Annotated in this window: 47 protein-coding genes (1 of these 47 running past the window's edge); 21 read left to right on the top strand and 26 right to left on the bottom strand. The window is 40.0% G+C overall.

The window, feature by feature from the left end; genetic code table 11:
- Positions 1-709 (top strand): bluetail domain-containing putative surface protein (locus FCR06_RS24970; RefSeq protein WP_317616842.1); only part of this gene is annotated, 709 nt, incomplete at its 5' end.
- A gap of 195 nt (positions 710-904) precedes the next feature.
- Here FCR06_RS24970 and FCR06_RS24975 read toward each other — a convergent pair.
- From FCR06_RS24975 to FCR06_RS25015, 11 genes are all read right to left on the bottom strand, one after another.
- Positions 905-1,903: a hypothetical protein gene (locus tag FCR06_RS24975; RefSeq protein ID WP_138504507.1), complete on the bottom strand. Its 999-nt coding sequence runs from the start codon at positions 1,901-1,903 to the stop codon at positions 905-907.
- Between the two features lie 266 nt (positions 1,904-2,169).
- Positions 2,170-4,071, bottom strand: coding sequence for an ATP-binding protein (locus tag FCR06_RS24980; protein WP_223280277.1), 1,902 nt, complete (start codon positions 4,069-4,071; stop codon positions 2,170-2,172).
- On the bottom strand, positions 4,071-4,637 hold the full coding sequence (locus FCR06_RS24985) for a hypothetical protein (protein ID WP_138504509.1): 567 nt from the start codon (positions 4,635-4,637) through the stop codon (positions 4,071-4,073). The genes FCR06_RS24980 and FCR06_RS24985 overlap by 1 nt, the downstream gene beginning before the upstream one ends.
- A gap of 54 nt (positions 4,638-4,691) precedes the next feature.
- Positions 4,692-5,297, bottom strand: coding sequence for a hypothetical protein (locus FCR06_RS24990; RefSeq protein WP_138504511.1), 606 nt, complete (start codon positions 5,295-5,297; stop codon positions 4,692-4,694).
- Positions 5,294-5,419 (bottom strand): hypothetical protein, encoded by a 126-nt coding sequence (locus tag FCR06_RS34415; RefSeq protein WP_262984711.1) that lies wholly within the window; start codon positions 5,417-5,419, stop codon positions 5,294-5,296. Before FCR06_RS34415 ends, FCR06_RS24990 begins: the two co-directional genes overlap by 4 nt.
- Positions 5,416-5,847, bottom strand: coding sequence for a hypothetical protein (locus tag FCR06_RS24995; protein ID WP_138504513.1), 432 nt, complete (start codon positions 5,845-5,847; stop codon positions 5,416-5,418). Before FCR06_RS24995 ends, FCR06_RS34415 begins: the two co-directional genes overlap by 4 nt.
- Positions 5,844-6,092, bottom strand: coding sequence for a hypothetical protein (locus FCR06_RS25000; RefSeq protein WP_138504515.1), 249 nt, complete (start codon positions 6,090-6,092; stop codon positions 5,844-5,846). Before FCR06_RS25000 ends, FCR06_RS24995 begins: the two co-directional genes overlap by 4 nt.
- A 7-nt stretch (positions 6,093-6,099) precedes the next feature.
- Complete coding sequence (locus tag FCR06_RS25005; RefSeq protein ID WP_138504517.1) at positions 6,100-6,366, bottom strand: hypothetical protein; 267 nt, start codon at positions 6,364-6,366, stop codon at positions 6,100-6,102.
- The gene (locus tag FCR06_RS32990) at positions 6,366-6,527 is read right to left on the bottom strand and encodes a hypothetical protein (RefSeq protein ID WP_181927079.1); all 162 of its coding nucleotides are present in this window, start codon (positions 6,525-6,527) and stop codon (positions 6,366-6,368) included. Before FCR06_RS32990 ends, FCR06_RS25005 begins: the two co-directional genes overlap by 1 nt.
- Positions 6,524-6,934, bottom strand: a complete 411-nt coding sequence (locus tag FCR06_RS25010) for a hypothetical protein (protein WP_012412870.1) — start codon at positions 6,932-6,934, stop codon at positions 6,524-6,526. Before FCR06_RS25010 ends, FCR06_RS32990 begins: the two co-directional genes overlap by 4 nt.
- A gap of 1 nt (position 6,935) precedes the next feature.
- A complete protein-coding gene (locus FCR06_RS25015; RefSeq protein WP_138504519.1) occupies positions 6,936-7,868 on the bottom strand; it encodes a ParM/StbA family protein in 933 nt (310 codons plus the stop codon).
- A 372-nt stretch (positions 7,869-8,240) separates the two neighbouring features.
- Between FCR06_RS25015 and FCR06_RS25020 the strand changes: the two genes are divergently transcribed.
- From FCR06_RS25020 to FCR06_RS25085, 14 genes are all read left to right on the top strand, one after another.
- Positions 8,241-8,420 (top strand): hypothetical protein, encoded by a 180-nt coding sequence (locus tag FCR06_RS25020; protein WP_223280278.1) that lies wholly within the window; start codon positions 8,241-8,243, stop codon positions 8,418-8,420.
- A gap of 1,474 nt (positions 8,421-9,894) precedes the next feature.
- Positions 9,895-12,075, top strand: a complete 2,181-nt coding sequence (locus FCR06_RS25025) for a hypothetical protein (RefSeq protein WP_138504524.1) — start codon at positions 9,895-9,897, stop codon at positions 12,073-12,075.
- A gap of 878 nt (positions 12,076-12,953) precedes the next feature.
- The gene (locus tag FCR06_RS25030) at positions 12,954-13,442 is read left to right on the top strand and encodes a hypothetical protein (protein ID WP_138504526.1); all 489 of its coding nucleotides are present in this window, start codon (positions 12,954-12,956) and stop codon (positions 13,440-13,442) included.
- Between the two features lie 174 nt (positions 13,443-13,616).
- Positions 13,617-16,673 (top strand): helicase HerA domain-containing protein, encoded by a 3,057-nt coding sequence (locus FCR06_RS25035; protein ID WP_138504528.1) that lies wholly within the window; start codon positions 13,617-13,619, stop codon positions 16,671-16,673.
- Complete coding sequence (locus tag FCR06_RS25040; RefSeq protein ID WP_138504530.1) at positions 16,670-17,227, top strand: hypothetical protein; 558 nt, start codon at positions 16,670-16,672, stop codon at positions 17,225-17,227. Before FCR06_RS25035 ends, FCR06_RS25040 begins: the two co-directional genes overlap by 4 nt.
- The gene (locus FCR06_RS25045) at positions 17,169-17,933 is read left to right on the top strand and encodes a hypothetical protein (RefSeq protein WP_138504532.1); all 765 of its coding nucleotides are present in this window, start codon (positions 17,169-17,171) and stop codon (positions 17,931-17,933) included. The genes FCR06_RS25040 and FCR06_RS25045 overlap by 59 nt, the downstream gene beginning before the upstream one ends.
- Positions 17,923-18,975 carry a type IV secretion system protein gene (locus FCR06_RS25050; RefSeq protein ID WP_138504534.1) on the top strand — a complete coding sequence of 351 codons (1,053 nt, stop codon included), beginning with the start codon at positions 17,923-17,925 and terminating at the stop codon, positions 18,973-18,975. The genes FCR06_RS25045 and FCR06_RS25050 overlap by 11 nt, the downstream gene beginning before the upstream one ends.
- Positions 18,972-19,688 carry a hypothetical protein gene (locus FCR06_RS25055; protein WP_138504536.1) on the top strand — a complete coding sequence of 239 codons (717 nt, stop codon included), beginning with the start codon at positions 18,972-18,974 and terminating at the stop codon, positions 19,686-19,688. Before FCR06_RS25050 ends, FCR06_RS25055 begins: the two co-directional genes overlap by 4 nt.
- Positions 19,689-19,692: 4 nt before the next feature.
- The gene (locus FCR06_RS25060; RefSeq protein WP_138504538.1) at positions 19,693-21,210 is read left to right on the top strand and encodes a TrbI/VirB10 family protein; all 1,518 of its coding nucleotides are present in this window, start codon (positions 19,693-19,695) and stop codon (positions 21,208-21,210) included.
- A 92-nt stretch (positions 21,211-21,302) separates the two neighbouring features.
- On the top strand, positions 21,303-22,142 hold the full coding sequence (locus tag FCR06_RS25065) for a hypothetical protein (protein ID WP_138504540.1): 840 nt from the start codon (positions 21,303-21,305) through the stop codon (positions 22,140-22,142).
- Entirely contained in the window at positions 22,139-23,413 is a 1,275-nt protein-coding gene (locus FCR06_RS25070) for a hypothetical protein (protein WP_223280279.1), read from the top strand. Before FCR06_RS25065 ends, FCR06_RS25070 begins: the two co-directional genes overlap by 4 nt.
- 2 nt (positions 23,414-23,415) lie before the next feature.
- Complete coding sequence (locus FCR06_RS25075) at positions 23,416-25,269, top strand: type IV secretory system conjugative DNA transfer family protein (RefSeq protein ID WP_138504544.1); 1,854 nt, start codon at positions 23,416-23,418, stop codon at positions 25,267-25,269.
- 246 nt (positions 25,270-25,515) lie between these two features.
- Positions 25,516-25,917: a hypothetical protein gene (locus FCR06_RS25080; protein ID WP_138504546.1), complete on the top strand. Its 402-nt coding sequence runs from the start codon at positions 25,516-25,518 to the stop codon at positions 25,915-25,917.
- Positions 25,910-27,283, top strand: a complete 1,374-nt coding sequence (locus FCR06_RS25085) for a hypothetical protein (protein WP_138504548.1) — start codon at positions 25,910-25,912, stop codon at positions 27,281-27,283. Before FCR06_RS25080 ends, FCR06_RS25085 begins: the two co-directional genes overlap by 8 nt.
- Before the next feature lie 239 nt (positions 27,284-27,522).
- Here FCR06_RS25085 and mobF read toward each other — a convergent pair whose 3' ends face one another.
- Both mobF and FCR06_RS32995 read right to left on the bottom strand, forming a co-directional pair.
- The gene (mobF, locus tag FCR06_RS25090) at positions 27,523-32,004 is read right to left on the bottom strand and encodes a MobF family relaxase (RefSeq protein WP_138504550.1); all 4,482 of its coding nucleotides are present in this window, start codon (positions 32,002-32,004) and stop codon (positions 27,523-27,525) included.
- Between the two features lie 485 nt (positions 32,005-32,489).
- The gene (locus FCR06_RS32995; protein ID WP_189523571.1) at positions 32,490-32,651 is read right to left on the bottom strand and encodes a hypothetical protein; all 162 of its coding nucleotides are present in this window, start codon (positions 32,649-32,651) and stop codon (positions 32,490-32,492) included.
- 227 nt (positions 32,652-32,878) lie between these two features.
- On the opposite strand from FCR06_RS32995, the gene FCR06_RS25100 reads away from it, so the two are divergent.
- The 3 genes from FCR06_RS25100 to FCR06_RS25115 all read left to right on the top strand — a co-directional run bounded on the left by FCR06_RS25100 (position 32,879) and on the right by FCR06_RS25115 (position 35,674).
- Positions 32,879-33,985: a ParM/StbA family protein gene (locus tag FCR06_RS25100; protein ID WP_138504552.1), complete on the top strand. Its 1,107-nt coding sequence runs from the start codon at positions 32,879-32,881 to the stop codon at positions 33,983-33,985.
- Positions 33,978-35,264: a hypothetical protein gene (locus FCR06_RS33830; RefSeq protein ID WP_223280280.1), complete on the top strand. Its 1,287-nt coding sequence runs from the start codon at positions 33,978-33,980 to the stop codon at positions 35,262-35,264. Before FCR06_RS25100 ends, FCR06_RS33830 begins: the two co-directional genes overlap by 8 nt.
- An 80-nt stretch (positions 35,265-35,344) precedes the next feature.
- A complete protein-coding gene (locus tag FCR06_RS25115; RefSeq protein WP_138504554.1) occupies positions 35,345-35,674 on the top strand; it encodes a hypothetical protein in 330 nt (109 codons plus the stop codon).
- 179 nt (positions 35,675-35,853) lie between these two features.
- Here FCR06_RS25115 and FCR06_RS25120 read toward each other — a convergent pair whose 3' ends face one another.
- Entirely contained in the window at positions 35,854-36,606 is a 753-nt protein-coding gene (locus tag FCR06_RS25120) for an antirestriction protein ArdA (RefSeq protein ID WP_138504556.1), read from the bottom strand.
- Between the two features lie 306 nt (positions 36,607-36,912).
- On the opposite strand from FCR06_RS25120, the gene FCR06_RS25125 reads away from it, so the two are divergent.
- Both FCR06_RS25125 and FCR06_RS25130 read left to right on the top strand, forming a co-directional pair.
- Positions 36,913-37,110, top strand: a complete 198-nt coding sequence (locus tag FCR06_RS25125) for a hypothetical protein (protein WP_138504558.1) — start codon at positions 36,913-36,915, stop codon at positions 37,108-37,110.
- A 2-nt stretch (positions 37,111-37,112) separates the two neighbouring features.
- Positions 37,113-37,331 (top strand): hypothetical protein, encoded by a 219-nt coding sequence (locus tag FCR06_RS25130; RefSeq protein ID WP_138504560.1) that lies wholly within the window; start codon positions 37,113-37,115, stop codon positions 37,329-37,331.
- A gap of 261 nt (positions 37,332-37,592) precedes the next feature.
- Here the strand turns inward: FCR06_RS25130 and FCR06_RS33000 are convergent, their stop codons facing one another.
- The 8 genes from FCR06_RS33000 to FCR06_RS25165 are packed head-to-tail and all read right to left on the bottom strand — an operon-like array spanning position 37,593 to position 52,603.
- Positions 37,593-38,099, bottom strand: a complete 507-nt coding sequence (locus FCR06_RS33000; protein WP_189523572.1) for a hypothetical protein — start codon at positions 38,097-38,099, stop codon at positions 37,593-37,595.
- A gap of 14 nt (positions 38,100-38,113) precedes the next feature.
- A complete protein-coding gene (locus FCR06_RS25135) occupies positions 38,114-39,787 on the bottom strand; it encodes a hypothetical protein (protein WP_189523573.1) in 1,674 nt (557 codons plus the stop codon).
- 51 nt (positions 39,788-39,838) lie between these two features.
- Positions 39,839-41,113 carry an McrB family protein gene (locus FCR06_RS25140; RefSeq protein ID WP_223280281.1) on the bottom strand — a complete coding sequence of 425 codons (1,275 nt, stop codon included), beginning with the start codon at positions 41,111-41,113 and terminating at the stop codon, positions 39,839-39,841.
- 23 nt (positions 41,114-41,136) lie between these two features.
- The gene (locus tag FCR06_RS25145; protein WP_189523574.1) at positions 41,137-44,025 is read right to left on the bottom strand and encodes an ATP-binding protein; all 2,889 of its coding nucleotides are present in this window, start codon (positions 44,023-44,025) and stop codon (positions 41,137-41,139) included.
- 14 nt (positions 44,026-44,039) lie between these two features.
- Positions 44,040-44,624, bottom strand: coding sequence for a hypothetical protein (locus FCR06_RS25150; RefSeq protein ID WP_138504564.1), 585 nt, complete (start codon positions 44,622-44,624; stop codon positions 44,040-44,042).
- Complete coding sequence (locus FCR06_RS25155; protein WP_138504566.1) at positions 44,624-47,668, bottom strand: DUF1156 domain-containing protein; 3,045 nt, start codon at positions 47,666-47,668, stop codon at positions 44,624-44,626. The genes FCR06_RS25150 and FCR06_RS25155 overlap by 1 nt, the downstream gene beginning before the upstream one ends.
- Positions 47,669-47,670: 2 nt before the next feature.
- Positions 47,671-49,146 carry an ATP-dependent nuclease gene (locus FCR06_RS25160; RefSeq protein WP_138504568.1) on the bottom strand — a complete coding sequence of 492 codons (1,476 nt, stop codon included), beginning with the start codon at positions 49,144-49,146 and terminating at the stop codon, positions 47,671-47,673.
- Positions 49,139-52,603 carry a helicase-related protein gene (locus tag FCR06_RS25165; RefSeq protein WP_138504570.1) on the bottom strand — a complete coding sequence of 1,155 codons (3,465 nt, stop codon included), beginning with the start codon at positions 52,601-52,603 and terminating at the stop codon, positions 49,139-49,141. The genes FCR06_RS25160 and FCR06_RS25165 overlap by 8 nt, the downstream gene beginning before the upstream one ends.
- A 480-nt stretch (positions 52,604-53,083) precedes the next feature.
- Between FCR06_RS25165 and FCR06_RS25170 the strand changes: the two genes are divergently transcribed.
- Positions 53,084-53,740 (top strand): hypothetical protein, encoded by a 657-nt coding sequence (locus FCR06_RS25170; RefSeq protein WP_138504572.1) that lies wholly within the window; start codon positions 53,084-53,086, stop codon positions 53,738-53,740.
- 208 nt (positions 53,741-53,948) lie between these two features.
- Here FCR06_RS25170 and FCR06_RS25175 read toward each other — a convergent pair whose 3' ends face one another.
- The 4 genes from FCR06_RS25175 to FCR06_RS25185 form a co-directional block, all read right to left on the bottom strand.
- Positions 53,949-56,729 carry a helicase-related protein gene (locus tag FCR06_RS25175; RefSeq protein ID WP_138504574.1) on the bottom strand — a complete coding sequence of 927 codons (2,781 nt, stop codon included), beginning with the start codon at positions 56,727-56,729 and terminating at the stop codon, positions 53,949-53,951.
- 114 nt (positions 56,730-56,843) lie between these two features.
- Entirely contained in the window at positions 56,844-57,050 is a 207-nt protein-coding gene (locus FCR06_RS25180; protein ID WP_138504576.1) for a hypothetical protein, read from the bottom strand.
- A 225-nt stretch (positions 57,051-57,275) separates the two neighbouring features.
- Complete coding sequence (locus tag FCR06_RS34420; RefSeq protein ID WP_262984712.1) at positions 57,276-57,404, bottom strand: hypothetical protein; 129 nt, start codon at positions 57,402-57,404, stop codon at positions 57,276-57,278.
- Positions 57,405-57,599: 195 nt separating this feature from the next.
- On the bottom strand, positions 57,600-57,671 hold the 3' end of the coding sequence (locus tag FCR06_RS25185; protein ID WP_138504578.1) for a hypothetical protein. Its footprint extends 306 nt past the window's final position; only the last 72 of its 378 coding nucleotides appear in the window; its start codon lies beyond the right edge, outside the window; the stop codon is at positions 57,600-57,602.

Below are 57,671 nucleotides of genomic sequence, written 5' to 3' on the forward strand. Positions count from 1 at the left end.
GGTACTACGGTGCTTATTAGGTGCTTATTACCAATTGGCAAAACTTCAGTTTGCTGATGCGACAGTTTTGACTAATGCTCAAATCAGCCAGTTGTCAGTTAGCCAAACTGGTACGGCAGCTAATGACTATCTCTATGGTTCAGCCAGCAATGATGTCATTGATGGACTAGATGGTAACGACAATATCAGTGCAGGAGATGGCAACAACACTGTCAAGGGTGGGCTGGGTGATGACTACATCACAGCCGGAGTGGGTAACGATTCCCTTGATGGCGGTGATGGCAATGACAATATCCAGGGGGGAGCTGGGAATGATATTCTTACTGGCTCAGGTGGCAAAGATGTCCTTGTTGGTGGTTCAGGGAGCGATCGCTTTGACTACCGCAACCTAAGCGATTCACTCCTAGCTAACTTTGATATCATTAGCGACTTCAATGCAGCAACCGACAACGATCTCTTCCGAGTGAGTACCCCCCGAACAGCATTTGGCAATGGCGGAGCCGTAGCTACTTTAGATATGGCAGGCATTAGTGCCAAGCTCACCACCGCTTTCTTCGCCGCCAATGCCACCGCCCAATTCACCTTCGGAAGCCGTACCTTTATTGCCATTAACGATGCCACACCCGGCTTCAGTGCCAGCACCGACGCCATTATAGAAGTGACCAGTCTCACCGGAACCCTCGGACTAATCAACTTTACAACAGCGTAATCAAAAAAGGTTAAGGAGAGTCTTATGCATTAGTCAGCATTGCATACGAACTGCTGCCGTTTTCATSTACTCAATTACCAGTCTGCTGTTTCAAGTATAAAGAAACCGGGGTCAAATTAAAGTAAAAGCTTGCCATTGCGGCAAACTTTTACTTTAAGTCACAGTCACACCTACTCCCAGTTGTTGAAGCGTAACTCAAAACTGATAAGCTTGCTGCTGCCGCCAGTCGAGTAGAGAAGCAATCAGTGCCTCCTTTTTCAAATCCTGCCCATTCATTTTTTGAGGCAGTCCCAACTTCCTAGCAAGTTTTCGCGCAGCCCGTAGGGTTAAATTTTTGATATTGTCGATAGTTAAAGTATGATTTTTCGGCGCTTCCAGCTTTTGATAGCCGTAACAGTGTATTTGAAAGAAGGTATAAACTTCTGAATATCCGTTATCCCAATCTATTTTGGCTTTATTACCCTTAACGTCGGCGATCGCCCCAGAACACCCACCGCTTTTTAGGCGATCTCCTCTACTCCAAGAACTATAAGGTGTAGTTTCACTCTCTACTTCCAATTCCACATCGCCTAAAACAGTAAGTTTTTGAGCAACGACTTGAGGTGAATCAACAGGCGGGGCAGAAGTAACACTTTCTAAATCAAGACATAGCTGCACTGCAATCGGGGATTTTTGTTTACCGTTGTTGATGTAATCGAAATACTGTTTATCTAACTTTTGTTGCTGTTGAAAAGCCCAGCGTTGAGCATTATCTTTGAACCATTTGGCAATAACATCAAGAATGGTAGTTTTGTTTTCTATAACAGTATTGATTTCATTGGGTGCAAAAAGTTCAGGCTGTAATGTCATACCTGAAGGTAACAGATTAAATGCTTCATGCAATAGCTGTTCTAGTTTCTGTGCGATATAACCAGTATATTTGCAAACTCGAATATAGGCAGTATGTAGATAATTAGCTACAGTTTTTATTACTGCAATAGCTTTTTCATTATCTAAATTTATACGTACTAAATGATTGATTGAGCTAGCAGCATTTTTTACAAGACTGTAAACCATTGTCGCTTCAGCTTGTAAAAATAAATATTTGTGATCTTTCTCCAGTCTGACTAGTTCTTGAAGTGTGGATTTTAAATTTTGAGCTAGGCTTTCAATTGCAGAAAATTTATTTTGGCGAAATTTGATAAAAACTGTCATATTTCATGCCTCATTTAATGAAGTTAATTGAGCATTTTTAGTGATTAAATATAGTAATAGTCACCGAGAAAAATATGTATGAATATGAGTTTTTATCTAAAACTAATTAATGCTGAATATCTGCCGTAAGTTTCCAATGTGCCGTAACTATGCCGTAGGCTAAGATGCTTTTATCATGAGGCTTGCCATGATTTGAGCGTATGCCGTACAAAAACAATAAACCACTTGATACAGCCTCTAAAATTTACGGCACTACAGCAGATACTTTACCAATCAGGTAAGAAATAAGTATTGTTTTCACCAGTGTTGATCTTCTCGGTTTGAATTAATTCCTTTAAACCAGCAATTAATTCTTGTTCTGAGTAGCTGGTGAGTCTGTCAGCTTTCTTCAAATCACGTAATGTCTTTGGGACTTTATTTTTCACATTTTGGAAGTATTCTAAAACCTTGTTGGCTACTTCACTTAATTGCTGTTGGTGTTTTGATTGTTGACTTATCTCACTCAAATCAAATTCTAAGTCAAAAACTCTATCCAGATAAGTTTTTTCATTAGCAACAGGATTAGACTGTTTTGATAATTTAGGCATCAGTGCCACAACAAAACCACCCACAGAAGCAATCAATATGGGACGTAAATTTTTATAGGATATGGGTTTGATCTGAAGGTATCTAGATTTAATCTCTTCCCTTTCTTGCTTGCCAGGGATAATGTCACCCCTATTTAAAATCAACTCCAGCACTCCATAGGATTCTTGTTCTCTACCATTTTTGATGTACCTGTTACCTAATAACAGTAAATTTAGGCAGAGACGAGTTTGAGAATCCATCTTTTCAATCCCCAATGCACCTAGATTAAAAGACTGAAGGGAAGCAAAAAACTTGGTATTAAATTCTCTGCCAATCAGTAAGACATCTAGTAATTTACCTCCATAGTTCCAGTCGGAGTAAGCTTTACTGAGTTGGTCAGCGATAACTAACCAATCATCCAAAATCAGTATTAGCGGCGGTAATGATTCCCGCTTATGTTCGGGTAACTGCTTACGTTGTTTGTAGGAGTCGTAAAAGCGATCAATTGTGCGTTTAGCTGATTCTGGTTGCTCCTGATCAAAGACAATTACTCTACCTTTGTCCCGTAAACCGCAAAAGCTATCATTTTTCGCACTGATTACCCAAATATCAGCACTGTTGTCATCATCCAAAATCCTTTGAATCAGGTAATCAAGGGTAACGGATTTCCCTGAGCCTGGAGCAGCAACTAAGGCAGTAGAACCATCAGAACGGGCAATGGTTTGCAATGTTGTTAGTGCTTCAGTCTCTGATGGGTGAAGATAATCACCTGTTGACACTGGTTGAGGCGCAAATGTTGACTGTTGTACTTGTTCTTGCACAGTTCCGGGTGTGCTATGTGGTAATTGTGCGGCTGGCTGTTGCTGTGGCTCAAATTTCTCAAAGCTCTGCCCCCCATCTAACAAGTGGCCAAACTCGTAATAATCATCAGCCGACATTGCCATGAGTAGGGCTGTCTGCTGTTGTGGGGTAATGCTGGCCATAAACTGCTGTCTGGCTTCTGCAATTTTGATGCCACGCAAGTATTTCAGCAGTTCGTTACCAGAGAGGTTTAACAGTTGCTCACCAAGTTTTAGATTATAAGACGCTCTAATACCTTCAAACTGTTTGGTAGCTCGGTAATGAGGTCTGATATCTGCTAAATAATTCTGTGCCTTACTGGTTGCCCACAAGCCTATCCCCCCGAACGCGATCGCTGCAATACCCAAATGAATCTTAAATGGGTTGTCGGCTGGCAGTTCGCGGAACACGTACAAGCTTTCATGCTGGAGGAATGCCCAAGGGTTAAAGTTTGGGTTGCTGGTGCGGTACTGATTAGCCTTCAAATATGGTTCTGGGATTTGCGATCGCTGTTCATAGCGACAATACTTTTTACCCAGCAATAGTTCTTCTGGATTGCCCTCACCAGCTTGAATGGGCGCATCGTGGATTCTGGCTGATTTTGGGTAGAAACAGATGTCTTTCTTGGCTATGCCGTCGCCGCTATGGGCAGCTATGCCACAAACTACAGCACTTGCCACAGATAGTTTGATAGCTAAATCTAAACGCGGTAGCAGACTGTAGGAGCGTTGATTAAGTTCTGTTGGTTTAACATCTTTCATTATCTCTTTTTCCGTAAAAATAAGTACAATGTAATAGCTGCACATACGGAAAAGCCCAGCAAGAAGCCAAAATGATTTTGACTAGGTTGCTGAATACCTTCAAACTCTCTCACCTGCTGAGTAAATACTTGAAAACTGCCACGGGCTACAAAGTCCATCTGTTGGGCATCCCCGGTTAGCTTCCAAGAACTAGCAGCCAGCATCGCGGTGCGAGTCACACCAATAGCCAACTTTTGACGATTGGTAATTTTGGGAATCAAACCATTTTCAAAGCGCAAGTAGCAGAGGGTAGCAGCGAAAGAAGCACCCACTGGTAAGCCAGCAATAACGGCGGGGAACAGTCCCACACTGCCAGCCAGATACAGAGATTGCGTTGACGTGAGTTGAAAACCTGCTAAAACTGCACCTTGGGCAATACCACGAAATATAGTGATAGAACTGTCAATTTCTGTGATCGCCTGTTGTACCTGTTCACTGTCGTATTCATCCCCAGTTACAGAAGTAGGCGAATCGTCAACAATCTCAGCATCAAAATAAATAGGCGTTTTCTGATTTTTGGTTAGCATTGGCCAAACCTTGTAAAGAGTTATCCCCAGGGTTCACCCCTGGGAATTTAGTTGTTAGTCAATCAACCGTCTAAAGAAACCTTTCAATCCTCGCATGGCGTTAGAACCGTGTCTGTGGATGTCTTTTAGTGTTTCTTTGGCTCGGTCTGCGGGTGAAAGTCCTTGCTGTTTGTCCTTTACCTGCTGCCAAACCTGAGATTGTGCTTTGGTAGCATCAATCTCAATGACTCTGAGCGTTGCACGGTGCGATTCACCAAGCAGGTTAAGTGTCCGTCCATGCCGAAACTGTTCTTGGGCTAGTTGGTTGTCAGATGCAATAACTTTTTCCTGTAGACCATAGCCCAAACGCGCATCGCTGACTCTGACCTTTGACCAACTATCAGCCATTTTGTTGATGCTTGTACCTGCGGCGGTGAGAAACTGGGTTTCTTCTGCCATAACAGCTTCTGTTGCCTGCAACCCTTGGTTTAAGTTACCGAATACCGCCTTGGCATTTTGGGCGCGTTGAGTTTGTTTGATTCGGAAATCTGCCACCTCTGCGGCGGCGGTCTCGTTGCCGTCGAGTGCTTGGAATATGGTTTCTTGGCTGATGTTCGTTAGGGACTGTAAAGCAGCGTATGTGACGGGTGCATCCAGCTTGAGTTTTACTGTTCTGCTCATGTTTGCTCCTCTGCCCAAATAATTAAACCTCGTTTATCCAACTCATCCAGGCTGACAGCATTAATTTCTTCTACCAACTCATCTGGCAAGATTCGCATCAACAATGTAATCAAAGCTTTCATGCCTCTTCACCCCAATAATTCATCTCACCCAGTCTGGATTGGATGGATTCAGCACGTTCAATCACATCCTCGCCAATGCCCAATTCCTGCATTATCTGAAACGGGTAATCCTCACCTTCTGCCAGTGCAAAAATCAGATTGTCAGGGACTAACCCACCTAAATTAGCTAAAAACTGCCCGTGAGCTAGGGGATGCGGTGTATCATCAATAGTCTGATAGCTGTCATAAGCTCCTGTTGAGTCCCAAGTCTCATTCTGCAAATATGGCAGCGTCTCTTGAATAATCTGCTGATCTTCAGTGGTTCTGCCTAAATCTGGTTTCGAGGGATCATCATTAGCCACAATGGAGGCGGCTGACTGTGCCAGTTCCGGGGGGCATCCATTGTTAGTTAGCGCGTTCAGGGCTGCAAAGAAGATGTTGTCGCTCATCTTGTAAGATCCTTTATATTGATACCTGATGCTATTAGCTGGCGATTCGCATTACTGATTGGCGTTAGTGGGTGCGAATCGCCTTTGATTTGACATTCAGATTGCAAGGTATTGAAAAACTGACTAACATCAGCCAGAGTGATATCACAATAAAATTGCAAAGCTTGGTATTGTGGATGTTGAGGAATTTGTGTGAGCAATTGTTGGGCTTGTACAATCAATTGGGGTAATGATTGCCGACTCATATTCACCTCAAAATAAGGACAATTGCTGTGATTGTTGATTGACGACAGAACTGTTTGTAGATAAGCCTTCTACGGCATAACAACGAGTAGTTAAAGCTTTATCATTCAGCTTGATATCTGCCTTCTTCTTCTCTCCAGAAAGAGGACGGAAGATATACTGTGGTGCTTTGACTGTGCCTATTTTTTCTAGATATCGGTACAAAGTTCTATCTATTTGATAAACGCCCGATTGAGTCAGTAATGTTGAATCATGGATGCGAGTGAGATTTTGCATTAGTTTTCACTCCCACCTTTTAACGAACGAACAAGAGTGTCACCGTAGTTCACCAATAGGATGGTAAATAATTGTGAATATGTATTAATTCCTGTTTGCTCAATGATTTCCTTGGCTTTAGGTATGTGCTTCTCGTCCAAGACTACACGGGTCTGATTCATAACTTAAGACTCCTAACTAATAGCTGACCTTTCAGTTTTTCGGTCGTTTGTTCTTGTGGAGATATTTGTGGAGTTAATGCAAGATTTTCTGTTTCAATTTTTTGAATCTGAGGCAAAACATTCATCGTATTGCCTGCTAGATATTCACTAATCAAGAGATTTGTGGCAGATGTGACGCTAATTCCCCTCTCGGTTGCATATTGAGACACCCAGGCTTGATGACGTTCATCTAGTCTGACTTTGGGGTTAATTGTCCCAGTTTGGGGCAAGGATGACAGATTCAGATGCCATTGATGTTTGATTGCGTCCAATAGCAGATTTACAGTATCACTCAGTTTGGAATAGTTAAGTGAAAGACGGACTCCTTCAACTTTGCTGGCGACTTGAGCCGCTAAACGTACTTGCATTTCACATAGCCAACAGTGCTTGAATATTTGATAATTGTGGATTGGCAGGAATGTAAAAGCCTTGCTTGGCACTCAGCTTTTGACGGACTAAATTAGCACATCCACCAATCAGCATCACGTTGGTAACGTCTGCAAGATAGTCATTAGCAGCTGTAGAGATGCTGTCCATCAGATTGTTAAACCAGTTTTCTAACAACCCTGGAAAGACGGAACTAAAGTCATATTTGCGTCCGTAGGTGAAAGAACCGTCTGCGATCGCGTCCATCATCTTCGCCACTTTAAAAGCAACGTTATCGCGCTTGGCGTAACTCTGCATCAAATCACTATTGATGATGTCGTTAGCCAGAGAGACACCGCCCACTTTGGGAATTGAACGACGGGTGAGAACTTCCGAGGATGGGGTGATGACGACATAATTAGTTGTGCCGCCACCGATATCAATAGCGAGTGTGTCGCCATCCATGTCAAGCTTGCCATTTCTGTAGGCATTAATTACAGCAACATCTGTCTCAAGGAAAAATTCAACGTTTTTGATTCGGTGTCTGTAGTTTGTGTCGTTGACGTTAATTTGATGCTCTGCAACTAGAGTCCGTCTGATTGTGTCTTCGTGCCATTGAGAATGTTCTGGGACGAGAAAGCGGACAATACCATCAAAATCCTGCCGCAATCCCGCCAAAGTGAACGGTTTAAAAAATTCTGGCAGGTCTTTACCCCTTTCTGCTGCGGTTTGTGAATTTTTCTGCTTAGTAGCGCGGTCTCCGAGGACTAAAACCTTATCATCAAGTTTGACAGAGGGTGAATTATCAGTGTCCAAATCTCTGGCACTGGTGTAAGTCACATCTTGGAAGACTGAACGGATGACACGAGGTTTTTCACCTTTGAGGGCGGTGATACTGCTGTAGTTTCCGATATCTGCACAGTAAATATTGATCACTTGCAATCTCCTAATAAAGCTAGTAGCAGCCGTTTTTGGCTGTTGCTAACCTATACAGATAGCTATTTTGGTCGTATTTTTCTCTACTATTTCCCTAAGTCTAGATCTGCTAAACTCTTACTCAAAATTGTAGAGACACGTTACCTCAAAGGTGCTTGTCACATCCTAGTTGTCATGATTCAGGCTTAACGTATTCGCTTTACGCATATAAATATAATAACTAATGTGTAACTAAGATGGTATCATTTTGGTTATAAATTAGTATCACTATTTTAAATATCTTATTTAAAAACTATTAGACTTGCTGATACTAATGTGGTATCACTTTAGTTAGAGTAGATGTAATCAATCTAATGTAGAGATAGAAAAATTATGATTACTTTCATGGCCCGCCAGAAAAAACCGACAACAAATAGGACAACTCGATATTTAGATGAAATCGTTGAGGCTCTGGACAAATACGCAGAAGACCAAATGATTAGTTCTAATGCGGCCGTAAATAAACTTTTAAAAGACCGATTAACCGAATTGGGATATATGCAACAAAACTAACACTCGCCAAACGTGACGAAGGAAAATCAACCAAACAAGCCAGATTATGATTTTGATCTAGTGACAGACCCAAGGGACTGGTCAGCACGTTAATAAAAACAAAATTAACTTAATGCCTTCAAAAGACGTAAATACAAGAAATGGGCTGATTGCAGCATGAATGAAACATCATTAAAATTACTTAACATTTCAGGAGGGCTATTTAAAAAAGCGACCACTCCAACCAAGGAGCGATCGCTGTTTGTATGTAATTGTTTAAATGTTCGCTTGAATGTTTGTAAGCCTACAAGACCAGACAGACAAATCTGTTTTTATACGGTCGAGCCGCTTTTCATGCTACTCTAGCGAGAGTAAGTCTGCACGTAAAACTGCAATTAGTCTTTACAAGGGAGGAAGTAACGACCAAAACAGCATATTCAGATAATCAAAATAAATGTGAGTCGTTGTAGAACGGTTTCGGTGCCATAAAGACTGCCAGGTCAAAACACCAAATTGTTCCAGACTAACGAGGACTCACCACTCGTAACTAACCAACCTATCGTACCTGTTCGTACCTGTTGCCAATATTAGCACACAGGGCGGGACACTTTATGCTTTTTTTTGGACAAATAGTAAAAAAGCATCTACCGCTATAATTTATCCCCACTCTGAATTCAAGCGGAGTATTGGCAAAAGCTATTGAGCCAAAAATAATTGAGGGATGATTTGACGGCTAGATGCCTCGCAGATGAGGATAACGTCGTGAATAATGAATTTTTTCAATCAAAAACTGCACCTTTTTTTCTTAAAAAAATAATACAGAGGGCTGATTTCTGCTTTCTTTACTACCCACAAGCTAGCGCCAAGGATTACACCAGTCGCTGGTCAAGTTGTGTCAAGTAGGTAAAAAAAGAAATCGGCCAGCTGCCCACACGCCAGACAAACGTTTAGCGGTTAACAACCAACCGTAAAATATTTTTTATAAGCAATTTCAATGTAGCAATGTCTGGGTCATAAAGGCAAAATTAGTGCAACTTGAATCAGGTGGCATCAACCCTCTAAAACTAACTATGAGAGCTTCAGGCTAAGAATTACAGCCATTTTCACAAGAAAATTAATTTTTAAGCAAATTGGAAAATTTTTGTTTGTAGCCGTTGGTGACATTTGATATAAGCACCGCTAATGAACCTTCAAATGAGAGGTTAGGGGGTAGGGTTTAAGAACCAAGAAGGGCTTAGGGTATTGGATGTTGGGTGTAGGAAAAGATTATTGAACAGAATTCAGGAGTCAGGAGTCAGGAGTCAGAATTCAGCATGAATTCTGTATGACTGGCGGATGAATCCCCGACGGATTGATTCTGACTCCTGAATTCTGACTTCTGAATTCTTCTTCAACAATTACACCCTATGCCAACACCCCACGCCAAGAAAGATACACTCCGAACCTAAAAAGTGTAGGTAGCTCCGATGAACCAATCATCATCGGAGAGAGAAAAATGGCAAAAGCCAAAGCAAACACAGCAGCACAATCTACCCTAGAGCCATTAGATCAACTAGGACAAAGGTTTCTAGAATACTTCCATCATGGTTGGGGATTCATCTATGCCCCCACCCCAAAAAGTGGTGAACGCCCACAGTGGCAAACAGAAACCCGCTACCCCTTACAGCCGCGTAACCTGTGGCAACAATACTTAAACCCCGATGTCTTAATAGGACTGCGGTTTACCAAACAAACCAACTACCTACTAATAGACCTAGACAGAAAAAGCCAGCTACACCCATCAAACAGCCAAATAAAATACCGACAGCTACTAGCCAGCCTAGAAGAAATCGGCTTATGCAGACCAATCCCTATACAATCAAGCGATAGTGGCGGACTGCATATATATTATTTCTTAGAAGAAAAACAACATTCCTACACCCTAGCCTGTGCCATCCAGCAGACCCTAGAAGCAGCAGGCTTCAAAATCAAAGGAGGAGAACTAGAAATATTCCCCAACTGCAAAGTGTACAGCAAAGGCAGCCCCAGTAACTTCAACGCCCATCGCTTACCCTTACAGACAGGCTCTTATGTACTCGATGATTGCCTAGAACCGTGGTCAGACGACATCGAAGACTTCCTCAACGCCGCCAACTGGTCAGCAAAAGGGCAAGACTACGAAGCATTAGCCCAAGCACTAGTCCGAGCCAACAGCAAAAAAATTATAAAATTCCCCTACCGTCAGCGCAGTGCAGCCGAGCAATGGAAGCAAGACCTACAACAACGTATCTCTGAAGGATGGACAGGAAACGGACAGACCAACGAACTGCTCAAAGACATAGCGTGTTACGGCATAGTCTTTCGCCAATTAAGCGGACAGACACTAGTAGATCATATAGTGATCACAGCCTGCCAATCCCCAGGTTATGTAAACTGGTGTCGCCACCAACACGAAATCGAACAACGAGCCAAAGAATGGGCAAGGTGCTGTGAAGGATTTTACACCCCGTACCCAGGCACACCGCAACGGGTAAACAGTTATAAAGAACAATTTGGCAGAGTAGATGAAAATAAAATCATCAACCTGMACCCTAATGAACAACGTCAGCAAGAGACAATAGAGCGGATTCGTTCGATTGTTGCACAGTTACAACAGACTCTAACATTTCCAGAACGGACAAGCGATCGCGCTCTAGCAATAATCGCCGCATCCAAAGCCCAGTATGGCAAAGGAGTAAGTCAGACAACCCTGCACAAAGCAATATACCTACCCCTATGGCATCCCGACCACCAAGAAAAAAACGCATCAAAACAGCCTGTAAATGACCTTCTAGACAGCAACCCAGCGATTTTATCTCCTGAAAAATATCCCCAAATACCAGACCCGTGGTTAGAAGAACCGCAGTCTGAAACTCAGATTAAACAAGGGATACAGGAGCAAACAGCAAAAATTTACACACTCCCCCCATATATGAAGGTTTTGTACTTGAGTTCAGCTAAAGCGTTGCCACCAGCAACGCCTATAGTTGAACTTAATCAAATTCAAGAATCTTCTCAAATTCAAATTCAAGAATTTTCTCCCAGTTTTAATTCTTCAGATCCTAGTTCTAATTCTTTAGAAACTTCAAATTTTATCAATCATAAGCAAAACCTATACCAACCTTTCGGAAGCGAATCGTTTGATGACAATAAGCAAGACTTATCAAATGAGGAAACAATTACTGGGTTAGGTATTTCAGACGTAGTAACCACTGCTCATAGTGATGTTGATAGCACCTGTGAGAACACTTTAGAGGGTGAACATACCTCAGAAGCCGAACCCTCTGTACCAGTTTCTATACCAACTACTACACATCCGAAATTCGGGTGTGTAGATTCACTACCCATTCCTGTAGAAGCGGATGATCCAGTTCTACAGCAAACCTTTAGCCCAGATGATTACCGTCAGGCAATCAGACTGAAACTTCAGGCAACTGCTCAAGCACGTCATTGGCTGAAATTATACTGCACTATAGAAAAGTTATCCTTCCTGCCCCAGGAGCGAATCAAACTAGAAAAGGTGGCCATGCGTTTGCTAATGCTAGAATCGCCGTCGCTGATTTTACAACAGGAAGCGCAGGAATGGCTGGCAAGTAACCCCTCTGCCCTAGAGATGGCAGAGCGTTTAAAACAAAGCAGACATGACTACAGGCTATAGAATTTGCGATCGTGTAGGCTTTTGATTAAAAATGATTGACTTAGCTGCAAAAACTCAATAAAAACCCCACAACTAAGTGGGGAAATCAGAACCTGGATTTTAGAACGAATGTACTATCTAAGTGATAGAAAGCAAATTTTTTGCAGTGTTTTTTTTCTAAACGTAGTATTACGGAAAATGTTACTCAATCGGCATTAAGATAAAGCCTTTAAATTTTTGTATCTATGAACCATTTTTATAAAAAATTAACAAAAATAAATTGTCCCATTCTGGATAAACAAGAGCATAAAAGCGGTTAAAGATATGCAACGGCGCAACTATAGGTGCGTTGTTGTGACTGATTTTAGTTTTTATGGCATTTTTGTCACAAAAAAGATAATTATGTCCCAGAAATGGGCATTATGATATCAAAATAACTGTTTTTGATGCCAAGCATAGATATTAAATGATGTCTAATAAAAATAGATAAATAAAGTTGTAGTAAAATTTATTTTTGTATAAGTGAAATAAATAGTAAATTTTGCACAGGTAAAGTCTTTTGTCAACTATTATTAGGAATAAAAATTTTGCTAAAATCGGGTTTAATAGTAAAAAAATATATAGAAATTTGAATTAAATTTACAAAACTGGTTTGGTTCTAGTTAGTTGCACTAGAGTTTCTTTATTGTTCCTTTGCAAAATAATTGATTTTGACAGGAAATCAGATTTATCCCTAGTAATTAAAGTGTGTCTTTTTGGCAAAGGACAGTTGGGAGCATTCAGTTTTGGCAGATAGACTTTTTTAGACAACCCATATAGTGGGTTTATGGTACGAAATAATTATTTTTCTTCCAAAAGTGGATGCTCCAGGACAGTTAAGCAGTTTCCTAGTCTTTGTTATGCAGAGAAAACACTTACCTTTGACTTTGGCTCGGCTCAAAGCATCTATATCAGCAGATGAACGTGCTGATAGTAGAGCGACAAAAAATAAAAGTTCAAAAAGCTTATTGGAGATATTTTTTCAGGTACGTTGGCAGCTTGTTTCAGTCACTACAACGCTTTTAATTGGTTTACAATCGAGGGCAGCTAGAGCAGATTCCATATTTTCTAATGCACAAAAAGCAATGGAATGTATAATTACTAGTGCCTCAGCAGGTGGAGCGATTACTAATGCAGTCTTAACTAGTCTGCCAATGATTTTATTTACCGCCTTGACAATAGTTTTATTCGGTTATTTCTGCTTCTCTATTTATCAAGGCGTTGCGGCGTATGGACGTGGTGAAGAAGTTAGTAATGTCATTCAGCAGCCAATTTTTACCTTCATATCTGTGATATTGATTGTAGTATTCCAATCACTGCTTTTTGGCAATAACACAGCTTGTAACTAATGACCGAATAATTCAGAAATCAGAATCCATACTGAGTCCTAAACAGCATTTAACGGCAGTTGCTACCAATCAAAAAATTACGAGGATGCACCGCCTTATTGATGCTGATAATACCTGTACTTATTTTGAATTCTGGCTTCTGATTTCTGATTTAATGGCAATTTTTAAAAGCTCATGAAACAAGAGATAATCAAAGTCAATCAGAGCTTAGGTGAAAGCCCAAAGTTTGGCCCATTTACAGGCAGACAGTTCGTAATTTTCGCCGGGGTATTCTGCGTAGTTTTTGGACTGCTTTGCTTAATTCTCGGATTAGATATATTTTGGGGTTTAGGCTTGGCATTTTGGGCTAGTTTATCAGTAGCTTTTTTATCAGGAGATAAACCTTACCTGTACTGGTCAAAGGTTTATCCAATTCTCCCCAGATGGACAAGAGGATATGCTAATTACACCTCACCACAGCAAAAGAAAAAAGTCGGTAATAGAAAAGTCAAGCTAACTCGTTCATCTAAACCTAAAACCCTCAATCCCTTTGAAGATTGGTTAGATTTGACTACTATAGTCAGACTCAAAAAAGATTCTTATGTCGTTGGAGCTTATCTACTAAGTAAAAAGAATCTGACAGAAAGTAGTAACACTCTGCAATTAATATTTGGTTTTGCTTGTACTGGAATTCATCCTTTATTCCATTCAGAACAAGAAATAGAAGCGGTGGCTCAAGCCTTTGAAAACGGCTGTAAAGAAATTCCCCAAGGCGAAAAAATCACTTGTCGCTGGAGTTCATTCTGCGATGATAGTGATAGTACAGATTATTTAATGCAACGTTTGAATAACCCAACGTCTCTAGAAAGTGAGTTTTTAGACTGGGGGAGGTTAGCAAGAACTCAAAAACTGACAAAGGAGAAAGCTCGTAAAGATATGAAATTAAATATTTATTGGTCATTTACAGTCACCTCAGAATCGCTAGATACTTCAGACCCAGTAGATAAGTTTTTGGCAAAACTGACTAACTTCCTCCAAAGAAGATTCACAGATTCAGGAGTTAGTCAAATCACCAAAAAGCGATTCACGCAGATTTTAACAAAAGCACTAGAAGCCTCATTAAGATACCAGCAGATTCTCTCAGAGATGGGGTTGAATCCTCAGCCCAAAACCGACAAAGACCTATGGAGAGAACTTTGTAAAAACATCGGAGCAAAGGAAGTAATCATCCCGCATACATTGGTATTTGATGAGCAAGGGTTGAAAGAAGAAATTGACGAGAAAGCCGCCTTCGATAAACCACTAGAAATCATCAGTCAACCGCATCTCACCTCAATCATTCTCAATAATGGTGTACCTTTCGCCGACAAACGATGGATTTGCTTACCAAACGGTGATGAGAAGAAGTATGTCGGAGTAATGGTACTAACCCGGAAACCAGAAATCTTTGCTTCCACTAAACATCAAATTCGTTTCCTGTGGGATTTATTCTCACGCAACAACATTTTTGATGTAGAAATCATCACAGAATTCTCCCCGGCTGACCGAGGGATAAACCGTGCAGCCCAGCAGATGATTACCAAACGTTCTAGGGCATTAGATTTGAATGTTCAGCAGAAAAAATCAATAGATGTCTCTGCCCAAATCAATGTGGAACGCTCAGTGGAAGCACAAAGGCAACTATATACAGGAGATGTACCACTAAATTTAAGCTTGGTAGTGCTGGTTTACCGAGATACAGCAGAGCAAGTAGACGATGCCTGTAGGTTGATAGCTGGCTATATTAACCAACCCACAGAATTAACCCGTGAATATGAATATGCTTGGTTAATCTGGCTGCAAACATTGCTCATCAGGCAAGAACCGATTTTGATGCGCCCATATAATCGTCGGCAAACTTTCTTTGCAAGTGAAGTTTTGGGATTAACTAATATAGTGCAGAATAGTCCCGCAGATCATCAAGGGTTTGAGTTAATCGCAGATGAGAGTGATTCACCCGTCAAAATTGACCTATCAAAAACTAAGAATATTTTAGTTCTCGGTACAACCGGCTCAGGTAAATCAGTTTTGGTAGCTTCCATCATCGCCGAGTGCCAAGCTCAGGACATGAGCATTTTAATGATAGACCTGCCCAATGATGACGGTACAGGGACTTTTGGGGACTACACACCCTATCACAACGGTTTTTACTTTGATATTTCTAAAGAGTCTAACAATTTGGTGCAGCCGTTAGATTTATCAAAAATCCCAGAAGAACAACGGGAGGAACGAGCTAAAGCCCACAGAAACGATGTCAACTTGATTGTTCTTCAGTTAGTCTTGGGTTCGCAATCATTTGATGGTTTCTTGTCCCAGACAATCGAATCCCTCATCCCACTAGGGACAAAAGCCTTTTACGATGACCCCGACATTCAACGACGTTTTGCTCTTGCCAAGAAAGGAGGATTAGGTTCTGCGGCTTGGGAGAATACCCCAACCCTTGCAGACATGGAGTATTTCTTTTCTACAGACCACATAAACTTGGGCTATGAAGATGAAAACGTAGATAGGGCGTTGAACTATATCCGCCTACGCTTTCAATATTGGAGAAATAGTACCATTGGCAATGCTATCTGCCGTCCTTCCACGTTTGATACTGATGCCAAGCTGATTACCTTTGCCCTCACCAACCTGCAATCAAGTAAAGACGCTGAAGTTTTCGGGATGTCTGCTTATATTGCCGCTTCCAGGCAATCCCTATCAGCACCCAATAGCGTTTTCTTCATGGATGAATCCAGTGTATTGTTGCGGTTTGCTGCCTTATCGCGGTTAGTGGGTCGTAAATGCGCGACTGCTCGAAAATCTGGCTGTCGGGTCATACTTGCGGGTCAAGATATTCTGTCGGTCGCTAACTCAGAAGCGGGTGAACAAATTTTACAAAATATGCCCTGTCGGTTAATAGGGCGGATAGTACCAGGGGCTGCAAAAAGTTTTTCAGAGCATTTAGGCATACCAAAGCAAATTCTTGATAAGAATGAAAGTTTTCGTCCCAATATCAAACAGCTATATACGTTGTGGCTATTGGATTACAACAACAAATATATACGCTGTCGTTACTATCCTTCCTACCCAATGTTGGCGTTAGTTGCTAATAGCAGAGAAGAACAAGCGGCACGCGACAGATTTAAAGCAATGTACTCAGATAAATTTCAGTGGGTGTCTGAATTTGCCAAATACTATGTTGGTTGCATTAAGCAGGGTAAGCCTTTATGAAAAAGTTAGAAATTGCTACGGGATTTGCACAATATAAAGTCTTGTTGGCTATTTTAGGAGTTTTATCTTCATGGGCATCATTTGAAGTGTGGAAGCGGCATCAGCAACAGCATGATAAGTATATTGCCCAGAAACAGCAAGCTTGTCAAGAAATGATTGAAAATGCCAGCAATGATGTACAAAATAATCGATTTCTAAAAGCTGCTTACTATTCATCTTTAATGCAGCAACCATTTAAAATAAAGCTAAAACAGCCAGGAATAAATACAGATTTTATATCTGAAAAAGACTATATTTTAATGTACTCACAGCCAGCATCTTTAATACCTGAACATCCACGGTATGAGGGAAGTTTGTTTGAAAGGTTATCTAAGAGAACTGATAAACAACCTCCAGCACCACTAATAGTAACTGGCAAGAAAATTTTAGGAAATAAAGCAGAGGTGATATCTGCTTGCGCTCCCAAATCTTTTACAGTCTCTTTGGAGAATTTATATGAAATCACTCAACCAGTTGACATTAGCCCCTATCTACCGCCGTTTAGCAGTTTTTAGTAGTTTAGTAATTGTATTCATTTTTTGCTCAGTTTTACCGGCCACAGCCAAATCTTCATTCCTAGAACAATTTCAGCAAGTCATGACAAGCTTGCAGTCATACATTAAGCTGTATAGCCAAGAATTTAGCCAGCTATCGAAAGACTTGAACAAAGATAAAGACCTAGATATAGCCATCACTTCTACAAATGGAGTTATGGGTATACCTGACCCATTAAAAGCAGGTAAAAATATCAAGGTGATTATTCAACAGCAAGATACTGATTTAGTAGAAACTGATTCTCAAACCCAAGGTGAAAATGCCCAGAGACAATGGCATCAAGCTTATACTTATGGGCTATCTGGATCTGTTTTAGGCAGAGAAGGGCAAAAAACTCAAGCGCAAGAAGCAGAAATCTCTAATTATGCTGTAGAAAATTCATCTAATACTGCTGATGAAGTACAAAATGATGTCATCACTCAAGACATCTTGAAAAAGATGGCAGTGCAGAATCTACAAACAACAGTTATTACTAAATCAATTCACAGTGAAGCACAAAAACAAACTAGAGCTTTATCAGCAGCCAATATCAATTTGAGTGATATTTCCAGTAGGTTGGATGAGCAAGCAAGAAAAGAGCAAGCTAATAATAATTCTAGTGCCAAGCAAATTATAGGTAGTGCCGCTTTCGCTGATGCTTTTTGGGAACAAAGCAATGCTAAATAATTTAACTAACTTTTGGTATTTACTAGAACTAACTGGAGATACAAACGCGGAAGATATAGTAGATGGTGCGATTAACGGCTCTCGCATGGTTGTATCTTCATTTAACCAAGACTGGCAAGATTTAGCTAACGGGAACAGTGAAGTTTTTAAAGCAGTAGTTGCTGTTTCTGCTTTATGTGGAGTGGTTTTTGTTTCCTTCTGGTCTATCAGTTGGTATTCTAGGTTAATTCAGGAAGGATTTAGTCATGAAATTTTGAATGAGATGGTCTATCCATTATTAGTCTGTTTAATGTTGACAGTTAATAATGGACAGTTACTTGCTACCACGTCTCTGATGTTTCGTAATGTAGCGGTTAATTTGAATGACAAAGTATTAAGTATTACGAGAAATGGCATTACTTTGAGAGATGCTATTCGTACTGCCAATATGGATCAGGCTTTTGCTCTTTCAGTTCAAGCACAAATGCAAGAGTGTGAAAAAAAGCCTACAAATGGACAAGATAACCAAGGAAACATTATAAACCCAAGAGAAATATGTCAAAAAGAGAAAGCCGATGAGATTCAAAAGCAAGCTCAAGCCTACAAAAATAAGTATGGTATATCCTCTTATTCAAATAGTTGGAATCCATTAGATATAGCTGGGCAAACTATTAATTCAATGGTGCAAGCCCTGTCATGGATTATATTCAGTGGCTTACAAGCAGCCTTTCAATATGTTGTGCAAGTAGCATTCTTACTAAATGCCTATATAGCCCCTATTTTTTTAGTGCTTTCACTTTTCCCTTTTGGAGCTAAACCCATCTATGCTTGGGTTGCAGGATGGTTAGCACTGACTTTGGTACTCATGTCATACTCAATTGTTTGTGGAATGGCTGCTAGTGCAATAGTGAATGCTAGTAACAATAATCCCTTGTTCTTACAGCTAGTACAAGCAATTTTGTCTCCAATACTGGCGTTAGCAATGGGGTCTGGGGGAGGAATGGCAGCTTTCTCATGTTTCTCTAGCAGTGGGAGGTTAATCTCAGGGAGGGTATTCAGATGAGATTACTTGATAAGAAAGAGATAAACTTTACTCCCTTAGTATCAATAGGGCAAGCTGTTATCTTACTCTTCTTGTTACTGATAAATCTGACTAATTCCAGTAAATTAAGTAAAATATCTAACCAGAAACCTACCTTAGTAGAACTTCAAGATGGTACTTCCATTACAGCAATTGCTGTAGGAGAAAAAGACCGTACTGACCAAGCAATTATGGACTTTGCGGGGCGGATAATGATGAATTTGATGAGTTGGAATGCCGTTCCCAAATCGTCTGATAGTAACTTAGATCCAACCAAACTAAAACTTGACCCTGGTGTACAAGTATCTGATAAAAAACTCACTACAAATACCTGGAGTGCAGGATTTGCATTATCAGAAGATTTTCGCGCTAGTTTTCTGCGAGAAATAGCTGCTTTAACACCATCTGATGTGTTTAATGGTAATACTCAATCAGCTTTACTTGTACGCCATCTTTCACCTCCTCAGAAAATAGAAGAGGGTAAATGGCGATTAGAAATGGTTGCCAACTTAGTAGTTTTTAAAGGTCAAGATCAATTAGGTAAGGCTATTTCTTTTAATAAAACTGTATTTGTGAGAGCGGTAGATACACCACCTTTACCGAATAATCCTTCTGTACCACAGATAGAGGCTTATAGAGCTAGAAAAGCGGGAATGGAAATTTACCGCATCCAAGATTTAGATTTAGGAAAGTAGCTTTATGTCAAATCAAAGTCAAGTTGTAAATACGAATTCTGAAGCTACTACTGGTGATACTCTCCATAGAAGCCAAGAATTTGCTCGGATGAATGGGGTAGAAATTCCTGATGCTTCAGAAACATCATCACCTGTGGATGAACAAAAAACTGAACCAGAAGAAATTGTCACTACTCGCCCTGTAGCTAATCACCCATTACTAAAAGGGTTAACAGTCTCTGGTGGGGTGCTGTTAATAGTTGTCATGTTTGGGACGATGATTAGCTCAATTACAGGGGCTTTGAATTCTCCCGGTGATAAGCCAGCCCAGCAAAATGCAAAAAGTATTCAGACAGATATTAAATCAGATGATGAAAATGAAAAAGGAGACCTAAAAACAGCGATCGCTCTCACCTCTCAAAAAGGGGAGTTACAAGCTGTTACTAAAAAAGACGCTGAAACTGCACCACCAACGTCAACAATTACCCCTACAGCTACAGCCACTCCTACACCTACCGTCAAAACTCAGCCTACACCAACGCGACCATTAATTATTCATCAAGCACCACCGCCACCTATTGTTACTAGACCTAGTAGAAGGGATCGCGTGGCTGCTCAACCAGTGGTGAGACAATCTGCGCCTACTCCTGTACCCAAACCCGTAAAATCTCAAGTTGTCTCCAATCCCTTACCCGTTCGTACCACTCCCAAAGACCCGATGCAGGAATGGTTAGCAGCTGCTAATGTCGGTAATTACTCCTCTACTGACACTGGCAATGCAGATTTAAACCAGGAAGAGGCAGAATTGGGTAATGTTCAAGTGAATGGGGGTATAGGGATAAAACCAGATAGCTTACCTCGGAGCGATCGCAATTCTTCACCACAGCCACCACCGACTAACTACGATGGCAAGCGGGTTTTAGTCGGAACTCGTGCGGCGGGTGTGATGGAAACTCCTGTAGCCTGGGTGGGTAGTGGTGTGAGTAATCAGCAGCAGCAAAATAGCCTGATTCGTTTAACTCAACCCCTGAAAGCATTTGATGGGTCTGAAGTTTTACCCAAAGATGCTTATGTTGTAGCTATGATCAATCCCACTAACTTAGAAATAGTGCAAATGACGGCTGTTTCTGTATTAGTGAACATCAACGGTAAAACAGAGGAAAAGCCACTGCCTCAGAATTCGATTTTGGTATTGGGTAAAAATGGTAATTTACTTAAAGCTGAATCTCGTCAAGGTGGCAGTAATTTAGGCAATTCGCTTATGGCATCTATGCTGTCTGGTTTATCTAAGGTGGCTGAGATTCAAAATAGAGCTAATTCAGAGACAACAATTAGCTCTTTGGGTACAACAACCACTACAACAAGTAACAGTGATAAGAATTTACTGGCTGGTTTTACTGAAGGCAGTGTTAATCAAATTCTCAGTAGGATGAAAAATTCCAATGAGCAGCAATTACAACAAGTACAACAGCAACAACAAGTTTTTGTAATTGAAACAGGTAAACCAGTACAAATCTTTGTCAATCAATCAATTTCGATATGAAATTAGGCAATGAGTAATGAGTTAAAAGGATAAATTTCAAATTCTGAATTTATAACTATTACACAATTTCTTGCAGATAAATCCGTTGTGATATGAAACGTTTAGGTTTTTTACTGCTAACTACGTTAGTTATCAACGCTAATACAGGCACAGCTTTAGCACTACCAGCCGCGAGAAATGTTTATTCACAAGATGCTCAAGGTAGTAATTCTCATGGAATTGACTTAAAGATTTGGGCTGGTTACGGTTTGACTCTCAATTTCATTCCCACAGGTGAAACCATCAAGCAAGTGTGGTTAGGAGACCCTTCCCGCTTTGCTTTAACTTCCAATGGCAACTTATGTCAGCGTGGTGCATCAGATGAAAGTTGTGGTAGTGGAGGAGCTACAATTTTATTCCTCAGACAAATTAAACCAATTAGTTTTCCGGTTTTAACTTCTAGTCAAGATGGTAGTACCGTAATTACCGTGATTACAGCTAGTGCTGACGGTCAAAAACAATATCAATTTCAGTTGATTCCGGCTAAAGGTAAACCAGAATATACCAGTTTAATTATTAAGCCAGATTCGGATAAACCACAGCCTTTATTAATAGCTGAAAAACCATTAGTTAATAAAACTAGATTAAACAATACCAATAATATCACCAATAACACCGCACCTCGAAATTTTGATAAAAAACCACGTTTAACAGTCAATACTTCTTCGCAAACCAGCACTGTTTCACAAAGAAATGATGCTAATGCCGTAGCTTATGGTTTAGCAGTGGCGGTGGGTAATGGCGCAATCAAACCTAAGTCTATAGTATGGCGACAAACGCAAGATACCATCCGTTTATTGAGGAGAGGTAAAAGTAGGACAGAGGCTATTAGGTTATCAGGTATTCTCCAAGAAATGTTCAATAAACTGATGCAATGGGGGCAAACTCAGTGATTAACAATAGAGCTTTATTATCAATAATTTCTGCCTCAATGGTTGCGACATCACTTCTAGAATTACCCAGCGTCGCCAATGCAGAAATTCCAACAGTTACTTATAATTCCGGTAAATATCAATTAAAGTCTCCAGACTGGTCAAAAATCAATTGGAGTAGCTTAGATCCATTACAACAGCCCGGATATCTTGATATTTCCCCAGATATAGCCGCAAAAATTGGCTATAATCCCTCCCGTTCTTGGACAGCCGGACAGAGTATTGATTCTGTAATTATGTTGGGGGACGTAGATGATGCTTTTCAAATGTCTGCCTTCAGCCTGAAAACTATCTCTGTCATCGTACCTCTGGGGCCCAAGCTTACACTCAAAGACTTGGGATTAATGCAGTGGCAAACTCCCAACACCCTAGTCAAAGCTATTCCCAGCTTGGGCAATCTTGATATTAATCAAGTTCCACCTATTTATGATTTATTCTTGCAATCTCGTTACAGTAGCATAACTTCTGATTCAATAGCCGCAGCTACTCCAAAGTCAAACAGACCTGACAAAAATTCGCTCAAAATTGGACTTAACGGTAAGATTTCAACTATTTTAAAATCTAATCCACAAGCTGCTAATACCCCTTTGGGTAAAAAACTGGATCTAGGTCGATATCCTATTAACTCAATTCCTAGACTTAATCAGACGCAACTATCAAGATTTCCAGGCTGGCAGCAAAGCTACATTAATCAAGTGCCGGGGCTAAATCAAGTACCTTTTGACAAGATGCCACAGCCGATTAATTCGGGTTTGGATGTGGTGGGTATAGCTTCTGTGGTTTTAGGTAATTCGGAACGTGGTGATTCTAGGGCAAGAGAGAATTACTTTGTTTCTGGTAGGGTAAATCGTTCCAACAAAAATGTTGTTGTCGCCTGTAATGTGGGTAAAGAGTGTCCATTCCTAGAACTAGGTGATGTTGCTGGGCAAGCTGGCAACCTTTACGGTAAGCGATGGGCTTCTGGTTCTGCTCAGAAAGTAGACGGTGGTTTTGGGATCTTACAACGTGTTAACGGTGGTAAAGAACCAACAGGTAGGCTTGTCTACGGTTCTGGTTTCAAAGTTGTGCTAACTGGTGTAAATGAGTCCACTGGTACAGCCAACTTTGGGCTATTTTTTCGTTTTTGCATTAGCTTTCTCTGGGGTGGTAAATCTTGCACTCCCTACTTTATTGGCCCTGTACCTTGGATTCCCACTCAAGAGAATGATTTAGTCATTCTAGGGAGGGGGTGAAAATGGCTGAAATATCCAAAACTACCCAACAAGTAAAGAGAGCAGGGGGAGGTGTGCAGCAGGGGGAGAAAGATCCATTGAGAAATAGCTCTCTTTACTCCCCGGCGACCCCTGCCCCCCCAGCTTATAACCTTGTTCCTCAGAATTTTAAGGATGCCTTTTTTTCCCCAATGGGTTTGGGATTACTTGTAAGTGTGGGGGCATTAATGTTAGCGAAAGCAATGGAAGGGCGAGGGGCAACAAACAAACTAGCACGGGCGCGATGGGCAGGAGGTAGGGAGAAAACAGCAGCTCGTAAGCTGGCCTGCAAACAACTGATTGAACGCAAACATAACAGGGTAGCTTTATACATTGGTACACCTAAAGGTACTACTTTTCAGGTTGTTGACAACAAACGCATTATCAATATTCCAGAAGATAAAAGCAGACTCTATCTGCCAGATGTACAACGTGGAATTTTAATTTGTGGCGGGGCTGGTTCTGGTAAAACCTTCTCCATGATTAACCCTCTGGTGCGTTCTGCTATCGACCAGGGACTACCAATTATCCTTTACGATTTTAAGTATGCTCACCAAGAATCGGCTACATCTGACGCTAAAGGGCAAGCACCCAAACTAGCAGGATACGCCGCCATGCGTGGGTATGAGGTTTCTATCCTCTCCCCTGGTTTTCCTGAATCCTGCGTAGCTAATCCCTTAGATTTTCTACGGAGTGAAACTGATGCAGAGATGGCGCGTCAGTTAGCGATCGTCCTCAATCGTAATTTTAAGCTAACAAGTGGTGATGCTTTAGATAGTGGATTTTTTGCTAATGCAGGGGATCAGCTGGCACAAGCAATCTTCATGCTGGCGCGGGGTACTTGTTTTCCTGACATTATGATGTGCCATGCCATTCTCAGTTTGCCTAAATTAATTGACCGCATTCAACAAGCTTCTTTAAATCCTTGGGTAAAAGTTGCCTTTGACCAATTCCTATCTGTAGCCGGTTCTCCAGAAACCGCCGCTAGTATTGTCGGTACAACAAGCGGATTATTTACTCGCTTTATGACCCCATCTACCCTTTCTGGCTTCTGTGGTCAAACAAATATCCCCTTAGATTTGAAGGGGCGGAAAATGGTGGTTTTCGGTATGGACAAGGAGAAACGAGATGTAATTGCTCCTTTGTTAGTTTCTATCTTGCACCTTTTATGTTCTCGAAATTTAGCTGGTAAACGCACAGAACCATTAGTTTTGGCACTGGATGAATTACCTACTTTATATCTACCAGCTTTAGTTGATTGGCTCAACCAAAATCGTGAAGATGGCTTGATTTGTTTACTGGGATTGCAAAACTTATCACAGCTTGAGAAGGCTTATTCCAAAGAAACTACCAATGCTATATTTGGCGGTTGCGCTACAAAAGCTTTCTTTAATCCCCAAGATGATGTGGCGGCGGAACGTTTTAGTAACTTCTTAGGTGACGAGCAAATCAAGCACAGAGAACGTTCACGCAGTTCCGGCGGTAAAGGTGGTGCAAGTACCTCAATTTCTGAGCAAAACAGTACCCGCAATTTATTTGAGGTTAACCAATTTAATACCTTACCGGAAGGCAGAGCCGTAATTGTTAGTCCTGGGTTTCGCTCTGGTAGAGATGTAAGTATTCCGCTATTAGAGCAAATTCGTATTCCACAATCTGATATTAACTTGGAGGCGAAAAGTATTGAAAAGTGGTATGGACTCCAGCAACAGTTTATCTCACAATCTACTCTGCGTGAACCATCTGGGGAAGAGTTAGAAATCCGGCATTTAGAGGCAGAGATGTTATTGTCTTTAGTTGATAAAAAAGCAGAGGCAAATAACAGATTGAAAAATCTTTAGGAGGTAATTTATGACCGCAGAAAGGCAGAACGCAGTTCGCAGAGTGTCGGGGATGTGGGGAGAATGAGGAGGAATTGAGAATGGGCGCTTACCCTGAGCGCAAACTGCTTCCCACACTCCCCACCCTATGAGTGAGAAATTCGGGAGCAAGAACTGCCTTCTTCGATAAATTTTTCCCTCAGATGAAAGGGTTACAAATTCCTAAAATTATTTATTTTTGAATTCTTGAATTTGGAGCAAAGCAACGTGACTAATTTATCTGAATACGAATTGCGATTGYTAAGCAAACTGCCGCTTGATATTGCCTCGTTAGTTAACACTTATCGAACTGATATCTTCAATGCAGCAGAGTTTTGGGATGAACCACCGTTCCCTGAAAATCATGTCCCAGAATTCATTGAAATTTACTATGGCGATGCAGAAAGTCCTCATATTTTCATAGTAAATGGAGAGCTAAAAGATTATAACGTGACCAACTTACCTGATAACACAAAGTCAATTTCAGTTCTGATTGATGACCAATGGGCTTATATCCAAATTGAAGGGGATGTAATTCTCAATCGTTTAGGAGGTGTAGTTTTACCAGATGTCTTAGTCAGTCCATCGACTCTCATTAATTCCTTAGTAGGAGTCACAAGTCATGGATGAAATAAAATCGGAGGCGAAAGTTGTGCAACATGATTATTTAGAAATTCTTAATTACATTCTGCATAAGCTGTTAGAGAAGGGCAAGTTTCAAGAGTTAGACACTACTAAAGACTTATCAATTTACGTTGGCAATCAACCCAAGTATAAAGGTCATCCTGATGGCGAAATGTCCGTAAATTTGATGACTCCAGAACTGGTAGATAAAATCAAGACGGCTATCAATGACCCGCAAAACTTGAAAGGTTCTGTCCGCATCATGATTGGTAAGGATAAGGTCTATCATGTTAAGGATGGAGAAGTTTTAAGTGATAAACTGGGTTTAAGTAGCCAGATTAGCCAGAATCAATCCCAGTCTCAACAACCAGCCAAACCAGTACAACAATCTTCCACCATTGAGGATTTACAAAAGCAGGTAGAGGCTTTACAGCAGAAGCTTCAAGACCAGCAAAGCTTGATTGATAATTTTGCCAATCAAAAGCAATCAAGCGTTGAAGTTACCAAACAGTTATCGACTGATTTGATTAGTCTGAAACAAGCTTTTGATGCTCAACAAAAAACTATTGAGCAATTGCAGAAGGCACTAGAAGCTATAAATAATCAAAATAATCCTGCGGTCAAGAATGCAACTTTGCATGATTGGATAAACTCGATTGAGACTAAGGCTAAGAACACTGCCAAAAGTCTCTATGAACACGTAAAAACTGCCCTTACTCCCAAAGTTGATAAAGTCAGAGCTACATTAGAGACTCAAATTACCACCTTAAAAGAGCAGATGAATCAACAGATGGAGTCTCTTAAAACTGAGATGAGGTCACAAGTTGCAGCTGTTAAAAATGAATTTGAATCACAGGTGGGTGTAGTTAAGGATGGTATTGGTGAAGTCAAGCAGTTAGTCAGTGATGAGATTCAGCATGGCATGGAGCGTCATCAAGCTGCTATGGGTGCTATCCAAAGTAAGGTTTCAGAGGAAGTTAATACAGTCCATAAACAGATAACTCAAGCTGTTGGTGATATACACTCAGCAACTAATCATACTGTGAAGCAGAATGTAGAAAAAGTTACTAACAGCGTGATGGATATTAAAGGCAAGGCTCTTGCCAAGGGTGTAGATTCCATGCTGCGTCTTTTTGGTGATCAGCATTCTGATGGTTCACGCAGTTATGAGAGTAAGAATTATAACTTTTACCAAAATGGGGATAGTATTACTGTTACAGCTAAAGATGGTCGGGCTGTGATGGTTGACGGTGATTTGACTGCTAATGCTACAGAGAATGATGTTGAATCGTTAGAGGAAGTAGGAGAGGTAGTTTCTGATTATTTAAAACATACTAATACTCAATCACAGTCAACAAAATTGAGAAGGTAATAGGTTTTATCTGACTTGTGCAGGTATAAAACTCAGATAATGAACTACCTCTGGCTGTGCGAAAGTTTGAGCCAGGGGTAGTTCATAGTAAATTTGGGTCAATTCCTTGTTGTATCAGTAAACGGTTAACCATTTTGATGAAAGCAATGCTTTTCGATATAGTTTAACCGCCTGTGTTTGATTAGTTTCACAGATCATTTGTCCCCATTGATTTAAGGGTAACTCAGGTTGCACATAATTCACCTTCTCAAACCTCGACGCGGTTGTGGTGATGACTGCTGAGAAATAGACAACTTAGCTTGACTTTGCTGTTGTTTAAGTTCTATCTCATCCAAAATACTCGTTAGTCGTGACTGTAATTGAGGAAAGTTTAGTATTTCAGCCATAGTCTTCATTTCAATAGTTTGCTGTTGGTTCTCCCAGGAGTGATGATTTTCTACCTGGGTTTCGTATTCCTGAAGTTTGGACTGAAGCTGCTGCTGATACGTGACTAATTCTTTGATAGTTCCAATAGTTTGTAATTGCTGCTCTAGTCTCAAGTTATACTTATTACTCAACTTATGAAGCGGAAAATGCTCCATTGCTCTGATAGTTTTCTCTTGGATAGCGTGTTCTAACCACAAACTATCAATTTGTGGCCCAAGCTGAGTAATTTCGTTTTCAATAGCCTGTTTATCAATAGGTGCTGCTACTTGAGCAACTGGCTGGGCAAAATATTCCTTGACCGCTTGTTCTAAGTACAATAGTTCTCGGTCAGTCAGTGCATCGATCGCCTTCTTAAATGCCAATTGAGAGATTTGACCAGAAAAACGTTGTTGAAGCCGTTGTTTGCGCTCAATATCACTCAACTTTTTAGGTGGTGCTGGCGGTGAGTGTCGTTGTTTATTATTGTTATCCCGCCATGCTTTGAGGGTTGATGCTTCGTAAAACGCCTTTTCGTATGCTAGTGGCCCCTGAGCCACAATCAGATCATCAACGCCTTTATCTGGGCCAGGCAATGTCACCACACTGACAGATGCTCCGCTTTCCTCCAGTAATCTACCAGTGCGTGAGATAGCAATCTCTATATTTCGCTGAGTGTCCGGGCGTGTCTCGTAATCAAAGCAGAAAGTTATCTGCCGTTCTGGAGTGGCGAAAACAGCTAATTCATCCATCAGCCGAGCTTTGGTCTGCTCCCCAAACTCATCTTTACTGCGATAACCAGCATAGATTCCCGGTAGCCCGATCGCTGCATGACCCTGGCTCAACAAACTGGCTGCTTTCTTTGCTCCTTCAGTAATTGTGACTGGTAAGTTGTGCTTCCAAACACAATACCAAAATCCACTTTGGCGATCGCAATCGGTTGGTTGTACCCCAGCTTTTTCATAGATACGCCCAGCAATATCATCAGGTACATCGAGCAAGAAAATACTGAGTTCAGTTTGTGGTGGATGTTCATATTTGATGAATTTGCCGGGTTTATCAGCTTTTTCTCTGGGGTTATTGGGTTTGTAGCATCCCCATATCTTTCTATCAGGTTTATCCCCTGATTGGAGATTGGCGAAGGAGTTGGGATTAACGCCAGCATCACACCACCAGCCGCCTGATTCAATATGAGCATATTTACTTATGATCCCTGAAGACAGCCTACCAGTGTTAGTGCGTGGCAGTTTATCACTGTACATGAGGTATTCCCAAGCTTCATGCTCCCAATCAAGAGTTTGATGCAAGCTAGTGAAATTAAGGCTGGCAATTTCGGGGTGGATGGCACTACCTTGTATTAATTCTTGCCAGTGTTTAGAATCAAGTTTTTCTGGGGCTTCACCAATATTATTAGGAGTCCAAAATGCTACCGTTGGCTGTGCTGTTTTTGGAACTGGTTTTCTAATAAATGGTTTGGGAGTAGGAACAACAGTTTTTGGTGCTTCCGGCGGTAGAGTTTTAAAAACAAGAGGCAGAGGGGAAGAACTTGGCAGAGGTCTAGGGCAGGGGGGCAGAGGGGAGGACTCAGTATAAGATTGCTCCTTTGCTCCCCCGCTCCTCCGCTCCCTTGCCTCCACCTCTTTGCTCCTCTGCCCCTCCGCTTCTTTACTTTCCTGCTCTGTAGTGGATGTTTTAGCTACAATCGGAGCAGTTACAACCATTTCTTTCTCTAATTTTGATTGGTGCTGCTTCTCTAACTCTTTGTGTCGCAGTAGCACCAGTGCATTTTCTTTAGCCCTACTCGACTGCGCCAAGGCTAGTAAATTGTCTTTATCTTCCGTGTAGAGTTTCAATTCATACCTAGCACGGCTGACCGCAACGTAAAAGCTTTCTTGTCCAATGGTGTTGTCAGCAGCAATCAATACTTGGTCAGCCGTCTTTCCCTGACTACTATATGTAGTGCTGACGATCGCATAATCTAGGTGTTGTGCTTGTTGCAGGTTAATAAATTCAGTTTGACCACTTTCTAAATACTGAATTTGCGCGTTGTAACCTGCAATGGCTTTAACTACAAACTCTTGACCGTTGCGCCGTCCTAATTGTCGGTCGTTTTTCGTCCAACGTAGGCGATCGCCCTCGGCAAGTTCAATCTGTTGACGTTGGTAAACCGCCTTTTTAAATCCCGTGTCTACTTGAAAATGCTTACCATCACTAGCTTTGAGTGTTAGTTGGTCACTGTCCTTATCCACCACTTCATAAAGTTTGCCCTTGGACAGCCCCCGGCGCTTGTAATTGCGGGTGGGCATGACCATATCACCCAGTTCAAAGTTGTGGGTGTAGCGCATTTGTACTGAAGTTAAGTCTTTGGCTTGCAGTTGGGTGATGGCGATCGCAGTTCCTAAACTACCCTCAGCCTTTAAATGCTCCCGAATGGCTTGAGTGATTGCCAAACGCTCAAAATTTGTTCCAGCCAGTACCAGAGTTCGCGCTCGTTGTTCTGGTGTGGCTGTTACATAGTCGCGGGCAATCGTCTCAATTTTGGATTCTGCTTTTACACTCTGGATACAACCGTTTTCATCGAGGCGTGAAAATCCCTCCTCAATACGGCCAGAAGCAATCAGGTCTACTGCCAGTTTCAGTTTTGGCGCACGTTGCCTCAAAGATTCGTTGAGATGACTGGTTTTAATTCCTGCCTGTTGTAGAGACTTGAAGGGATTGCCAGCCTCTACAGCTGACAACTGTTTTGTGTCCCCCACTAACAGCACCCTAGCTTGTTCTTGGGTTGCGCGTTCTAAAAGAGCAAGGGCATCTTTAGCACTGAGTAAGCCTGCTTCGTCCACAATCCAAATTTGATTAGGTTCAATCTCTTGGGGTGGTTCAGAGACCAATAATCTAGCAACAGTCTCAGCTTGAATATCCAACTCTTGGCCCAGGACTTTAGCGCCCATCGAACTAGGAGCAAAGCCTTTGATGGTATGGCCAGAAGCGGCAGCGATAACTGCGTTAAGCTCCGCTAACGCTTTTAATTCCTTGAGGGCGAAAGTTTTACCAGCACCAGCTACCCCTTGCCATGCCATAAATTGGTCTGTTGTGGTTGCTGCCTCTAGGACGGCGCGACGTTGATCTGGGTTTAAAGCTGTTTTCTCCAGGTGGCTTTCAACTACTTCTGGGTGAGCAAGTGGGCTAACTTTACCCATCCCAGACTGCATCAATTTAATGGTTGCCAGTTCTCGATTAACTGCTGCCAGGGTGGTAAAGTCGCGGTTTTCTTGAGACAGGCTGAGTAATTCCGGGTTAGCTTTAACTAGCGGTTCAATCTGACTAACTTCCGTGGCAAGCCCTTGGTTTAGGATGAATTTTTCTAAATCTTCCTGGGTGAAAGCGACATTTCTTTCCGAGCAGTGAGCGATCGCATCTTCTAAATTTTCATAGCTCACTAACCGGGGTTGTAGTTCTGGTTGCGCTTCTCTTGGCTGTACAAACTTGATTTCCAGTGCTGCTGCTTCCTCTCTCCACTTGGCTTTTAACTCCACAGGGTTAATTTTCTGCTTCAAGTTACGGGTGGCAGTCCAAGCTGCTTCGCGTTCTGCCCAAGTCGCATTTTTACCTGCTGCACTTAATATTTGCTGTCGTCGTTTAGAAAACTCCTTTAAATCCGCTTCCTGAAAACCTTTAATCTCAAACTGCCTATGATTCCTAGCTTCCACCTCATACCCTAATTTTTGTACCTCCACTGCTAGGTAGTTCTGGTACACCATGCCCAGAAATTTCTTATTTTTGAAAATCTCATCGTTCAGGAGACTGTACCATTCCTCATTGTCTAGCTGCGTCATGTTCATAACCAGGGCATGAGTATGCAGATGCGGGTCTAGTTCCCTGGTTTCAATGTGGTCAAACTCCGCGACTACTAAATTTCCTGTTCTGGTAGTTTCCCGTCTTGTGTCTGTTGTTACTCTGGTATAGCTATAGCGTTCTTCTATCAGTTCTAAGGTTTTTTGCACCGCGAACTGATGGGCAGTAATTAGCCTTTCATCACCACCTACTAACGCTTGTAAACTGACACTCTTTGGTGCAGAGAAAGTAAAGTCAGTTGCCGCCCGTCGTTGTGATGAGTCTAACTTTCTAGCACAGAGGTTTTGGCTGCCGTCAGGCGATCGCCCATTGACTACATTAGAAAATGTTTCTTGGTTATCAACTGCTCCAGATAGTCCCAATTTTTTCGCACCTTTCCCAGACCAGCGTGAAGTACCTTCCTGGTAATACCCTTCCATGAAGTAATGTACTGCTTGTTGTGGTTCTGAGTTCTTGCCTGTTAACACTGACCACTCCTTTCATAAAAGGTTAGGTTTAGTGGTTGAAACAGTTCAGGTACTTGATCGGGACTGCTAATTATAAATTCAAGTCCTATATCCACATAATTGTTGAGTTCGCTTATTACCTTCTCAAAGTGCTTACCATCAACGCACCACACTTTGAAAGAAATATAACAATTAGGTTTTAGCTCATAAAAGAATTTTTCACTCTTTGGCAGTTCTTGGAATATTCCCACTGCCTCTGCATGGTATTTACAAAAATTAAAACCTACCCAATTGACTTTTTTAAAATAAGCTACCCGAATCACTACAGTAGAATAATTTTGTTTTCTTGGAGATGGGCAGCTACTCCAATAATGGCTATTCTCCCAAAAACACATCGACATCATTTGATGCGCTTGGGTCTTTATAAGCGTTGAACTTACTTTCTGTAGTGCTGAGTAATTCAAATCTTAATATTTGTTAATACAGGTTTTCTGCATAATCAAATTTTAAATCCAACTGGATTTTTCTGCACAAACTTTTTGGCGTACTGTGCGAAAATTTTTTGGAGGGAGTCCAGAGGGAGAAATCCCTTTGGAAAACTGGGTTTTCAAAGCTAAAATCCTTATATTTACCTTACCACTACCTTGCAAATACCTTGGTAATGCCATTGATTTACCTTATTTTTTCCTGAATAGCGAAAATTTCCCTAAATTCCTATTTTTTACGGAAATCGGATGGAGTTATTCCTTGTATTTGCCATTGAAATGCCATTGATTTACCATTGATTTACCATTGAAATTCCTTATATTTACCTTTTTGTAAAATTCCTTAATTTTGCCTTTTTTTTGGCAGTTTGTTGTTTAATAATTAAAGGGTTTCAGCCAAGCAAATAGCGATGGCAGATTTAACAATTGCATTTGATCCAGGTTCATCCCTGAGCAAGATTTTCTATACTCTCAAATCCTTCCACCCGGAACTACTACTGATGGAACCGGAAGTTGCCCAAGTTCCTAAAGCTAGTCTTATAGCTTACGAGTCAAGCTGTGTTGGTAGTCCGGCTGCTGAAAATTCTGCTTGGGTTGAGTACAAAGGACAATATCGGGCTGTTGGTTTCCTCGCCCAAGACCGATTCTATGCAGATTTAAAACTTTCTGAACCAAAGTTTGAACTGGCTCTTTACAAGACTTTGGCTCTTGTAGGCGCTCTTGCACAAAAAAACTCTCTCTCTAATGGCGCAACTATCCGTTTGGGGGTGCTGTTGCCTTACGGTGAGTACGAAGACCGCAAATTATTTGAACAATTAGTAACTGAAGCTCTGGCTGGTTTTCGGTTTCGCGGTGTGGAACGCTCGTTTGAGTTGGAAACTTTCCTCTGTCGTCCAGAAGGTTTTGGTTTGATTTCGCGGGGACGCGCTCCCGGTTCCAGTCTCAAAGAACGTAAAATCGCGGTAGTGATGATTGGTTATCGCAATATCTCTTTGCTGATTATGGACAGAGGTATGATTTCTCAAGGCGTTACCGAAGATTTAGGATTCAACAAGTTAGTTGGCTGTGTGCAACGGTTGGTATCTGGACAGAAGCCTTTGAAGTTGGCGGCGGCTATTTCTAAGGCTGGTTCTAAAATCAGCACTAAGGCTTTAGCTCACTTAGTCCGGGTTCAAGACCCTGGTTTACGAGATACAGAACTTTCTCAAATTAGGTCAGCAGTAGCAACTGCACGAGAGGAATACTGGATTAGTCTTTTTAGTTGGTTACGTAGTCGCGTCCCCTCTGATGTGGACGAGATGATATTTGCTGGTGGTACAGCCCACTATTTATCTCGTGAGTTAAATAGTCTGTTGCCGCACACTGAGAAAATCTGGTGTAACGAACTGGAAGCACAAATCAACCGTAACTTTTTAGCTGATGTGTCCCGTAATGGATTGGAATTTCGGCTGACAGATAATTACGGACTCTTTTATTACCTGTGTGGAACTTCTGAAAGGATGACGACTCATGCCTGAACAAGTCGATTTTCGCTTTCAAATTAGTGTCAATTCTCCTTATATCACGCTGATTAAATATCTCAGTCCCAAGAATAAGTTTCTTGAGTTTCCGCGCCAAAATATGATTACCTGGGCGCTCGTGGCTTTTTGGTATCCTTTAGCCTGTAAGTGGTCTGGGGGATTCAGTGATGCTGACTTGAAGCTGAAAGCCAGAACTGCAATCTATCAATTGCAACAACAAATTATTTATTTAGCCCAAGCTTTTGGTTTGGAAAATGAGTTAGGGAATCAGGGGATGCTGGGCAATTCAACTCAATCAGATGCTGACCTAGATCCCAATGTTGATGTTTCTACACCAAAATCTGTACCCACTCACGTAAAAAGTGATGGTGAGCAAAATTTGACATCAGTAATGAGTCTTGAAAATGACGAGCTACTAGAAGAAGCATTCAAGTAKGAATTAACAATCATGCCATACACCAAAGAAGCTCTGCAAAATCTTTATTCGCTCTCTGTGGAAGATGTGAATGCGACTCTCAGCGCCTGTGGGTTGTCTACCGATTGTAATGAATATGCAGATGAAGAGATCCAATCTGGTTTTGATACTGTCCGTCAATACTTTACAAGTGAACGTGTCTCTGACTACCAACAAGCTACGGATTTATTTCAACAAGAATTAGAAGTTAAGGAGCAACCAGAAACTAGCCCAAAACCTAGAGGGAAAAAATCTAAAAATGAGAAGAATGAACCTGCTGCTGAACCTCTAGATATCTCTGCATTGTTGTCTAGAGCTAAGGAGCGAGTAGGCGCTAAAATTTCGCTAGGTGAATCTCTCTCAATTTTGCAGGCTTGTGGACTTCAAGACCAGGATGAATATAACCAAGCCGAGTGCGATCGCTTCTTTGAGGCTTGTGATTTAATCAAAAATCAATACAAATCCTTTGAGGAGGTTGCACAACATTTCGGGCTGAATAACTCGACACCAGATGTAGATACAGATGAACTTCTGCAACAGCTTGGAGATACTACGGCTTTATTGGGCGAGGAGGAGCGAGAGTTAATTAGGGAAATGGTGCGACAGAAGGCTAAGGGTGATATGGCTGGGTTGCCTAAGTTGTATTTGCAGTCTTTATTAGAGGAGATGAAATCACCTGCTTTTCAACAGGAATGGCAGCAACTACGAGAGGCGTTTAGAGCTAAGGTCATGGGAAAAAAGCCGATTTCCCCAGTATTCCAGCCGCAGCCGCCTTTAATGAGCTTGCCGCCGACATTGGAGAATGGGTCAAGATCAGAATAGATGAGGAAAAGCATACTATTGAGGTCAAAGCGCACAAAATTATTGAGGAAAAAGCCAAGCTTCGGGCAACCCAAATAGCTTTGAACAAACTCAATGAATCTCAGCAATGGATTGAGGCCCAGCAGAAGCAAGCGAAACTACGTAGTCAGCGATCGCAGCAATTCAAAGTCAATTTGATTTACTTTGCACGCTGGATTGGCTCTGGGTGGTCAGGATGGTCACTTTATCTAATTTCGCTTGGAATTTTTACATCCTTAGCTTTTACTTTCGGTGTGAATTTTCCAGCTTTTGTAGCCTGCCCTAACACTAAAAGTTACTGCTATCTGTTGCGCTGGGATAAATCCAAGATAGTTATCCCTAGTGATTACATCAAACAGTCATCTCAAAATGACTCCAAGCGTAAACGTTAGTTAGTCGGACTGGTTTAAATATTGACAAATGAATTTTATGAAAATTCATTTGTCAACTAGTTAGCTGAAGTTGAAATTTGGAGGTCGGAATTCGGAAATACTTTTACTGCCGACTTCCGAATTGTTGTAGTCATTTTGTAAAAGTGTGGGGGTAGTTATTAGCTACCCCATTGATTTTATTAGTGACGGCTGAAAACGTAGACTTTGTTGTAACTTTCCTCTACTGAATAGTAGGAATCAATAAACCAATCACGGGCTATTGCTTCCAAATTAAGGTAGAAGCTAGGAATACCCATGTCTTCTAAGTTTTTAATCAATCCCTGTTGTTCGAGTTGGTCATAAACAAAATCCTCTTCACTTTCGTACTCACCCCAGTAATGTTCTTGAAAACCTTCTACATTAGCCTCACTACTGTCATATTCATAATAAACGGCGTAGGCTGCACCATGCTCTGATAATATTTGAGCAAGTTCGGCTAATTTTTCTATGCTTTCGTATTCATCAATGTGAATACCACACCAGTTTTGAAAATCATGGATTGCCCACTCCTCACAGGCTTCATAATTATTACAGGGCGACCATGATAACATCCATTCAATATCGTCTTGAATTTCATCTGCATCTTGTGTACAGTCAATCCACATTCCGTGTAATTTGCCATTGTTGTATGCAGATAAACAAGCTACATAGACCTGTGGTGCATCATCATCTTGACATTCGCGCTCATGTTTGGGGAATGGAAGTAAGCAGTTAGCACCTTCAACTATTGGTAAGGCAACATCTGCTAGACTAATTGCTAAATCTACTGCCCGTTGTTCCTTAATGGGACAGCTTAAAATATTACCTTCAAGGCGGCAGTTGTAAACTTGTTCAGCAACTAATTGTGCTTCTACTTCTGAGTGAAATATTAGAGTGTTAGAAAACAAATTCATGTGTTAGAATCCTTCTAGTCTTGAAACTCAGAAAAAGCACCTTTAGATTGGTCGTCGGGGGTGCTTTTTCTGTTTTTGATGTAAGAGTTTTGGACTTGGCGCTACATCTTAAATTTCACGCTTCGGTTCGGTTCCGTTACCGGGAGTCTTTTTGGCGCTCCGATCCTATTTCTTACTCTTTTATTATCCCACATATATGTGGGACAGAAAAGAATTTCAGCCGTTTTTCATGATAAAAATATCTAATATATTGCCACATATATGTGGGTTTTGCTATTCTAGTTGTAGAAAGAAAGGATAATCACTATGGCAAGAAACGATATTGCTACTCGCTTTAAATCAAAAGGAGTAGGTGTTAAATGTGATACAAAACCTATATCTGTGATGCTCCCAGAAGATTTAGATGCCTACGTGCGAAACAAGCCCAATCGTTCCGAGTGGTTGCGGCAGGTTATTGCTGAGGCTGTGGCTAAGGAACAAGCTTCAGCTTCCCAGGAAGATTGATTGTGAATTTTGCTCAAGCGATTGCACGTAGCGCAGTGTTGGAGGCGATCGCTTTGTATATTTGTAATTCTCTTGTGAGGTGTGACGGTGCAGGGGTATTTTACAACACTGGCTCTTCAATTCCTTGCCATTGCTCGGTTGCGTCCTTTCGTAGCAATGGAACAGGAATGTACGTTAAGCCCAAGATGCCTACTGTAATTGAGCTTGCGCCGTCATCCTAAATTCTGTCTATTCCTGTAATAAAGATTCTTATCACAGGAAAAATACGCTCAAAGCTTGAATTATCGATGAGAATGAGGCATTGAAGAAGGTAAAAATTTTATCGTTATCACAGGAATCAGTCGTTAGCGTACATTTTTGTTCCAATGCTATTCACACGCGAGTTGTAACTACTAAAGTAAGAAATTAAGTGCCTATTTACGGAAAATCAATAGAACAAATGTTGCTACTTTTGTAATTGAAAAGATTATTTTAATAATATTTTACACCTTTTTGGTTGTTCTATTAGCAATAACATCTATAAGTTCTTGAAGTGTAAAATAGATATAGTAAAGTACGGGTGTACCTCTAATATCTATAGTTCCAAACCGCCGAGATAAATAACTTTTGCTATCTGATGATGGAATCTGAATCTGAGGAACTTCAATAGGAGCAAATTTTATATCAAAAGTGATGCACCACTTAATTTTGAGCTTTAATTTACCATTCTTGTCTCGCTCTTCTAAATCAGAAAATAAATTTTTGTAAAAATATTCTATTTTTGTGGTTCGAGGACTGAAATCTTCTATTGTAATACTCTTTGAATAGGAAAATTTAGCGTTAATAATATTTGAAATATTGACTTCTCCTATTACATTGAAGAATTCTTCAACTTTATTAATAATATAGTTTTCTGCAACTTCTTTTTCTTGTTGAGTTTTGAATGAAATTAAAGGCACATAGTTACTTTGAAATTCTTTGCTGTTTCCACTAACACCAATCAAGTCCATATTGTTATATATCCTTAACTATTTTCTAAATTTACAGGGTTTAAGTAATATTCTTGTATTAAGTAAAAATTAGCTTTAAATATTTTAATACCMCTAATTTCAAAATTAGGTTCTTCTTCACCTAGAGAATCTTCAGGAGGAGTTAGATAATAAAAAGGTATAAAAAATATATTATCTATTATGTAATCCGGGAAACTTTGTTGCAGTGCTAGTTCATAGGCAAGCTGCTTTGCTAAAGGAATTATATATTTATTTTCATCAGTATTTTCTATAGGCAATCGTGAATTATCTTTATAAAATTGAAGAGAATGATTTTTGTAATCAATTAATTTTAAGATGTTTAGTCCATTAATTTCTTCTTCAATAACTAAATCTGGTTGAGGAAAACGACGATAATATAGTAAACGCTTAATATAAGAATGTCCTTGTATTTTACTATCGAGACCATGAGAGCCAGTATTTAAATCTAATTCAATACAAAATAATTCACCCCACCACAAATTTCTATTGTAATATGGATGGTAAATATTAGACTCCATTTGGTATGTCCATTGGGTTTCAGATTCATCTAGAGAATTTTGCTGTCTAAAAGATTTACTGCGATTTCCAACTCTATTTTTTTCTGTTTCCAGTCTTTTATAATTTTTATCTATACTGTTAATTTGAGGATTAATATAGCCCTCTATAATAATATCTGCATCAGCGAAACAAATATTTTTAAAATCTTTTTGAATGGGGTCAAAATTCTTTATAAAGAAATAAGTATGGCACATATCTTCCCAAAGATAAGAGAAACCTTGTTCACCTTTTATTCCCCAAAATTCACCGTCTTCTTGTCCTGGATTAAGTTCTCCATATAAAAAAGTTTCAACTGCTTCATATAGTCCCCAATAATCAGCATCTTTGTAATGAGTATTTTTATCTATGTTATCAAGGGCTTCTTTAAGTATAATAATGGTTTCATCAAAAGTATCTTGGGCAAATAGAGACTGATTATTAGTTAAATAATCATCTCTAAATCTTTGACCTAAAAAACGAATATCTTGACTTCTATCTTGAACATTTTCGGGAACGTCTTCTTGTAGTTGTTGAATAATTTCATTAAGTATAAAACAATAAAGATGAATTATATCAGTGCTTTCATAATGAATTATCAACCGAGGTAAATCCATTGCTTCAATATAAATAGTATGTTCTTCATCTGAGTAATCTAAGTAAATAGCTCGGTCTAAATACTTGTGAATTTTAGAATAATCAATTTCTTCTGTCCGTCTAATTTTCTTCTGGATTGAATAAATTGCTAAATCATCATAAGCTTCTAATACTCGCTCAATCATGTTGAGTTTACTATATAATAAAATATCATTGCTTCCTTCTTCTTCCTCATCATTAGCTTTTAGACTAATTCCACTAGAAGAAAGAGTAGGTTTATCTTGAGAAGTCTGAGATTTAGCATCATTATTTTGAAAGCGGCTAGAATATAAGCTATCTTGAGAAAATTTTCTTAATGTGCGGTACATTAGGAAGAAGAAATCTCGAACTTGGTTAAAATTAGATTGATATTTTACAAAATCCTCAAAGCCTTTTGGTAAACAGAATTCATAAATATCTAAATTTTCAGATTTTCGTATTCCGACAAACGAATCTTTTGCTCCCACTACTAATTTTAGTGCTGAAAAGTCAAACATAACTTTAAGCCTTGTCTGGATTGAGATTATTATTTAAGTTTATCTTGCTTGTTACTGATAATTTAATAAATTGGAAACAAATTGATTATGGTATCTAATAAAATCACCAAAAGTAACAAGAGGTTGTTGCTCATTAAGTTTTAAAAGTTGACGAAGAGGTTTTTTATCTCGATTGAAAATACTATCCCAAACAAAAAACATGAGTTTATTTTGTATTTGGCTTTCTGTTACTGGTTCTGGATCTGTATTTATAAAGCGATAGCCAATTTGCATATCTTCAATTCTGCCACCTCTAATAGAATTGTGATTATCTTTAATAAATTGGTTTAAATTTTTAACTAACCTTTTCCATTCAACATTCCAAGATAAACATCCATTGGGATTTCCATAATTTGCTTTGGGTATTGTAAAACCATCTTCATCCCAATCTACATATTCCCATTCCCAACGTCTTTTAAAAGCATTATCCATGAAATAGATAGAATTATCGGAAGTATTCATGGTTGCTACAATGGAGAGATTGGAAGGAATTTTAATTTTCATTGTTTTTATATCTATATTTAAAAACTTTATTTTTTCCTCAAAAGTTTTTAAAAGAACAGGATCTGTCAAAGGATTTAGTTCATATTTGTTTTTATTATCATAGTCTTTTATACCTATCATGGAACTAAATTGATTAAACTCAATTTCAGTTAAACTAATTGAATAGCTTGACCATCCTTTGAATTCTGCTTTAATTTCTCTATCTAGTAGCTGAAATACTGTGCCGAATATAGCTGAAGAGTTACCACGATTAATTTCGTCAATCACTAAAACCACATTCTGAGGATTATTAATCTCGTTCTTCTGCTTATCATAAGCAGTAATCAAATTTTTATAAGCTTGAACTAATGCTCTTAAAAAATGCCCAGGATGAAAATTATATTCTACTCTTCTATCTTTTGTTATAGGGACTAGTTTACCCATGAAATCACCATAAGTATATTCAGGATGAAATACTGTTTTGATGACATTACTAGAAGTATTTTTTATTCCTAAACCGGGAATAATTGTATGCTCAATTTTGTAGCTTTTACCAGTACCAGGACAACCAAATAATATTTTTTGGATAGGGCTTTTCATGACTACATCCAACTTATTTTCTAAGATTTGATTTGAATTATTTAGAAGACATAATAAATCTACTAATTCTTCATTAGACAGTGATGTTAAATGGCTTTCACCATATCTTGCCCTACAACATTCCTCTCTTTGTTCTTTATCCCAACCTAATTTATTAAATCTGAGGTTAATCTCAGTAATTTTTCTATCTGGTAGCATATCCATTATATGAAAATAAAATTCAAATTTTAGAGAGCTTCGTGTATATCAGTTTCAACATCATTATTCAGTCCTAATTCAGCAAGCGCAACTTTAGTTTCCTCAACCTTTTGCTGGGTAATTTCTCCCTCAACTAAAAATTCCACTTTTAATGCCAATTTTAAGTTTTTATTAGTAGCGAACTTGGTAAGCACCTTTGTGTAAAAGTTCATCCATTTTTGCGGTGTAATTGCACCACTCCATCTTAATAATTGTGGTGATAGAACTGGGTTTATAGTCTCAGGTTCATCTGTTGGTTCTAGTTCATCTTTGGGCTGATTAGTATTATTGCTAACATAAGATGTAGGATTCTCTCCCACAGTGTTTGTAATAGGTGCAGAACCACTGTTAGTATTAGCTGGTGTGTAAGTTCCAGTTTGCCCTGTTTGGGGTAGTGTTGATGGGTTTTTAGGGACAGCAACACTTGCAGCTAAAGCTTTTTGGTAAGCTTCTGCTGTTTCTTGGGTAATGATGAACATATCCTCAGAAATTTCTATATCCGCAGCATTAAAGGTGCATTGGTAGTGGAATGGTTCATAACCATTGCTGCTTTTGCCTACATAGGCTAAAGTTCCATCTTTGACACCGCGCGCGATCGCATCTTTCACAGCTTCCCCATTCAGCAATCTAGGAAACATTGGTGAGGCGAAAAAGGCATCGCGGACAGCTTTGGTACTCCATTCTGTAAATGCTGGCGGCCAATTTCGCACCAGAAACCGAGGAATGATAGTTTCTACAACATCATCACTTTGGCGTAAACGGTTGATAATTAAATTAACCAATTTGTCCGATTGACTGGAGTTAACTTGACCAAAATCAATCACACGGATTTTGTTATCTTTCCCCAGTAACGCAACAAATTTATAAGCGTTCCACACACTTTCTTTTAAGTTAGATAGGGATTTTTTCAGATTTTCCTCTAACTGGCGTTCTTGGTTATCATCTAATCCTTGTTCTTCATCACGGATATCTTCCCAAGCAAGAACTTTTCGCGCTTCTTCTCGTAGCTTGGTATCAGTATCAGCAACTGCCCAAATGATGGCACTTTTAAATGTTCTGTCAGATGTACCACATTCTCGTGTCATGGACTCTATCATTTTTAGAGTCTGGCTATCTTGCTTAGAATGCTCTGGTGCTAATATGGCTAAAATTAGGGTAGCCCGATTAGGGATGGTATTAGAATTTTCTGGAAAATAAATTAATTGAATTCCTTGATTACCAGTAAAAACCTTTTGTATTTCCGCTTTTACTCTGTCAGTAATTCTTGATGATTGAACATTAGCACGACGGTCTGCTAGAATTTTATTTAAGTTAGGTGACAGACTAAAGCAATATTTGTTTTTTTCGATTGAAAGGTAATAACAGTCTGTAGCCAGTGTCTCTAGAACAGTTTCCACATTGCCAATATCTAAAGATGGCTCTGCTACTGCTAATCGAATTTCTGGGATAGTAGATTCTGCACGCAGAATGCCGCCGTTAGATTCAAAAAATATCGTTGTTGTGACTTTACGGTGGAGTCTTGCTTTTTTAATCTGGTCATCAGCTTCCGCATCTAGGCGCACTGCATGGGAATCTTTTTTACCACAAATATCTGTTGTGACAGCACCTTCTAATCTGGTTTCTCCTAATTGTTCAAAGACTGCGGCGCGAAATTGTGGATCTTGCAATGGTGCAGTACCTAAAGTAATTAAAGGATCACGGTAGGCGCGGGCATGATCCTCATTGTAGGCATTAGCTACCCATAAGGCCAACAGCCGCAGCACTCCCCTAGTACGTTGGAAGCGGGGTAAAACTTGCCATTTGCGCTCAAATACTGATAACACTGACGGGTGGAAAGGATAGGTAGCATAAAAGGCTTCACGAGGATTGTCGAGGGGAAACCAACTGGGAAGCTGCTGGCGGTGATCTAATACCCAATCAGCGTATTCGTTACAAGTTGCGATCGCATCTTTAGGCAGTAGAATTCTGCCATCCGCACTCACAGCCCCAGCATCCCACTCAAACAGACGGCGGCGAATAATTTCTGAAGTTTCTGCCTCGGCTGACATTATGATAGGTTTACCCACCCTATCCAGCATTTTCTTAAAGCGTTGTTCATCGCCTTCATCATCTGAGGTGTAGTCCATTTCGGAAGCGGGAATGGAAACTACTAGCACTACATTATCTAAACCCCTAACAGTTTCTGATAGTGCCTGAATGAAATTGTATAAACTGTTGTGATAACCCTTGCGACGATAGGTACTAACATAATTAATAATTTCATCCATTAATATCAAACAGGGTTTATCCTTGGGCAGAAATTGTTTAATCACGTCGCCCTTGGGTTCAATAAACTCTGCTTCGTGTTCCGCTAATACAGCCAGTGCAGCTTCACCACCTAGTTGATAAGCAATTTCTCCCCAAGGAGTTTTACGCAGGCTTGTACCATCATCACCACCACGTCCTCTAAGGGAATCAAATTCAGTACCCACAAACACGGCTACTGCTGCTTCTGGAACAGAGGAAATACCTCCTTTCTGCAAAATCTTCTGTACACCAGTCCAGTTGTTAGCAGTGGGACCACCTTTTGCTAGGTGATAAAGTAAGGTGAGAGCGTGGGTTTTACCGCCACCGAACTGGGTAGCCAAGTTAAACACGGCAGATGTCTCTGTTTTTTCACCGGAGAGACGACGGACTACTTGGGCGGAAAACTCTGTTAAATATTTGGTGAGATAGGTACGATTAAAAAATTGTTCTGGATCTTGGTAGTAAGCAGGTGCAGTTTTATCTCGTACTTTGTCGAGGTGAACAGCAAATTCGGAAGCATCCAGGGGTTTACCTTCCCGCAAGTCTTCACGGGGTGTTAATCCGTCAATTTTGTACCAAGGTTTGATTGCCATACGTGATTCACCTGCTAGATTATGCTGAATTTTCCAGTGTTTGTTTCCAACTGCCACCACTTAAAAAAGCCGTAGGGAAAGGTGGCAGAATCATCTCGACTACCTACCACTACAAGGGTTTCACCGTCGAGTTTCATTCTTTCGGCTAGACTTATGGCTTGCAGCACTTCATCGCGCAGGAAAGTAATCAGGGAGGCGCGTTCCTCTGCACTCCGGCGATAGCAAAATACTATTCTTAAATCTGTACGCACGCATAGCACTTTCCATAGTGAGTAGGCACTGCGGTTAATATCGCTACTGTTCTCTAATTCCATCACGGCCATAGGGAACCGCCAGCGAGTCTCACCAGAAGCAAAAGACATTACATCTAAAGCTAGGTACTCACTAGGTGAAACGGGAAACAAGCCTAGTGGATGTCCCTTGGCGGAAGACTGCCAACCCATTGCTGTAGAAGTAGAGACAACGGTAGCTGTTAAAGCTGTTGTCCATTTACCAAGTTGTCCTTTTAAGGCAGCTTGTTTTAAAGGGTCAGCATTTTCAGGCTGTTGTAGGGTTTGCCAGAATTTAGTCTGCCACTGGTAGGCTATACTTTGACTCATTAGAACCCTAACCCTTTTTTGCGAGCTAATACCCCATCTACCCAACGTTTTTCATCTGTACCAGTGGGGTACAATGCGGAAAGCGCCTGAGCAAGTCCCCAAAAGCGTTGGTCATTTCCTGCCCCTTCCTCTACTAGGAAACGTTTTAGGGCTTCGCTGCGTCCGGCTGCAAATAAAATCATGCTTTGGTGAATACGATCTAATGTAGTATTCCCTAATTGCGGTACTGTTTTTTCACCCCAATCTGTATCATTGTCTTCTTTGTCACTAATAATTTCAAATAAACTTAGTTGTTGGACATCTTTGTTTTTGCGTTTGTTGTTGGCTGGTGCTTTAGATTCTTCTTTACCAAATAGGTATTGAGTCCGTTCTGCAACTGGTAATAATCGAGCTTTCTCACCTTTGACTTCTACTAAACGGGTGAGTTGTTCTAAATGTGCGCCGAGTCCTTGGGCTATTTTCCGGGCTGCATCAAATTCGAGGACGTAACCCCCGGTTTTGCTGGACTTGCTACTAGTTTCTTCGTCGTCGTCGGTTTCGGGTTCGCTGGTGTCGCTGCTGTTGTCAATTTCATCTGTGGAAAGTGTCCACAACCACATGGCGGTGAGGCGGGCATCTTCTTCAAAGCCAGTGGCATCTGCATCTGAGAAAATCATGCTTAGGGCTTCTTTGGATACTGCTGCCCAAACGTATTCTAGGTATTCTTTCAGGGTGACAAGTTCGCCAGAGGCTTTTTCGACGCTAGAATAGCGGGAGAAGATTTCTAAAGCGGGGCCAAGGCAGGCAAAGATGGCATCTGCACCAACTACGCCTTCTGCGGCGAGGTGGGGCATCCATTCATGTATGCGTTGGGGAAGTTCTTGAAGTACATCGCGCCAGTCGCCGATTTCGTTGGTGTTGCGGGGACGGCAGACAAGGTGGACGGATGAGGCAAGGGCGGCTGAGTTCATCGCTCTTAAACGATTACCCATTTCTGTATCAATTGCCCATGAACCTGTAATTGTCCATCCAGCATTTACCATCGCTTGTAATTGTGCTTCCCAACCAGATGTAGATTTATGAGCAAATACAACTATACCTATACCTTCATTTGACAGAATGCGTTTACCTTCTGCCATTGCTAAACCCATTTTTTGTTCATACCATTTAGCATTTTTATGAGGATATCTTACAGAATCCCATCCTGACATTTCACATATTTCATCGTCTTTCGGCGATAAATCAGTTTCAAATAGGCTTGGATAAATATCATTTAAAGTTCTTTTAAACCAAACATAGAAAAAATCTGATAAATCAGCATATGGTACAGCATTATAGTATGGCGGATCTGTACAAAAACATTGTGCTGAATCATTAGGAAGAGGATGGTTTGTAGCGGAAGAAAGTTCAGTTTGTCCTGAATAATAAATATTAGATTCTCGTTCCAGAATTCTTGTCATATTGGACAACGTAACCCCTAAATCACCAGCAGCATCAGAAAGAGGACTTGTCTCAGCAAAATCCCACAACATGGGAATTGCCTGTCTAGTAAATAAATGTATAGCTTGAGTCATAGATGATTTCCAGCTACATAAACTATTGCTAATATCTGCAATACGGGATATAGAAATAGCCAAAACAGTTTGCACTGCTGTTACTAAAGTCTTATTATTATCATCTATCTCTAAAATATTTACCATTTTCTGTATCTTAGAGACTAGTATTGTCAGTGTTAATGCTTGCCGAGAAGTAAAAAGGCTACCCCATGTATTATGCCCATAAATTGGTGCATTAAATACACCGCTCATGACAGGTAATACTTCATTAGGTACTAAACTTAAGGCTTGATTATGTTGTTTTTCTCGTTTATTTAATTCTTTTTGAGCATTTTTCACTACTTCTAAATCTTGCTCATTTGGTAATCGATAAAATCTTCCTTGTTGACTAGTTCTAGTTGTCACCACACAAAATAATTTGGCATCATTACTGCCACCTTGACGAGATTTAAGTTGTGTTCTGACAGAAGCCACAGGAGTTGTGTAACCACAACAGGGACAAGTAGCAGAACCTCTTTTTACAGTTCCCTCAAAACTAGGATTTTTTATCTCTACTTCCGGCTTATCTGTAACTACCCATTTATTTTTCTGCTTTTCAATAATCTCAAAATCTACCCGATTCTCTTCTAGTTTAGTAATTATCCTTAAACCAATAGAACGATTACTTTTTTTACACAGCCAAAGCGACCTTATCAAAGGCACTTCCGCCCCACATCCTGGACCCTCACAAATAATAGTTCTCGCCCATAAATAAGCAATTGGTGTACTACCATCTGGGTCTTTTGGATAAAATTCAGCTAACTCTTTTTCTGCTTCTTCCTTAACCCACTGTCCCCATTTTTGCACCTCATCTGCTAAGGTTTGCCCATATTTAGGAATATATTCCAACACCACTTTGTTTAACAGTACCGCCACAGGATTAATATCAGAAGCAAAAGCATCTGCACCGACGCGCAAGGCTTCCAACGGAATAGAACTACCACCAGCAAACGGGTCAACAACTAACGGTTTTGTTCCCGGTATTCCTCCTAAAGATTCGTGTGACGATTGAGTTAAATTCCGACTAGTTTCTAAATAATCAGATTGTGTAGAATTATCCCAATTAGCAAAATCAGCAATAAAATCAAGTAGGCTATTTCTTAATATATTCAAATGTTGAGGATTATTAGTATCTAGTTTATTTTCTGCTTTAGCTAAAACCTGCCATTTAGTCCAAATATCAGTAGAACAATATTTAGATAATTCTTTATCTGTAACTGCTTTTTTAGCAAAGTTAGTGATATAATCCGCAGCTAAATCACGAAATAATTGGGGGCAATTTTCATCAACTGGGTCAGGCCATAACGCTGCACATATTACCGCACGACACGCAGCTAAAGGTCGTCGTGCCCACCAAATATGTAAAGTAGAAATATGCCCATGTCGAATTGATTTCTCGCGTCGTGCATGGGCGGAAATTCGTTTGATGGGTAGATCAACTTCGATTAGACGTTTAGGGTATTTAGTCATTTTTAACAAGCTTCCTTAAGTTGATATACAAGAGAAGATATATCAATTTCTGGTAAACTTTGAACATAAACTCTAGACAATTCAGTAACTAAGCCTATTTCTTCTATAGAAAGCTTTTGCGCCAACTTTTCAAACCATTGATGGTGGTTTATGTCAACTAAGCAAGAATACTGAAAATCATCTAAATTTAGCTGATATTCTTTTTGAATATGAGTTTTAACTTGTTGATTATTAAATAGCTCTTTTTCAGGAGCTAATTTCCCAGGGAGAGTAAAAATATTCTGTTTTGGGATAGCTTGTTGATCCGCATCTAAGACACCAGCGACTTTAATCTTGGTATCATTTAAAGCTTTAACTGTATTTTTTACTGTGTTACAGTCTCCTGCGGGGTATATTCCAACGGTGCTTAAAAAGTTAGGATCGATACGCCGAATAATTTCAGCAAGAATAGCTTTAGCTGTAGATTTTGTTTTTTCATCTTCTACAAAAATCACTAGAGCTTTTGAATATCCATCTGACATGAGGCTATGAGCTTGTGAAGGCGGTAATCCATCTAAACATCTAATTCCATTCTGAGTTTTTTCAAGATACTTTCTTGATTGAGATGGGAGCGCACTTAGTAATGGCTCACTATGAGTTGTTAAAAAAATCTGATGTCCTTTTCTAAGAGTAACATCTACTAAATAACATCCCAATTGATATTGGGCACTAGGATGAAGCGATATCTCCGGCTCTTCAATTAAAATCAAGCTTTTCTCAGGTAAAGATTCTATGACTCTGATTAAATATTGACTACGAGCTTCACCGTAACCCATGTGTGGCTCTGAATAATTGACTTGATTATGTTGAACAGAGTTTATTTTCTCCGTTCTTTTCCTCAACTTAAATGTGTGGGTTTCAATGTTTTCATAGTTTTTACCCAAAATTTTACAAGTCCATTCTTTGATATGTTGCTCAACAGAGATTGAACTAACTAATTCTATTTCTGCTGGATATCGAGTAGTAAAATCTGATGTTTCCACTTTGGGCAGATACGAACTCACTCCTATATACAATACTTTTCTTTTTAATCTTCGATTATAGCCTTGCCATCCACCTTCCTGTTTTCGAGAAATAGTTAATTGTTTAGAAACACTGTTTTCTTGATAGTAATTATACTCTACTTTTGCATGAGTGGTAAAAGGATGTGGATCAAATTTATGACTATTAATAAAACTGCTGAGATAATAAGTATCTTGCTGAGATTGACCAATATATGCAGTGGCGGCTAACTGTATTAAAGTAGATTTTCCTACACCATTTAATCCACAAAAAGCTGTAATAGGACTCTCAATTTCTATAATAGTATTTGTATGACAGCGAAATCCTTGAACGTGCATCCTAACTAAAATATTACCAAAGTTATTAGAACGATTACCTTCTTGAAATTTTGATTTTAAATCGTTACATTTGTCTATGTTAGTCTTAGATTTACTCATGATTTACTCCTAGAATTTTTTCTGCACAAACGTGATAATGCTCAATCTTAATTAACGGTTCCCACCCCAAGCGCACAGGGTCTTGAATAGTGCGGACTTCTGGAGATGAAGCACAATTAAATATTACATATAACCAGTAATCCTCCTTTAATCTTTCAGCAGTCTTATATTCATTTGTCGTTAACGCCACCTCCCCGACACTTGCACGTCCTTTAACCTCGATAAATCGAACTGTACTAGCCTTCTGTGGATCTCTAGAATCAGGTTGACGCGATATTAAATCAAAGCCTCGATTCTCTTTCTCCACACTCACCACTTGCCATCCCCTAGCTTCTTCGTATGCGATCGCAGTATTAACCGCTATTTCTTCAATCTCCTTATTGCACACCATCGGCGCAATTTCTGGGGAACTCCTATCAGGATGGGGTAATACCCAAGCACGTCCATAATGGCGAATATCAGTAATGGCACAACTGGCTTCTTGCTGTAATTCTTCCCGTCGTTGTTCTAACCTGCCATTTAACTCAAATAATCTGTCTTCTAACTGCTTAATTCGACCATCTAACCCCGCTTCTTTAGAACCTGATTCTTTCAGTTGAAATAACTCCGCATACTGAATCTGCACTTTATCAATAATCGTGTTCAGACTAATTTCCATGTGATTAGATATTGTTTCTACTTCCTTCTGTCGCTGAGTACGATTTTCTGTTAGAAAGCTATTTAATTCTTGTTCAATTAATGCTTGTTCTGCTTGTTCTCGACTAGGTAAATTAGTATTATCTGGTAAACAATTAACTAAGTTACCATTGTCCATACCTTCCCCATTCTGGAGGCTGGAATCTACACCCTTTGTAGGTACTAAATCTAAAAATAAAGTTGGTTGGCGGATAGTCATTGTCCCATCTAAATCAGTCTGCACCACATATAAACGTTCATGCAGTTTTCTACCCCGACCATCTGCGATCGCCGCCGAGAAAACATCTAACCTAGATGGTGACAAACGGTGCAAATCAAAGAACACCGCACCCCGACGCAAATCATCCTCTACCTGTTTATAAACTTCGTCTCGTACACATTCAAATAGTGGGTGTCCTGGTGTTACCCATTCCAGTGTCGGATCATCTGTCAAGATATTTTTATTAAAAGTAATTTTTTTATACTCCCGTCCCAACTTGCCAAAGCGATTCTCCAAGCGATCGCCTGTCCCCCATAAAGTCCGAGGAATGCGCCCAATTCTGTATATTTTCTTACCTTTAGCCGTTTCTTTGGGATGAATTCCAGCTATAGGTGCAGCTTGAATAAAAAAGTCATCAATAACTTCTGGTATTAGTCGCCTTTCCTTAGCTTCAGCAGATTTACCAATAATCTGTGATAAATTTAATTCTCTCTTGGCTAATCCTTCCAAAGCAGAATCGCTAATGCGCCGGAAGCGTTCTGTATCTACTTGTTCTACAATCCGATTGAGAATTACAGACTCGGTGAGGTTATGAGCATACATATCCCGCATCATCCGTTCTAACTGATTAGCGGGAAAAATATCACCGAGTACGTTAAATACCTTACCAGTCCTCTCTGGATCTAAATCTATCTCAATGGCTCGAATCCGCTCGAACAGTTTCCATAATACTTTACCTTCACTAGTATTAATAGCTACAAAGTTAAAAATCAGACAATCCTTATCTTGTCCATAGCGGTGAATCCGTCCCATACGCTGCTCTAACCGCACTGGATTCCAGGGAATATCATAATTAATCATGAACCAGCAGAATTGTAGGTTAATACCTTCTCCTGCTGCTTCCGTAGCAACTAATACCTGGCAATCTTCTCTAAATTCCCGTTCTGAATAAATGCGGGTATTGGGGGTATCTCTGTCACCAATTTTCATTCCCCCATGAATTTGAGTAACAGATAAACCCCATTCTTTTAATTTTCCTACCAAATAATCTAAAGTATCTTTATGCTCACTAAAGATGAGCATCTTCATCTTTGGATCTGCAAATATTCCCTCTTGGGTAATTACTTCTTTAAGCTTGACTAATTTAGATTCAATTTCTCTTTTCTCTAGGATCAGTGCTTGATTAATTAATTCATTTAGTTGCAGAATTTCTCTTTTTAAAGCAATCGGATCAACAGAAGCAACTACACCTTCTAAATCATCTAAAATCTTTTGTTGTTCTGTTTCAGTTAAATCATCAAAATCTTCTGGCAATTTCTTATTAATTTGCTCGGCACGATAAGCATCTGGGTCTTCTAAAATCCTCTGGCGTTTATCGCGCATCCGTTCTAAACTACGCCGTACAGCGTAAATACTAGAGGCAAAGCGACGTTGCAACATCGCCATTGTAAAACCTAAAGCCCGACCACGAGCAGAATCATCGGTTGAAGCTTTGATAGATTGGTCTTCTACATAATCAGTGAGTGCATTGTAAAATTCCAATTCTTCAGCATCAATTTGAAATTCAATAGTTTCAACTTTACGATTAGTGAATAATTTTTTAACAATACCTGTTTCTTCAGGGAAGGTAACGAGAGCTTCTTTGGTACGACGCAGGTAGAAAGGAGCATTATTCCGCAGCATTGCTTCTTCTAAACTGCTGACATCACCGTAAACATCTCGGTCTAACAGTTCTAAAAATAAACAAAAGTTTTTGGGGTCGCCTTTGTGGGGCGTGGCTGTCATTAATAAATAGTGGTCAGTAATTTCTGAAAGTTTTTCACCGAGTTTATAAGCCAAGGTTTTGTTATCGGAACTGTAAGCACTCATTTTATGTGCTTCGTCCACAATAATTAAGTCCCAATTACTTCTTAATAAACTATCTTTAGCGTCTTCAATACGAGAAACCCAAGATATTGAAGTAACAACTTGATTTTTCTCTTTCCAAGGATTAGAACCATAATTAGCCCGCAGCACATCACCACGAACTACTTCAAATTCTTCCCGAAATTTATCTTTGAGTTCGCGCTGCCATTGAAACGTGAGATTTGCGGGGGTAATAATGAGTGTGCGTTTAACTAATCCCCTGACTTTGAGTTCTTTAAGCAGCAGTCCGGCCATAATGGTCTTTCCAGCACCGGGGTCATCAGCGAGTAAAAACCGGATGCGGGGCTGTTTCAGGAAATAGTCATAAACTGCTTCTAATTGATGCGGTAGTGGGTCTACTCGTGCGATCGCCAAAGCAAAATAAGGATCGTATTCGTAGGCTAACCCTAAGCGTAAGGCTTCCACACCTAGACGGAAATGCTGTGCATTACCATCAAAAGGTTCTTTGTCAGGTGTAGATTCCAACTGTTCCAACTGTTCAGCACTGAGAATTGGTTCGTGAACCTGATTAGTATTGAGTCCTTTACCAATGAGTTTGACCGAAGCACCCATTGGAATAACCATCAGCACTTGTACGGGTTCAGGAAGGATTGGCCCACGAACAATTACATTCGACTTCAGTTGATCAATTTTCATGTTGTTACAGGTATCTAAACCCGGTGTCCATTTTTTTGTATCCTTCTGTGAATCTACTACCTTATAATTGCTGAAAGATAGACATAGTGATGAAAATTTATAAAATCTGATATCTTTTTATACCTTATAAACAGTAAAAATTGTAAGGTTTAGAGATGATAAGAATTGTTGTCTGTAAAATTTCAATATCAAAGGTAAGTTGTAAGGATTAAATATTGGTATGGCATAAATGAACCAAGTTTGGTGATCGCCTCCGATGGGGCATAGCTTATCGCTACTACATCCTTAAATTCTCAGGACTTCTGCCTAAATTGTGATAAATATTTTTCATGAGTCAAGGGTTATATCCAGAAAACTGGAAAGAAAGTTTAATCGGGTGAATGGGTTACAAGTTGAGGATTGGGAAGAAATAGTTTGAGTTGTTTTTCAGTACGCTGTAAGCTAACTAAGGGTAGGTCTTGCTGAAGCGTGGGTGTTTTAATGGCTATAGAACGGGAATCAGTAAATTTTAAACTTCCCAAATCTTTAGTTGAATTACTCAGAGCCGAAGCAAAAAAACGCAACACCTCAGCAACAGAGTTGGTAGTCCAGGGTCTGCATCACGTCTTGGGGCAGATAGAAGTTGCTGACAATCGTATAGAAGATGTTCTACACCAGATCATTAACCGACTCTCGGCACTGGAAGCAAATCAAGTAAACAATACTTCGAGTATAGAAAGCAGTATAGAGAACCGCTTACAGCAAATAGAAACTGTTTTGGGGCATCTCACCCAAAGTATAGAATCAACATCCACCCAGCACCAAGCACAACAACTGAATAACTTGGAAGAAAAGCTAGAAACTGTCGCCAACAACCTTGCCCAACTCAACAATGCACTTGGGCAGCTTCGACACCAAGGAAATACGGGCAGAAGGCAATTTTCATCATCATCTCATCAGTTTCATGCTAAATCAGTAGAAATTCAATCCTTGACTGGGGAAAATCTAGCTCGAAGATTGGGTGTTGATGAATTAAGCCTTTCCAGAGAGAGAGAAAGCAAAAGTCCATCCGAGTTTGAGTCATGGAGCCGCCATAGAGACCCCGCTTCTCGTGGTTGGCGTTTTGGTGACGATGGATTATATTATCCAGTCAAGTGATTCTAACTGAAGACGATGAGCTATGCCTCACGTTCTGGTGATGGGCTACGCCCTGCTCTCTTGCGATCGCAAGCAATAAATATATGGGGTTCTGGTAGCAATGGAACAGGAATGCCTCATTTTCCGCTGGCTTGGGGTAGATGTGACAAAGACACTGTTGATGCTCATGAAATACAAACTAGACAGTTTGGTTTGAAATGCCCATTGCTTATAAATTATTTAGCCAATCAGATACAGTATTCCCCTCATCTAGAGGCTTCAAGTACAAAGCACATTCTCGAATGACCTCTTGCTCTGAAACATCATTCTCCTTGCACCAAGCATTTATGCAATCATCGCTCAATGCCTCAATTTCTTCGGGATCAACCAATGCTGTCTCAGTATTTTCGTTACAAGCAATTAAATCAAGAAGTTTGACAACCGTTGGCGATCGCAATCGTTTGGATTTTGGTTCGTATACCGACCAGTAATATTTATCGTTGTGCTTGAGCAGGACATAAATTAAAGGATGCGAACCGGGGTAGGTTTTAGCACTGATAATATCGTTGTTGATATTGCTGGCATAACCGCGATGAAGTTGAAGCTGGGCAGTGTGTTTGTAATAGGGTGAAACATCATCATCGTCCGCAGTGTCCAATTTTAGACTGCCTGATTTTACAAAGATTTTTTCCGAAGCCAAATCTGGCATATAAATCTCTTGCATTGTATTTGTAGTCAAAACAGGCAAATCAATTAACTTTCTAGATTCGCTATGGCGCTCCATCAAATTATCCCAGCGTTGCTGAATATTCAACAATTCATGTCCGAGTCTTGTTTTTGCTGTCAGTGTAGGAATGAACGTGTACAATTGAACTTTTCGAGTTGAATGCCAAAAACGTAATATGCGTCCCGCTCTTTGCACTGGTTCAATTGGAGTCCAAGCGATATCGTAATTTACGACAACCGAAGCATCCTGCATATTTACACCAATACCATAAGCATCGGTGGCAATGAAAACATCATATGTGTTTTCGTATTCATCAGTTGCATTGTTAGCATGAGGTGCAAACTGAGCTATAGCTGACTCGATTTCATCATTTTTTTTCGTATTGTAGTTTTCATCTATTGTGCTAAATACCCGTAGTTCGGGCATTAATCTAGCTAAACCTTTTTTTAGATATGCTGCGGTTGGTAAGCGTTCACAGAAAATAATAATTTTCTCGTTTTGAACATGAATATCTTTAACAAGATTAACAAGAATTTGGAATTTTATATCATGTTCAAAACCTAGCATATTCAATTTTTTTATAATAGGGTTAATAATTTTTTGCCGCTCAGAACGTGAAAATTTAAATTTTGATGTTTGATTTTTTGCAAACTCAAATTCCTTTGTTCCTCCAGGTGTATCAACAACACGTTCTAGAAAGTATAAAAGTGCTTCTGGGGAACTAGCCCAAGATATTTTGACCAAGTTTTCTATATTTTTTCTGTATATTGGATGAGTATTTTCTAAATCGAAATAACCATCAACAAAAACGGGAATAAGTTCGCTTTCTTTGGGTAAAGGGAAATAAATACTGTGTAGAGTTACTTGAGGAATATATTTTTTGTCTCCGTTAAAGTCAATGTAGATACCAGAAGAATCAGTCTGCCCATAGTACTTTGCTACGTGTGGTGTAGTCAGTTGAGAAGCTACAGGTAATTTCGTAAATTCTCCAGTTTCTTCAATGCGCCATGCTCGTGCATTATCAAAAAATTCTGGTAACAAAACACGGCTTTCTGCTGTATGAGGTAGTAAAAATAGTTGTGTATTAATATTATCAATATCAGTAGCGTATGGAGAACCACTAAGAAGTAAAACTTTTAAATTACCATCCTTTATAATCTTTCTCAAACGTGTAAAAGCTAATCTCTCAGTCCTATCTTCTTGACGATATTTTCTATTAGAAAACTCATCTGAATAACGTTTTCGTAACTTATGGCATTCATCCAAAATAAGAAAATAACGTCCGTCGCTATCAATATTATTAGCGATTTCTTCAAACTCCTTAAGGGTGCGGTCATGCTTAACTGCTTTCTTATCAAGTGCATTAAGAGTAAAGAGGTCTGAACACAGCCCAGCAGAATGCATTTCGCGCTTCCAAATACTACGAACAGCTGCGGGACAGATAACAATTACATTATCAATTAAATCTTCTTGGCGCAGATGTATTGCCACATGAACCGCAACTACTGTTTTCCCCAATCCTGTTGAAGCAACCAGCATTGAGCCACCATGTTCACGGATGTGGCGTAGCGTTTGAGAAATCATGTCTACCTGATAGGAAACAGGCTGTTTTTTATATCTGGATTTAACAGGTTGCAAATTTTCTAAAGCAAGCATGGTTTTGAGATAAACATCCCACGGGCAAGCTAGTTGCAACCACTTTTGAAGAGCATCTAAGAGTTCAGCCGTAATGTCTTTGGCTTTAACAAAGTATGTATCAAATTTATCAACCAAGTCCGTGACTTTTTTAACATTGTCTTCCAATGTTCCAGATTCAATCTGCTCAATAAAACCACGTCCCGTTGTGTTAGCAGAAGTAATGATTGCTATATCACGGTCAATAATATATAGTTTTGCATGATGATCCATAGCACGGGCATCAAAAATTTGAAACTCGCCTGCTGCCATTTTTTGAACTAAATTAGATACGGTCTGCCGTCGAGAACGGTCTAAACCAGTACGCAAGTCACGCAGAATTTCATTGACTAAAGCTTTTCGCGCCCGTTCCTCGCCTGGGTCTTCAATTCCCACTAGCAAGTAAACTTGCTTACCTATTGTTGATTTTCGGATTAGTCCCCAACCTCTAATAGTGAAAAATCCAGACGCAATGCGAATTTCTTTTTTACCTTCTGTGAAACAACGGCGTACCTGTTCAAAAGTAATTCGAGATTCAAACCACGTTGTTGGTAAATTAATTTCTATCGCGCTGGAGTTATTTTCTTTTATTTCAAAATCTGCATCCATACGTTCTTTTTTAATTGTAATTACAGGATTATATACTTCCAGACCTGAACATATAAGTAAATTTGCTAATCATTCGAGCTTACTGCTTATTTTTAAATACAAGCAGAGGCATGATTAACGATATTTACTAATTTTATTTTTGAGATATTGAATGCGTTTATTTACTTTTAAAGCATTATTCTCTTGTATTTTACTATTGTAAAGCTCTACAGCCATTTTCTTAATAAGAGTATTACTAGATACAGATATATAAGCTTTTAATTCAGGTAAACTCAACTTATTTAATTCTTGAATAACTTTTATTTTTTCTAATTCATTCATAATTCTTTGCCCATCATTATATAAGTCTATAACGTGTGTGAGCGATTGTATTAACGCAGAAATATTACAAGTATAAGTCTCTCCAATTAAAATTCCAAAAAATGTCGAATGTTAAGCTATGTATATTTTTCAATATGTTTAATATCCGTCCCTGCTAGATCGCTTAACCTTCTTTTCTCGACATTATGCTAGAGCATCTGGTATTATTCGTTTTTCGGACGGGCTTCACCTTCCACTTTCATTGCCGCCAGGGTCAGCATACTTAACATCGCGATCGCGTCCCGAATCTGATTTGATTTCACTTCCAAGTAACGTTGCAGTTGCTGTGGGGTTATCTATTATTAACGCCACCATCGTGCTACATCCTGTATGGCACGAATGGCACTAAGTTAAGCTGAAAGGTAGGCAGCGTAAGGATTGCAGAGGGGCAGGGGTGCAGGGGTACAGAGGGGAATTTCTAAATATCCGTTCGTATGCCTAAAACTTCTTTTTTCTCCCCTGCTCCTCCTCTCCTCTGCACCCCTGCTGCTTCAACGATTTTCCCTTTTCTTAGTGCCATTCCTGTATGGCACAATTAACTTTTGCTATTGTGGACTGATTTCCTAACGCAAAGATCACTGG

Source organism: Nostoc sp. PA-18-2419, assembly GCF_005869855.1.
Taxonomy (GTDB): domain Bacteria; phylum Cyanobacteriota; class Cyanobacteriia; order Cyanobacteriales; family Nostocaceae; genus Nostoc.

Bases quoted from the DNA above. Each gene is read 5' to 3' on its own strand.
- FCR06_RS25060 (WP_138504538.1), top strand. From the start codon at position 19,693: ATGTCAAATCAAAGTCAAGTTGTAAATACGAATTCTGAAGCTACTACT.
- FCR06_RS25045 (WP_138504532.1), top strand. From the start codon at position 17,169: ATGAAATCACTCAACCAGTTGACATTAGCCCCTATCTACCGCCGTTTA.
- FCR06_RS25170 (WP_138504572.1), top strand. From the start codon at position 53,084: ATGGCTATAGAACGGGAATCAGTAAATTTTAAACTTCCCAAATCTTTA.
- FCR06_RS25145 (WP_189523574.1), bottom strand. From the start codon at position 44,025: ATGGCAATCAAACCTTGGTACAAAATTGACGGATTAACACCCCGTGAA.
- FCR06_RS25165 (WP_138504570.1), bottom strand. From the start codon at position 52,603: ATGAAAATTGATCAACTGAAGTCGAATGTAATTGTTCGTGGGCCAATC.
- FCR06_RS24980 (WP_223280277.1), bottom strand. From the start codon at position 4,071: ATGAAAGATGTTAAACCAACAGAACTTAATCAACGCTCCTACAGTCTG.
- FCR06_RS24995 (WP_138504513.1), bottom strand. From the start codon at position 5,847: ATGAGCGACAACATCTTCTTTGCAGCCCTGAACGCGCTAACTAACAAT.
- FCR06_RS25180 (WP_138504576.1), bottom strand. From the start codon at position 57,050: ATGAATGAATTAGAAAAAATAAAAGTTATTCAAGAATTAAATAAGTTG.
- FCR06_RS25020 (WP_223280278.1), top strand. From the start codon at position 8,241: ATGATTACTTTCATGGCCCGCCAGAAAAAACCGACAACAAATAGGACA.
- FCR06_RS25005 (WP_138504517.1), bottom strand. From the start codon at position 6,366: ATGCAAAATCTCACTCGCATCCATGATTCAACATTACTGACTCAATCG.
- FCR06_RS25100 (WP_138504552.1), top strand. From the start codon at position 32,879: ATGGCAGATTTAACAATTGCATTTGATCCAGGTTCATCCCTGAGCAAG.
- FCR06_RS25155 (WP_138504566.1), bottom strand. From the start codon at position 47,668: ATGACTAAATACCCTAAACGTCTAATCGAAGTTGATCTACCCATCAAA.
- FCR06_RS32995 (WP_189523571.1), bottom strand. From the start codon at position 32,651: ATGGCATTACCAAGGTATTTGCAAGGTAGTGGTAAGGTAAATATAAGG.
- FCR06_RS33000 (WP_189523572.1), bottom strand. From the start codon at position 38,099: ATGGACTTGATTGGTGTTAGTGGAAACAGCAAAGAATTTCAAAGTAAC.
- FCR06_RS25040 (WP_138504530.1), top strand. From the start codon at position 16,670: ATGAAAAAGTTAGAAATTGCTACGGGATTTGCACAATATAAAGTCTTG.
- FCR06_RS25085 (WP_138504548.1), top strand. From the start codon at position 25,910: ATGGATGAAATAAAATCGGAGGCGAAAGTTGTGCAACATGATTATTTA.
- FCR06_RS25120 (WP_138504556.1), bottom strand. From the start codon at position 36,606: ATGAATTTGTTTTCTAACACTCTAATATTTCACTCAGAAGTAGAAGCA.
- FCR06_RS25065 (WP_138504540.1), top strand. From the start codon at position 21,303: ATGAAACGTTTAGGTTTTTTACTGCTAACTACGTTAGTTATCAACGCT.
- FCR06_RS24990 (WP_138504511.1), bottom strand. From the start codon at position 5,297: ATGAGCAGAACAGTAAAACTCAAGCTGGATGCACCCGTCACATACGCT.
- FCR06_RS25055 (WP_138504536.1), top strand. From the start codon at position 18,972: ATGAGATTACTTGATAAGAAAGAGATAAACTTTACTCCCTTAGTATCA.
- FCR06_RS25175 (WP_138504574.1), bottom strand. From the start codon at position 56,729: ATGGATGCAGATTTTGAAATAAAAGAAAATAACTCCAGCGCGATAGAA.
- FCR06_RS25000 (WP_138504515.1), bottom strand. From the start codon at position 6,092: ATGAGTCGGCAATCATTACCCCAATTGATTGTACAAGCCCAACAATTG.
- FCR06_RS34415 (WP_262984711.1), bottom strand. From the start codon at position 5,419: ATGAAAGCTTTGATTACATTGTTGATGCGAATCTTGCCAGATGAGTTG.
- FCR06_RS24985 (WP_138504509.1), bottom strand. From the start codon at position 4,637: ATGCTAACCAAAAATCAGAAAACGCCTATTTATTTTGATGCTGAGATT.
- FCR06_RS25150 (WP_138504564.1), bottom strand. From the start codon at position 44,624: ATGAGTCAAAGTATAGCCTACCAGTGGCAGACTAAATTCTGGCAAACC.
- FCR06_RS32990 (WP_181927079.1), bottom strand. From the start codon at position 6,527: ATGAATCAGACCCGTGTAGTCTTGGACGAGAAGCACATACCTAAAGCC.
- FCR06_RS25035 (WP_138504528.1), top strand. From the start codon at position 13,617: ATGAAACAAGAGATAATCAAAGTCAATCAGAGCTTAGGTGAAAGCCCA.
- FCR06_RS25075 (WP_138504544.1), top strand. From the start codon at position 23,416: ATGGCTGAAATATCCAAAACTACCCAACAAGTAAAGAGAGCAGGGGGA.
- FCR06_RS25125 (WP_138504558.1), top strand. From the start codon at position 36,913: ATGGCAAGAAACGATATTGCTACTCGCTTTAAATCAAAAGGAGTAGGT.
- FCR06_RS25140 (WP_223280281.1), bottom strand. From the start codon at position 41,113: ATGGATATGCTACCAGATAGAAAAATTACTGAGATTAACCTCAGATTT.
- FCR06_RS25010 (WP_012412870.1), bottom strand. From the start codon at position 6,934: ATGCAAGTACGTTTAGCGGCTCAAGTCGCCAGCAAAGTTGAAGGAGTC.
- FCR06_RS25160 (WP_138504568.1), bottom strand. From the start codon at position 49,146: ATGAGTAAATCTAAGACTAACATAGACAAATGTAACGATTTAAAATCA.
- FCR06_RS25050 (WP_138504534.1), top strand. From the start codon at position 17,923: ATGCTAAATAATTTAACTAACTTTTGGTATTTACTAGAACTAACTGGA.
- FCR06_RS24975 (WP_138504507.1), bottom strand. From the start codon at position 1,903: ATGACAGTTTTTATCAAATTTCGCCAAAATAAATTTTCTGCAATTGAA.
- FCR06_RS34420 (WP_262984712.1), bottom strand. From the start codon at position 57,404: ATGGTGGCGTTAATAATAGATAACCCCACAGCAACTGCAACGTTACTT.
- FCR06_RS25030 (WP_138504526.1), top strand. From the start codon at position 12,954: ATGCAGAGAAAACACTTACCTTTGACTTTGGCTCGGCTCAAAGCATCT.